The sequence below is a fragment of the Achromobacter sp. genome (genome assembly GCF_049647645.1).
In the GTDB taxonomy this organism is placed as follows: domain Bacteria; phylum Pseudomonadota; class Gammaproteobacteria; order Burkholderiales; family Burkholderiaceae_B; genus Achromobacter.
Genome location: NZ_JBARYB010000185.1, coordinates 1 through 52,463, shown reverse-complemented (window position 1 = coordinate 52,463; position 52,463 = coordinate 1). Strand labels below are relative to the sequence as shown.

Sequence of the window (52,463 nt, the reverse complement as noted above, 5' to 3'; positions counted from 1 at the left end):
GCGCTGCTGCGCCGGGCGCGAAGGCGCGTCGTCGTAGCCGCCACCGCCGCCAAAGCTTGCGCCGCCGCCGCCGTCTTCGCGGCCGCCCAGCATCTGCATCTGGTCAGCGACGACTTCGGTGCTGTAGCGATCAGCGCCGGTGTCCTTGTCTTGCCACTTGCGCGTCTTCAGGCGGCCTTCGATGTAGACCGAACGGCCCTTCTTCAGGTATTCGCCGGCGATTTCAGCCAGGCGGTTGTACATGACGACGCGGTGCCATTCCGTTTCTTCGCGGCGTTCGCCCGAAGCCTTGTCTTTCCAGGTGGAGGTGGTGGCAATGGACATATTGCAGATTGCCGCCCCTTCGGGGCTGTAGCGGACTTCCGGGTCGCGTCCCAGATTGCCCACGAGTATGACTTTGTTAACCGATGCCATGCCGTTGTCCCTCTGTTGTTGACAGCCTGCGTGTGCGTTGCCGCGGACGCGCCGGCAACAACATAAAAGCGATGTTGAAGACCGGCTTCATGAAACACGCCGGTCACCGTAACGATGACCGGCGACGCCGGGTTGAACCCTGAGTGAAGCCCTGATTTGATGCGTATTATCGACGAAAAGGGCCCTCCGCGCCAAACCAGGATGTGACAAAGCCGCCCACCCCGGCGGGCCGATTTCCCTGACTATTGGGAGCTTTTCGGGGCCTGACCGGCGACTTTCCAGCCTGCCCGTGGCGATGCCTAGCAGCCCGCCTGGGGCAGCGGCCGCAGCGCCCAGGTCACGGCCAGCCAGATCGCCGACAGGACCGCGGCAGCGATGAAGACAGCGCTGGAGCCCGAATGCGAGGCCAGCCAGCCGCCCAGCGCGCCGCCCGCGAACAGGCCGGCGGCCTGGGCGGTGTTGTAGAAGCCCAGCGCCAGGCCCTTGTAGGCCTGCGGCGCCACCCGCGACACCAGAGAGGGCTGCAAGGCTTCCAGCACGTTGAATGCCACGAAGAAGCCCGTCAGGGCGGCGGCCAGGGTGTAGAAGCCATGGCTGGCCGCGGGCAGCAAGGCGCACACCAGCGCCAGCCCGGCGACGGCGGCGCGCAGGGCGCCGCGATGGGCGCGGCGCTTTTCCGCAATGAAGACCACCGGCACCATCAACACGAAGGAAACCAGGATGACGGGCAGATAGACCTTCCAAAGCTCGCGCGCATCCAGGCCGCCTACCTTGGCCAACAGGGCCGGCACCACCACGAACAGCGCCACCTGAATCAGGTGCAGCACGAACACGCCGAAGTTCAGGCGCAGCAGGTCGCTGTGGGTCAGGACTTCGCGCGGCCTGGCCGCCTGCATGGTGCGGGCCTGGGTCAGCGGCACCACGGGCACGACCCAGCCCGCCACGGCCAGGCAGATCACGCCCAGGCAGGCGATGGTCCAGAACAGGCCGGACAAGCCCCACCAGCCCACCAGCACCGGCGACAGCACCAGCGAAACGGCGAAGGACAGGCCGATCGACCCGCCCACCATGGCCATGGCGCGGGTGCGGACCTCGTCGCGGGTGGAATCCGCCAGCCAGGCGGTAACGGCCGCGGAAATGGCGCCAGCGCCCTGGATGGCGCGGCCGATGGTGATCCAGTACACGTCGGACGCCTGCGCGCAGACGATGCTGCCCGCCACGAACAGCAGCAGGCCGAACAACACCACGGGGCGACGGCCCCAGCGGTCGGACGCCAGGCCGAAGGGGATCTGCATGAAGGCCTGCGTAAGGCCATACATGCCCAGCGCCAGGCCGACGCGGGCGGGATCGTCCCCGCCCGGCATGCCGGCGGCGGCCACGGCGAAGACGGGCAGCAACAGGAACAGCCCCAGCATCCGCGCGGCGAACAGGCCGGCCAGCGCCACGCTGGCGCGGCGCTCGGACGGGGTCAATTTCAGTTTTTTATCTGCCTGCATGCGAAAGATTCAACGATGACTAGGGCTCGCCCGCGCGCGTGGATGTCACACGCTCACGGTCTGATCTGGCGGTGCGATGCCGCCCCCGGGACTATCCAGGCTGAAGAACTGCCCCGAACGCAGGGGGATTCGGCGCGCTATAGTACCAAGTTGGCCTTTGAAACCGCTTAAAAGAGCCCGATGGACGTGACAATACGCATTCGGGGTGCGCGCACCCACAATCTCAAGAACGTCTCGCTCGACCTGCCGCGCCACAAGCTGGTGGTCGTCACCGGCTTGTCCGGTTCGGGCAAATCCTCGCTGGCATTCGACACGCTGTACGCGGAGGGCCAACGCCGCTACGTGGAAAGCCTGTCTGCCTACGCCCGGCAGTTCCTGCAACTGATGGACAAGCCGGACGTGGACCTGATCGAGGGCCTGTCCCCGGCGATTTCCATCGAGCAGAAGGCGGCGGGGCACAACCCCCGCTCCACCGTCGGCACCATCACCGAGATCCACGACTACCTGCGCCTGCTGTATGCGCGGGTCGGCACGCCCTACTGCCCTGACCACGGCCTGCCGCTACAGGCGCAGAGCGTCAGCCAGATGGTGGACGCCGTGCTGTCCTGGACGCCCGAAACCCGTCTGGCCGTGCTGGCGCCGATCGCGCGCGGCAAGAAAGGCAGCTTCGAGGACGAGTGCGCCAGCCTGCAGGCGCAGGGCTACGTGCGCCTGCGCGTGGACGGCCAGATGACCGAAATCGACGGCATGGCGCCGCTGAAAAAGACCGAAAAGCACGACATCGACGTCGTGATCGACCGGCTGCGCATCAAGCCCGAAAGCAAGCAGCGCCTGGCGGAAAGCTTCGAGACCGCCCTGCAGCTGGCCGAGGGCCGCGCCCTGGCGCTGGACATGGACAGCGAGCGCGAACAGGTCTTCTCCAGCCGCTACGCCTGCCCGGTGTGCAGCCACAGCCTGCCCGAGCTGGAGCCGCGCCTGTTCAGCTTCAACAACCCCATGGGCGCCTGCCCCAGTTGCGACGGCATCGGCCAGGTCGGTTTCTTCGACCCCAAGCGCGTGGTCGCCTTCCCGGAACTGAGCCTGGCGGCCGGCGCCATCCGCGGCTGGGACCGCCGCAACGCCTTCACCCATTCGCTCTTGACCAGCCTGGCGGCGCACTACGAATTCGACATCGAGGCGCCCTTCGAGGAGCTGCCCGAAGCCCTGCGCGACAAGGTGCTGTACGGCTCCGGCGAAGAAGAGATCTCGTTCCTCTACCTGAACGAGAAAGGCCGCAGCACGGTCAAACGCCACACCTTCGAGGGCGTGATCCCGAACCTGGAGCGCCGCTGGCGCGAGACGGATTCGGCCACCGTGCGCGAAGAACTCGGCAAGTACCGCAACATCAAGACCTGCCCGGACTGCGGCGGCTCGCGGCTGCGCCCGGAGGCCCGCAATGTGCTGATCGGCCACGATCCGCGCGGCGGCGAACGCCATGGCCAGGCCATCTATGAAGTCGAGGCCATGCCGCTGTCGACCTGCCTCGCCTGGTTCCGCGACCTGAGCCTGACGGGCGCCAAGCAGGAGATCGCTCAACGCATCGTGCGCGAGATCGAGGCGCGCCTGAGCTTCCTCAACAACGTAGGCCTGAACTACCTGTCGCTGGACCGCAGCGCCGACACCATCTCGGGCGGCGAGGCGCAGCGCATCCGCCTGGCCAGCCAGATCGGGTCCGGCCTGACCGGCGTGATGTACGTGCTGGACGAGCCCTCCATCGGCCTGCACCAACGCGACAACGACCGGCTGATCGGCACCTTGCAGCACCTGCGCGACCTGGGCAACAGCGTCATCGTGGTCGAGCATGACGAAGACATGATCCGCATGGCCGACTGGGTGGTGGACATGGGGCCGGGCGCGGGCGAGCACGGCGGCCAGGTCGTGGCCCAGGGCGATCCGGAAACCGTGCAGCGCGATCCGAATTCGCTGACCGGCCAGTACCTCAGCGGCGCGCGCGCCATCGCCATTCCGGCGCGCCGCCCCGTCAATGACGAACTGTCCTGGCTGACCCTGTCGGGCGCCAGCGGCAATAACCTGAAAGACGTGGACCTGCGCATCCCGGCAGGCCGCCTGGTGTGCGTGACCGGCGTGTCCGGCTCGGGCAAGTCCACCCTGGTCAACGACACGCTGGCGGTCGCCGTCTCGCGCCAGCTGCACCACGCGCAGAGCGAACCCGCGCCCTACGTGTCGATGCTGGGGCTGGAGAACTTCGACAAGATCATCAGCGTGGACCAGAGCCCCATCGGCCGCACGCCGCGCAGCAACCCCGCGACCTACACGGGCCTGTTCACGCCGATCCGCGAACTCTTCGCGGGCGTGCCGGAAGCGCGCACCCGCGGCTACGATCCGGGGCGCTTCAGCTTCAACGTCAAGGGCGGCCGCTGCGAAGCCTGCCAGGGCGACGGCGTGGTCAAGGTGGAAATGCACTTCCTGCCCGACATGTACGTGCCCTGCGACGTCTGCCACGGCAAGCGCTACAACCGCGAAACGCTGGAAATCCGCTATCGCGGCCGCAACATCAGCGAAGTGCTGGACCTGACCGTGGAGCAGGCGCTGGAGTACTTCGAGTCCGTGCCGGCCATCGCCCGCAAGCTGCACACGCTGATCGACGTGGGCCTGTCCTACATCCGGCTGGGCCAGAGCGCGACCACCCTGTCGGGCGGCGAAGCGCAGCGCGTGAAGCTGTCGCAGGAACTGTCGCGGCGCAGCACCGGCCGCACGCTCTACATCCTGGACGAGCCCACCACCGGCCTGCATTTCCGCGACATCGAACTGCTGCTGCAGGTGCTGAACCAGCTGGTCGACAGCGGCAACACCGTGCTGATCATCGAACACAACCTGGACGTCATCAAGACCGCGGACTGGGTCGTCGACATGGGCCCCGAAGGCGGCGATGGCGGCGGCCGCGTGGTCGCGCAGGGCACGCCGGAAGACGTGGCCGACACTGCCGCCAGCCACACCGGACAATACCTGGGCAAGCTGCTGCGCCGCAGCCCGGGCGCATGAACCATCACATCAACGGCTAGAGAGGATCGCGGCATGTACACCTTGATCATCGGCAACAAGAATTACTCGTCCTGGTCCCTGCGTCCCTGGATTGCCATGCGCGCCATGGGCATTGCGTTCACGGAACAAAAGCTCGGCTTCTTCACCGAGGAATTCTCGCGCCGCGTGAGCGCGGTGTCGCCGGCAGGCCTGGTGCCGGTGCTGCTGGACGGCGACTTCGCGGTCTGGGATTCGCTGGCCATCTGCGAATACCTGGCCGAGCGCCATCCCGAGGCCCGCCTGTGGCCGCAAGACCCCAAGGCGCGCGCCCGCGCCCGCTCGCTGGCCGCGCAGATGCACAGCGGCTTTGGCGCCATGCGCCAAGCGCTGCCCATGAACGTCGAGGCGCGGCTGCCCGGCATCGACCTGCCCGAGGCCGCGCAACAGGACATCTCGCGCCTGCAAGCCATCTGGCACGACACGCGCGCGGAATTTGGCCAGGGCGGACCTTTCCTGTTCGGCGAATTCTCGATCGCCGACGCCTTCTTCGCCCCGGTGGTCTCGCGCTTCAACACCTATGGCATCGCGGCTGCGGGGCCGGTGCGCGACTACATGGACGCGGTGCTGGCGCTGCCCGCCATGCAGGAGTGGACGCGCGACGCGTTGGCGGAAGCCACCTTCGTGCCCGAGGACGAGCCCTACCGCAAGCACCGCTGAAGCGGGCTCAATCGCGCAGACGCTGGGCCACGAATTCGCGCACCAGCGCCATCGCCGGCGCCTCGGTGCGGCCCGTCAGGGTCACCATCGCGAACAGCGCGTGGCTGCGCAGCGGCGGGTCGGTGGGCAGTTCCGTCAGCTCGCCGGCGGCGATGCCGACCCGCGCCGCGCCGACGATGCCCAGGAACACCGCGTCCGACACGCGCACCGCTTCCAGCACGCTGCCGATTTCATCGCAGCGCAGGCGCATCGACGTCTGCGGGTCCGCCTCGATGCCGAAATGCTCGACCACGATGCGCACGGTGTCCGCCGCCAGAAACGTGGACGCCAGCGGGTAGGCCGCGACCTCCGCGAAGCGCGCCGGCCGCCCTGCCTGGGCCAGCGGGTGGCCGCGGCGGCAGATGAATCCGGCGCGCATTTCCGATATGGGCTCGATGCGCAGGTCGGCCGCTGGCACGATGCCCCGGGTATCGACCACCAGCGCATCCAGGCGCCGCTGGCGCAACAACGCCAGATGGGCCTCCGGCGAACCGCGCATCACGTCCAGCCGCACTTGCGGATAGTGCTGCGCCACGTGCGCCAGCAGCGGCGTCATGAGCATGACGCCCGGCCCCGATCCCAGGCCTATGCTGATGCTGCCCCGGTCGCCCTGGGTCAAGAGTTCCGCGCTGCGGCGCAGCTCGCCGGATTCGAACAGGATGCGCCGCGCGCGGCTGGCCACGGTCAGGCCCAGCGGAGTCAATTCGGTGCGCTTGCCCATGCGGTCCAGCAGCCGCGCCCCCAGGTCTTCTTCCAGCAGGCGGATGCTGCGGCTGAGCGCCGACTGGGTCAGATGCAGATGTTCGGCCGCGCGGCTGAAGGAGCCTGCCTCGGCCACCGCCAGCAGATGTTCGAGCTGCTTGAGATTCATGCTCGAGTCCCCGTTTAACTATGAGTTTTTTTTCTAGCTTCCAGAATAACAATTCGTTAGACAACTAGCGAGGCCAGTCCCTAGCATGCGGATCACGCCTATATCCATTCCAAGGGGAATTTCGTGAGCATGCTTTCCAATGGCCTGCGCCGGGCCGGCTGTGCGCTGGCGCTGGGCGCGGCACTGCTGGGCCAGGGCGCCCAGGCCGCAGACTATCCCGACCGGCCCGTCATGATGATGGTGCCCTACCCGGCCGGCGGCGCCTCCGACTCCATCGCCCGGGTGGTGGCCTCGCCCGTGTCCAAGCAGCTGGGCCAGCCCGTGCTGGTGGAGAACCTGGGCGGCGTCAGCGGCGCGCTCGGCGCGCAAAAGGTGCTGGGCGCCAAGGCCGACGGCTACTACCTGTTCCAGGGCTCGCCCAACGAGCTGATCCTGTCCCCCATCGCCAACCCCGCGGTCAAGCTCAAGAGCGAGGATTTCCGCCTGGTGCAGATGATAGGCATGGCGCCCCTGGTGATCGTGGCACGCGCCGATCTGCCGGCCAACAACGCTGACGAGCTGGTCACGCTGGCGCGCGCGCGTTCGGCCACCCAGCCGCTGACGTTCGGCAGCGTGGGCGTGGGTTCGCTGTACCACGTGCTGGGCGAGCACATGGCCCGCACCATCGGCGCCAACATGATGCACGTGCCCTACAAGGGCGGCGCGCCGCTGATGCAGGACATCGGCGGCGGCCAGGTGGACCTGGCCATTCTGCCGCTGTCGCAGCAGCAGGTGGCGTTGGCCGAACAGGGCCGCATCAAGCTGCTGGCCAGCCTGGACCCGCAGCGCAGCCAGTTGCCGGCGCTCAAGTCGGTGCCGTCGGTGAATGAAGGCCAGCTGCTCAAGGGCTTCAACTTCACCACCTGGACCGGTTACTTCGTCAAGCGCGACACGCCGCAAGACGTGGTGTCGCGCCTGAACGCCGCGCTCAATGCCGCCATGCAGGATCCGGCGGTGAAGGACAGCCTGGCCCACCAGAACATCGAAGTTTCCGCCCCCATGAGCGCGGAACAGGCCGATGCCATGTACCGCGCCGAGACCGAACGCTTCCGCGAAATCTCCCGCCACGTGAAACTGGCCGGCAACCCGTGACCCGATTCCAGGATCAACCCCACATGCATCCCATCCTGCAGGCCATGACCGCGCAGGCCGACGAGTTCGTCTCGATCCGCCGCGACATCCACCGCCATCCCGAGTTGGGCTTCCAGGAATTCCGCACCAGCGACCTGGTGGCGCAATGCCTGACCCAATGGGGCTATGAAGTGGAACGCGGCCTGGGCGGCACCGGCTTGGTCGGGCAGCTACGCCGCGGCAAGGGCGGCAAACGCCTGGGCCTGCGCGCCGACATGGACGCCCTGCCGATCCAGGAAGCCACGGGCCTGGATCACGCCAGCCGCAACGAAGGCGTAATGCATGCCTGCGGCCACGATGGCCACACCGCCATGCTGCTGGCAGCGGCGCACCACCTGGCCAAGCATGGCGACTTCGACGGCACGCTCAATCTGATCTTCCAGCCCGCCGAGGAAGGTCTGGGCGGCGCCAAGCGCATGATGGAGGACGGCCTGTTCCGCAAGTATCCCTGCGACGCCATCTACGCCATGCACAACATGCCGGGCCATCCGCAAGGCCGCCTGCTGCTGCGCGACGGCCCCGCCATGGCCTCCTCCGACAACGTCACCATCGTGCTGGAAGGCGTGGGCGGGCACGGCGCGATGCCGCATTGCGCCGCCGATCCAGTGGTGGCCGGCGCAGCCATCGTCATGGGCCTGCAAAGCATCGTCGCCCGCAACATCGATCCCCTGCACATGGCGGTGATCACGGTCGGCGCGTTCAACGCCGGCCGCGCGAACAACGTGATTCCCCAGACCGCCACGCTCAAGCTCAGCGTGCGCGCGCTGGACCGCGGCGTGCGCGACACGCTGCAGGCGCGCATCACCGAACTGGTCCACAGCCAGGCGGCCAGCTACCAGGTGCGGGCGACCATCGACTATGGCCGCGGCTATCCCGTGCTGGTGAACACCCAGGAAGAAACTGATTTCGCGCGTCAGGTGGCCGTGGAGCTAGTGGGCGCCGAGCGGGTGGAGCTCCAAACCCGGGCGCTGACCGGCAGCGAGGACTTCGCCTTCATGCTGGAGGAAGTGCCGGGCTCCTACCTGCTGGTGGGCAACGGCGACGGCTCGGCGGAGGGCTTCAACAGCGGGCACGGCGCCTGCATGGTGCACAACCCGGGCTACGACTTCAACGACCACAGCCTGCCCGTGGGCGCAGCCTATTGGGTGCTGCTGACGCAGCGCTACCTGGCGGGCTGAAGCGCGGCGGCAACGCGCTGGGGCCTGTGCTCGCGCCGCCCCGGGCAGGCCTCAGGCCATCTCGAACAGGCGCTTGTGTTCGCGGATGGCGTAACGGTCCGTCATCCCGGCAATGTAGTCGGCGATGGCGCGGGCCTGCTCATTGAACGCAGGCCGGCGATAGTCGGGCGGCAGCAGGCGCGGATCGTCCAGAAAGGCGGCGAACAACTCGCGCACAATGCGCCGCGCCTTGGTCGTCATGCGCAGCACGCGGTAGTGGCGATACAAGTTATCGAAGAGGAACTTCTTCAGCTCGTCGGCCTCGCGCCGGATCTCGGGCGAGAACGTCGCCAGCAGCGGCGCGCGGCGCACGTCGTCGGCGGTGGCGGGCGCAAATTCGCGGATGCGCGCCAGCGAAGTCTGCGTCAGATCGACGATCAAGGTATTGATCATGCGACGTATGGTCTCGGCCACGGCGCGCCGCGGGGCCAGCCCGGGATAGCTTTCCAGCACATGGGCATGGTGGCGCTCGAAGATCGAGACTTCCTTCAGCTGTTCCAGCGTGATCAGGCCCGAACGCAGGCCGTCGTCGATGTCGTGGTTGTTGTAGGCGACTTCATCCGCCAGGTTGGCCAACTGCGCTTCCAGCGAAGGCTGGGTGCGGTCCAGGAAGCGCTGGCCCACGTCGCCCAGCTGACGGGCATGCGCGGCCGAGCAGTGCTTGAGGATGCCTTCGCGCGTTTCGAAGCAAAGGTTCAGGCCGTTGAAGTCCGCATAGCGTTCTTCCAGTTCGTCCACCACCCGCAGGCTTTGCAGGTTGTGCTCGAAGCCGCCCGCCTCGGGCGCCAGTTCCCGCATGCAGGCATTGAGCTCGTCCTGCCCGGCATGGCCGAACGGCGTGTGGCCCAGGTCATGCGCCAGCGAGATGGCTTCGGTCAGGTCTTCGGACAGGCCCAGGCTGCGCGCCAGCGTACGCGCGATTTGCGCCACTTCCAGGCTGTGGGTCAGGCGGGTGCGGAACAGGTCGCCTTCATGGTTGACGAAGACCTGGGTCTTGTATTCCAGCCGCCGGAAGGCGCCGGAATGGACAATGCGATCGCGATCGCGCTGGAACTCCGTCCGATTTTCCGGCGGCGGCTCGGCATAGGCCCGCCCGCGCGATTGAGACGGGTGGGATGCATAGGAAGCCAGTTCTTTCATCTGCAACACCGTCTCCAGCATGTCTATTGGGTGGTGCGAGCCAGGACGGCGCGCACCGCGTCGTCGGGAGCCGGGCGCATCATGGCTACGCCGATGCGGCTCATGAGCACGTAGCGGATCGAGCCGCCTTCCGTTTTCTTGTCCACCTGCATCAGGTCCAGCCAGCGGTCCGCGCCCAGGTCCGGGGCTACCGCAGGACAGCCGATGGCGGTCACCAGCGCGCGCACGCGTTCGACGTCGGCGCGGTCGAAACCGGCGACATCGGCCGACAGCTCGGCCGCCTGCACCATGCCGCAACCCACCGCTTCGCCATGCAGCCAGGCGCCATAGCCCAGGCCGGATTCGATGGCGTGGCCGAAGGTATGGCCCAGGTTCAGGATGGCGCGCAGGCCGGATTCGCGTTCGTCCTTGCCCACCACCTGCGCCTTCAGCTCGCAGGAACGGCGGATGGCGTAGGTGACGGCGTCCGGGTCCAGCTCGCGCAGCTTCTGCGCGTTTTCCTCGCACCAGGACCAGAAGGCCGGATCCAGGATCAGGCCGTACTTGATCACTTCCGCCAGGCCCGCGGACACCTCGCGCGCCGGCAGCGTGTTCAGCACGTCGGTATCGATCTCGACGGCGACCGGCTGGTAGAACGCGCCGATCATGTTCTTGCCCAGCGGATGGTTGACGGCGGTCTTGCCGCCCACCGATGAGTCGACCTGCGACAGCAGGGTCGTGGGCACCTGCAGGAAACGCACGCCGCGCATGTAGACCGCGGCCGCGAAGCCGGTCATGTCGCCGATCACGCCGCCGCCCAGCGCCACCAGCACGCAGCGGCGGTCCAGGCGGTTGGCCAGCAGGGCGTCGAAGATCAGGTTCAGCGACTGCCAGTCCTTGTAGGCTTCGCCGTCCGGAAGTTCAATGCGCAGCACCCGCTTGCCGGTCCTGGCCAGCGCGGCCTCGGCGCGTTCGCCGTACAGGGCGGCGACGGTCGGGTTGGTGACCACGGCGATCGCGGTGGCGTCGGCGGGAATGCTCAGGTCCAGGGCGTCCAGGCGGCCGGGGCCGATATTGATCGGGTAGCTTCCGCCCGGGGTGTCCACGTGTACAACGTTCATATGCGCTTCTCGAAGGCTTGCAATTGCGGCAGCAGCGCCTTGACCAGGGTGTGGATGGGCATGGCGCCCGTCTCCACCACCAGGTCGGCCACTTCCTTATAGAGGGGTTCCCGCAGGGTCATGAGGTCGCGCAGCGTGCCGCGCGGATCGGCGGTGGCCAACAGGGGACGGTTGCGGTCGCGGCAGGTGCGGCGGAACAATTCGTCCACGCTGGCCCTCAAATAGACCACGATGCCGCGCTCGTGCAGCCGCTGGCGGTTTTCCGGCGCCAGGATGGCGCCGCCCCCGGTGGCGAGAATTATGTTGCGCCGTTGGGTACACTCTTCCAAGGCGGCGGATTCCCGGCGACGAAAGCCGGCTTCGCCCTCGATTTCGAAGATTACCGGCACCCGCACGCCGCAACGCGCCTCGAGCTCATGATCCAAGTCCATAAACTCGCGCCCCAGCGCACGCGCCAGGCCACGCCCTATGGTCGTCTTGCCCGCGCCCATCATCCCGACCAGGAAGACCGGCAGGTCATGCGGCAACGTAGTGGCCTTGCCTGTGCACTCAGCGGCGCAAGGCAGGTTTTCAGGCGTCTCGCCGGAGGACGCCGGGTCCGGGTCAGCCTCCGGACATGAGATAGCGGAAAAGTTCATGACGGCATTATCACATCAGCCGCCAGTTGCCCGCGTACCACACTGAACGACTTTGTTACAGAAACCGGTACCCCGTGCCAAGACGGACCCGGAGATACCCGTAAAATCGCCGCGATGAGCAAGCCCCAGAATTCCTCCAAAAAAGACAAGCCCGCCAAGAGCGGTTCCCCGATACTGCGATTCTTCGTCAAAACCGGCATTTTCTTTGCCGGCCTGTTCCTGTGCGGCGTGCTGCTGGCCGGAATGGCGTTGGCGCTGGCCTGGCCCAACCTGCCGGACCTGAACGCCATGACGGACTACCGCCCGCGGGTGCCGCTGCGCGTCTATACGGCGGATCGCGTCCTGATCGGCGAATTCGGCGAAGAACGCCGCAACGTGCTGCGCTTCAACGAGATCCCGGACGTCATGAAGTCCGCGGTGCTGGCGGCCGAGGACGACCGTTTCTACCAGCACGGCGGGATCGACTGGATGGGCGTGGCGCGGGCGGGCCTGACCAACCTGATCAGCATGTCGAAGTCGCAGGGCGCCAGCACCATCACGATGCAGGTGGCGCGCAACTTCTACCTGTCGTCGGAGAAGACCTATTCGCGCAAGTTCTATGAACTGCTGCTGACCTTCAAGATCGAATCGGAGCTCACCAAGGACCAGATCCTCGAGCTCTACATGAACCAGATCTACCTGGGCCACCGCGCCTATGGTTTCGCGGCCGCCTCGCGCACCTATTTCGGCAAGCCCCTGGCGGAAGTCACGCCGGCCGAAGCCGCCATGCTGGCCGGCATCCCGAAGGCGCCGTCGCGCTTCAATCCGATCGCCAACCGCCCGCGCGCCGAGCTGCGCCAGCGCTACGTGCTGGGCCGCATGCACTCCTTGGGCTACCTGACCGAACCGGAATACCAGCAGGCGCTGGCCCAGCCCATCGTCATGAAGTCCGCGGAAGGCACGCCGGCCGGCGGCTATTCCATCCATGGCGAATACGTGGCGGAACTGGCGCGCCAGCTGCTGTTCAACGTGTACCAGGACAACGTCTATTCGCGCGGCATCAATATCTACACCACCGTGCAGTCCAAGGACCAGGAAGCAGCCTATCGCTCCGTGCGCGAAGGCGTGCTCGAATACACGCGCCGCGCGCCCTACCCCGGCCCCGAGGAACAGCTGGACCTGCCCCCGGGCACCGAGAACAACCCGCAGGCGCTCGATGAATTCCTGGACGGCGTGTTCGACAAATTCAGCGACAGCGGCGACCTGCTGACGGCCCTGGTGCTGTCGGCCAGCCCCACCGAAGTGAAACTGGCGCGCAGCTCGCGCGAGATCATCACCGTCACCGACAAGAAGGTGCTGGGCGTCGTGGCGCGCGCGCTGAACGACAAGGCCAAGCCCGAGCAGCGCATCAAGCGCGGCTCCGTGGTCTACATCCGCAAGTTCGGCGACAACTGGGAAATCATCAACCTGCCCTCGGTGCAGGCGGCCTTCGTGGCGCTGTCGCCGCAGGACGGCGCCATCCGCGCCATGGTGGGCGGCTTCGACTTCTACCGCGGCAACTTCAACCGCGTGACGCAGGCATGGCGCCAGCCGGGCTCGAACATCAAACCCTTCATCTATGCCGCTTCGCTGGAACGCGGCCTGACCCCGGGCACGCAGATCTCGGACCAGCCCTTCGAGCTGACGGCCGCGCAGACCGGCTCCAAGGCCTGGAACCCGAAGAACTACGGCAACCAGTACGAACCCATGCTGACCCTGCGCCAGGGCCTGTACAAGTCCAAGAACATGGTGTCGATCCGTATCCTGCAGGCCATCGGTCCGCAGTACGCGCAGGATTACCTGACCCGCTTCGGCTTCGACAAGGCCCGCCAGCCGGCCGTGCTGCCGCTGGCGCTGGGTGCGGGCTCGGTCACGCCCCTGCAACTGGCCGGCGCCTTCTCGGTGTTCGCCAACGGCGGCTACCGCGTCACGCCCTACCTGATCGACCGCGTTACCGACAGCAACGGCAAGGTCATCATGCAATCGAAGCCGGTGGTGGCCGGCGACGCCGCGGCCCGCGCTATCGATCCGCGCACCGCCTGGATCATGGACGACATCCTGCGCGGCGTGGCCACCTACGGCACTGCGGCGCGCGCCCGCGTCCTGCTCAAGCGCAACGACATTGCCGGCAAGACCGGCACCACCAACGAATCCGTGGACGCCTGGTTCTCCGGCTATACCCCGTCGCTGGTCGCCACCGCGTGGCTGGGCTTTGACCAGCCCAAATCGCTGGGCTCGCGCGAAACCGGCGGCGGCGTCGCCATGCCGATCTGGGTCGATTACATGCAGACGGTCCTCAAGGGCGTGCCCGAAGAGAAGCCCCGCCCCCGGCCCGACGGCCTCATCGTGGAAAACGGCGAGTTCTATTTCTCCGAATTCCCGCCTGGACAAGCGGTGGCACGCCTGGGCCTGCCCGAAGCCGACACGCTGGGTGAATTCCTCAACGGCCTGAACGGCAGCACCAGCGAGGAAACCCGGATCAAGGTGGCGCCGGGCGTAGGCACGCAAAGCAATACGCCCTGGTCCCAGAAAATCCCGTTCTGACGCGCAAATAGCAAGGCCGGCCCGATGGGCCGGCCTTTTTTCGCCCTGAACCTGGCTTTTTTACAGGCGTATCGTCACGGGCACGCCAGCGGCCGCGGAACAGATTTGCGACAGGGCGTCCGGCAACTGCGGGCCGCCTCGGGTATCGTTCCAGTGCTGGCCATCGTAGCGGTAATGGAAGCCGCCGCTGCGCGCCGCGACCCACAGCTCCTGCATGACAGCCTGGCTGTTCACCACCACGTGGGTGTTGTCTTCGAAAACCATCGTCAACACATTGCCGCTGCGGCTGGTTTCGACATCGACATCGAGCGAAGCCGCCCAGTCATCGGCCTGGCTTTCGATGCTGTTCAGCACCTGGTCGATCAACGCAAGAAATTCGGTTTCGGTCATAATCGAGCCTGCAAGATTTAGGAGTTCCCAGTGTTCCACTTGGCATTTCGCCGCATGGTCCTTCGCATTGTAGCCACGCTGCTGGCGACCGGCATGGTCGCGGCCTGCGGGTACAAGGGCCCCTTGTACATGCCGACGCCTGACGGCAAGCCGCCCTCGCGTACGCAACAGCAACAGCAACAGCAGCCGACGGTCATCCCGCCGACGCCGTCGCTTCCATGACTCCCCGATTCCCCGCGCAGCCTGAACTGGCCGGTCATCCGTACTTCCAGTTCCGCAATAATGTGCTGTACGCCGAGGACGTGCCGCTGGATCACCTGGCCGAAAAGCTGGGCACGCCGCTGTACGTGTACTCGCGCGCCGCGCTCAAGGCCGCCTGGGAATCCTACCGCAACGCCGTCGGCCAGCACCCCGTGCTGGTCTGCTACGGCATGAAGGCCAATTCCAACCTGGCCGTCCTGAAGGAATTCGCGCGCCTGGGCGCGGGCTTCGACATCGTTTCCGGCGGCGAGCTCAAGCGCGCCCTGGCGGCGGGCGCGGACCCGTCCAGGATCGTGTTTTCAGGCGTGGGCAAGCAGGCCTGGGAAATGCGCGCCGCGCTTGCGGCCCAGGTCAAGTGCTTCAACGTCGAATCCGAAGCCGAATTGCGCCGGCTGTCGGAAGTCGCGCATGGCATGGGCCTGCGCGCGCCCGTCTCGCTGCGGGTCAACCCGGACGTGGACGCGCAAACGCATCCGTACATTTCCACCGGCCTGAAGGAAAACAAGTTCGGCATCGCCATCGAGTCGGCGCTGGACGTCTACCGCAGCGCGCAGTCGCTGCCGGGCCTGGACATCGTGGGCGTGGACTGCCACATCGGTTCGCAGCTCACCGATATCAGTCCCTACTTCGATGCGCTGGAAAAGCTGCTGGACCTGATCGAAAAGCTGGATCAGGCCGGCATCAGGATCGCCCATCTGGACCTGGGCGGCGGCCTGGGCATCCGCTATACGGATGAGATCCCGCCCTCACCCAAGGCCTTGCTGGACCGGGTCTTCGAACGCCTGAACGCGCGCGGCTTCGGCCATCTGCAGCTGGTGCTGGAACCCGGCCGTTCACTGGTAGGCAACGCCGGCGTGCTGCTCACCCGGGTCCAGTACCTGAAGCACTCGGAAGCGCGCAACTTCGCCATCGTCGACGCCGCCATGAACGACCTGCTGCGCCCCGCGCTGTACGAGGCCTTCCACGGCGTACGCCCCGTGCATCCGCGCGCGGGCGACGAAACCCTCTATGACATCGTCGGCCCGGTCTGCGAGAGCGCTGACTGGCTGGCCAGGCAGCGCAAGCTGGCGATCGAGCAAGGCGACCTGCTGGCGGTGGAGTCCGCAGGCGCCTACAGCATGGCCATGGCCAGCAACTACAACGCGCGCCCCCGCGCGGCGGAAGCCATGGTCGACGGCGACAAGTACTACGTGGTGCGCCAGCGCGAAACGCTGGATGACCTGCTCCGGGGCGAATCCACCCTGCCCTGAAGCGCCGAACCCACAAATGAAAAATGCCCCGAAAGGGGCATTTTCATTGGGCCGGCAGACCATGCCGTCACAGTTCGCCGTAGGAGTGCAGCCCCGACAGGAACATGTTCACGCCCAGGAAAGCAAAGCCGGTGATCAACAGCCCCATCAACGCCCAATAGGCCGCCATGGTGCCGCGCAAGCCCTTGATCAGGCGCATGTGCAGCCAGGCCGCATAGTTGAGCCAGACGATCAGCGCCCAGGTTTCCTTGGGGTCCCACTGCCAGTACGCGCCCCAGGCGTCGGCCGCCCACAGCGCGCCCAGGATGGTGGCGACCGTGAAGAACGCGAAGCCGATCGCGATGGCGCGATACATGATGTCGTCCAGCACTTCCAGCGACGGCAACGCCGCGGCGATGCGGCGGCGGCCCAGCAGGATGGCGCCCACGATCACCGCCCCCACGCCGAAATACAGCATCCAGGTAGCCGACAGGCCGTCGGTGCGGAACACCATGGGCTCGGCGCACAGCAGCACACCCAGCACGAACAGCGGCGCCAGCTTGGCCCAGGACGTGGTCTGGCCGTGCTGCTTGACCAGGTAGGCAAAACCCACCATCGCCGCCAGCGAGAAGGTGCCGTAGCCGATGAAGTTTGCCGGAACGTGCAGCTTCATCCACCAGCTCTTGAGCGCCGGCACCAGCGGCTGGATCTGTCCGGCATCGCGCGTGAACGAGTACCACAGCAGGAACACCACGGCCGACGTCACCACCAGCATCACGAAGCCGCCCAGCGCGCGCGTGGCGTACTTGCGTTCGTAGTAGAGGTAGAACAACGCCGTGATCAGCGCGAAGAGCACGAACACTTCGTACAGGTTGCTGACCGGGATGTGGCCCAGGTCCGGACCCATCAGGTGGCCTTCGCGCCAGCGCACCAGCAGGCCGGTGACGCCCGCGAATACTGCGCCCCAGCTCAGTGCCGTGCCGAGCCAGGCGGCCGTGGGACTGAAGAATCCGATCCAATAGCAGACCATGGCCAGCGCAAACAGCGCGCACATCCAGAGGATCGCAGACTGCGACGAGAACAGGTACTTCAGGAAGAACACCTGCTCGGCCCGGGCCAGGTCGTTGCCGTACAGCATCAGCGCCAGCCCGGCCGCAATCGCACAGGCGACCATCAGGTGGCGCAGCGGGCGCCAGAGCCAGCCCATCCAGGCCAGCACCGGCACGGTGCCGCACAGGATGATCTTCTCGTAGTAGTCCATCGCGTTGCTGTAGCGGGTCAGCGCGAAGCCCGCGCCCACCGACAGCAACAGGAAAAAGACGACGTCGGTCCAGTCGGGCCTGCCGCGCTGCGCGCGGCTGTCGCCGGTTTCGGACAGGGCGTCCTGCCAGAGTTGATCCGGCGCGGCGGCCAGCGCTTGCGGCGACGAGGGATGCGTGGTGGTCGTAGTGGACATAGGAAACCTTAAGACCTCTTCTGGCGCAGCAGCGCCTGCTTGAAGCGTTCAAACTCCTGATTGAAGTCGAGTGTACGCTTCTGGGACGTCATGGCCGCCAGGACGCTGCTGCCGCTGCCTTGCGGCTTGACCCAGATCCAGATGCGGCGGTCTCGAATATAGAACATCGAGAACACCCCCAGGACCAGCAGCAGGCTGCCCAGGTAGACGGTGTTTTTGCCCGGCGTGCGGCTGACCTGGAAGACGCTGGCCTGCACATGCTGGAAATCCGCCAGCGACAAGAACACCGGCGCTGGATAGACGGTCAGGTCCGACAGCGCCGCCACTGCCAGACGCGACCACACCGCGGCGCGTTCCGCATCCGGGCCTTCAACGGCCACGGCGGGCAGGCCGGCGCGTTCGCGCTCGATGGCGCGCAATTCGTTCATGCTGGCGCCGATCAGGCGGATCACCACGTCGGCGGCCCGCTCCAGGTCCTGCGGCGGCGTATTGGCCTGCAGGAACGCCGCCACGGCTTGCAGGCCGCCGGAGGCAAAGGTTTCCAGGGCGCGCTCGGCAGCCGTCTGCAGCGGCTGGCGATCCGTTCCCGCAGGGCTGTTGCGTTCCGCGAAGCGGCGCGCGGCTTCCTGGCGCGCCGCCGGATCGGCCAGGGTCGCGCGCAGGCGCATGAATTCGGCGATCGAGCTGTCGTCATCCGCCGGAATGCGCAGATAGCGGAAGGGTTCGGAGGCGTTGTTGCGCACCCCGGCCAGGAACACGGCGGCGCCGTCCAGTTCGACGGGCAGCATGTAATTCTGGAATTCGTGGGCTTGGCCGGCGTCGTCGATCAGCTTGTATTCGACGCTGGGGCCGACGTTGCGCAGGTTTTCGTTCTTCTTGCCTGCGGCGCTGCCGGAGACCGACGCGACGTGCTCGGCGAAGCTCTGGTTGCCGCCCTTGGGGTCGCCGCGGGTCAGGTCTTCGACGTTGATGGGCCGCAGGGCGGTGATTTCGATGCCCATGCTGCGTCCACCGCGAGCAGTGTGAGCGGTTACTTCGCTGGTCTTGCCCACCGTGCCGTCAACTGCGAACGTGGCGGCGTCAGATCCTACTAACGGATAGCCTTTCAGCACCACCGTGCTGCCGCCGTCGTCGAAGCTGGATTGGTAGACGGTCATGCCCTTGAAGCGCAGCGGCTCATTGACCTCGATGGTGGAATCGAAGCTCTTGCCGGTGTCCGGGTCAGTGACCTCGACCTCGCTGGCGAAGCGGCTGGGCATGCCGGTGGAGTAATAGTCGACCACGAACTTCTTGAGCTTCAGCGTGAAGGGCATGGGCTGCACCAGGGCGCCGTCACCCACCATCACGACCGCCGTGCTGGCCTGGCCGCCCTCGGGCACCAGCACGCTGGCGCGGAAGCTCGGGTTGTCGACCGACAGGCGGCCGCTTTCCGGCACTTCCGAGATCAGCATGTTTTCGACGATGGGCTTCTTGCCGCCGAACATGACCTGCAGGCGCACCGGCAATTCGCTGTCCAGCAGTCCGCCGATGCAGATGATCACCATGGCGGCGTGGGCAAACACGTAACCCAGCCGGTTGGCGCTGCCCTTCTTGGCCGCCAGCAGCACCCCGTCCGCATCCTGGCGCTCGCGCACCGCGTAGCCCAGCCGTCCCAGCAGGGATTTCAGGCCCGCAGCCGTCTGCGGCACGTCGGTGGGTTCTTCGGTTTCGACGCGGTGCGGGAAGGCGCGCAGGCTGCTGGCGCGGACATGCTCGCGGAACGAGCGCGCATCGCGCAGCATCTTGGGCGCGTTGCGGATCAGGCAGACCGAGGTCGACACCACCAGGAAGCCCATGATCAGCAGGAACCACCAGCTGTTGTAAACGTGCCAGATGGAAAACTTGTCGAACACTTCGAACCAGAACGGCCCGAACTGGTCGATGTAGTTGTTCGACGAGCGGTTCTGCTGCAGCACTGTCCCCACCAGGCTCGCCACGCAGATGAACATCAGCAGGCTGACGGCGAAACGCATGGAGCCCAGCAATTCGAAGAAATCGCCGGGCAGGCTGCGCAGGGAGGGACGGGTGTGTGTGCGTGTCGAATTCATGAAAAAAGGGGGGCCGCGCTATCGGCTACCCCCCTCATAGACAGCGCGCGGCGGAACGAGGTTCCGCTGCGCTAAGTTTGCAGAACGCGGACCAGCCGCGCGCGTGGCGGACTGGCGCCTACCGCAGGCCGGCGGCGTAATCCGACACGGCCTTGATGTCCGCGTCCGACATGCGGTCCGCGATGGCGAACATGACGTCGTTCTTGCGGTCGCCGCTGCGGAACAGCTTCAGCTGCTCTTCGATGTACATGGGGAACTGGCCCGACAGCCGGGGATACTGGCTGGGGATGCCGGCACCATTGGCAGAATGGCATGAGGCGCACGCCGGAACCTTGCGATCCGGCAAACCGCCGCGCCAGATCTTTTGACCCAGATCAACCAGCTTCTCCTGGCCGGCCGTGGCGGGCTCCTTGAGCGGCTGCTGCGCCAGGTACAGCGCGATGTTCTGCATGTCGGCGGGCGTCAGGTTCTGCGCCATGGCCGTCATCGGGGTGGGATTGCCGCCCGCGCCATTGCGCACCGGCAGCTTGGCGCCGGGCTTGATCTGAAAGTCCGCCAATTGCTTGGCCAGATACTCGTGGGACTGCGCGGCCAAATTGGGGTTCACCGGTATGGTGCTATTGCCCGCCGCGCCATGACAGGACGCACAGGCGATGATGCCCCTGGCCGCATCGCCCTGGTCAAACAGCTGTCCGCCCTTGGCGGCATCTGGTTTTACCGGGCCCGCAGCGCCTTCGGCGGCGAAACTCGTAGTAGATAAGGCGGAGGCGCCGAGCAACAGCCCGCTCGCAACCAACATCCGGGACAGCACACGCTTCATGAAGACCTCGACGATCGCATCGATCAAGGCGCAAAAAGGCGCCCACGCCTGCCCGCACACCCTGGAATACCGTATCGAACCTGCTTTGCCTTCCTGCCTGCGATGTTGCTGCGAACTTGCCGGAAAAAGCATTCAGCAAGCGAAACAGTAAGCAAAAAAGACGGCTCCACGCACGGGGACCACTGTTGCAAACGCCGGATTATACAATAGGGCTCGAAACCAACCGTATCCAAAGCCACCCGTGTCCCTCCTACATCGCGCCTCTTTCCTCACTTCCGCGGCTCGCCTCGACCAGTTGCCGGCCGCCGGCGCTCCCGAGGTCTGCTTTGTCGGCCGCTCCAACGCCGGCAAATCCACGGCCATCAACGTGCTGTGCAACCAGCGCCGTCTTGCCTTCTCCAGCAAGACGCCAGGCCGCACGCGCTTGATCAATATGTTCGGCCTGCCGGACCCCTTGGATCCGGAAGGCCACATCGGTTTTCTTGTCGACCTGCCCGGCTACGGCTATGCGTCCGTGGCCCGCAACGAAAAAGAAAAATGGGCCGACATCCTGGGCGGCTATCTGCGCGACCGCGAATCGCTGGTCGGCATCGTGCTGCTTATCGACATCCGCCGCGGCGTCACCGAGCTGGACCGCCGCCTCGCCAATTTCATCGCCCCCACCGGACGCCCGGTGCTGGCACTGCTGACCAAGGCCGACAAGCTGCCTTACGGCCAGCGCATGCGCACCGTGTTCTCCGTGCGCAAGGACCTGGCCGACATCGGCGCCTTGCACACCATCCCCTTCTCGGCGCCGGAACGCATCGGCCTCGAAGAGGCGGGCGCGCACATAGAAAACTGGATTTCTCCCAAGGTCGTACCATGAACCCGCAGATCATCTCCCCTGAATTCCCGGTATCCCGCCCGCGCCGCCTGCGCCGCGACGACTTCACCCGCCGCCTGGTGCGCGAGAACGCGCTGACGGTCAACGATCTGATCTATCCCGTGTTCGTGGCCGAAGGCGCCGGCCTGCAGCAGGCCGTGCCGTCCCTGCCGGGCGTGGTCCGCTATTCGCTGGACACGCTCTTGCCGGTGGCCAGGGAATGCGTGGAACTGGGCATTCCCGTGCTGGCGCTGTTCCCCGCCATCGATCCCGCGCTCAAGACGCCCGACGGCATCGAAGCCACCAACCCCGACGGCCTGATCCCGCGCGTGGTGCGCGAGCTGAAGAAGCAAGTCCCGGAACTCGGCATCCTGTGCGACGTGGCGCTGGATCCGTACACCAGCCACGGCCAGGACGGCGTCATCGACGAAAACGGCTACGTCATCAACGAAGCCACCGTCGAAATCCTGGTCAAGCAGGCGCTCACGCAGGCCGAGGCCGGCGTCGACATGGTCGCCCCCAGCGACATGATGGACGGCCGCATCGGCGCCGTGCGCCGCGCGCTGGAAGCCAACGGCCACATCCATACGCAGATCATGGCCTACTCCGCCAAGTACGCCAGCGCCTTCTACGGTCCGTTCCGTGACGCCGTGGGCTCGGCCACGAATCTCGGCAAGTCCAACAAGATGGCTTACCAGATGGACCCGGGCAATCTCGACGAAGCACTGCGCGAAGTCGCGGCAGACTTGCAGGAAGGCGCCGACATGGTCATGGTCAAGCCCGGCATGCCTTATCTGGACGTGCTGCGCCGGGTCAAGGACACGTTCCGCGTGCCCACCTTCGCCTACCAGGTCAGCGGCGAGTACGCCATGATCAAAGCCGCCGCAGCCAACGGCTGGCTGGACCACGACAAGGTCATGATGGAAGCGCTGCTGGCGTTCAAGCGCGCCGGCGCAGACGGCATCCTGACGTACTTCGCGCTCGAAGCCGCGAAGCTGCTGAAGAGCCAGCGCTAAGCGCTGACGGCATCGCGGGCGCGGCCAGTACAAGCCGCCCGCGACGCCAGCCGCATCAAGTCTTTGCGGCCGCGTTGCGGCCCGCCACCGGCGCCCCGCGGCGCAATCCCAGCCAGGTTCCCCCCAGCACGCAGGCCAGCCCCGCGACGTGCGTGGGCGTGACGTGCTCATCCAGGAACAGGGCCGCGAACAGCAGGCCGAAGATCGGCAGCCAGTTCACGAACAAGGCTGCGCGGCTGATGCCCAGCCGGGCAATGCCGGCATTCCACACGATGTTGCTGACGCCCGAGGCGATCACCGCCGAGAACAGCAGCACCAGCCACGGCCACCACGTCATCTGCCAGGTATCGCCCTGATACGACGCCGGCGTCAGCCCCGCATGCAGCACCAGCATCAGGCCGCCGGCCAGGTACATGTACCAGAGCATGCCCAGCGGATCCATGCTGCGCGACATGCGTTGTATCACCAGCCCCCCGCACACGAACACCAGCACAGCGAGAAAGACGATGGCATCGCCCCAACCTGTCAGGCCGATCTGCGCGCCGCTGCCGACCACCACCATGCCCACGCCCAGAAGGCCCAGCAAGGCGCCTGAAATGCGCACCAGCGTCAGTTTCTCGCGATAGAAGATGGCGGCCAGCAGCGCCGACAGCAAGGGGCTGGTGGCCATGATGAGCGTGCCGTTCGCCGCCGACGACACCCGCAGGCCCGTCACCAGCGCCATCTGGTGGGCGTACACGACCAGGAATCCCGCCAGCGCAACCCAACCCAGCTCCGCGCGGCCCAGCCGAGGGATGCGGCCGCGGCGGGCCTTGATGATGAGGGTGACGGTGATGAATGCAATAACGATGCGCACGGCCGCCAGAGCCTGCACATCCATGTGCAGCGTCAGGTACTTGACCGAGACGATGTTCAGGCCCCAAGTGGCCATGACGAACATCAATTGAAGATAGATAAGACCTGTGCGGTCCTGGCTTGCATCAACTGTCGGGGACGTCACGGGCGCCGGCCTGGAAGGGAAATGGGGCGCGCCGCCCACGCGGCGCTGCGGACATGGTATCGCGCCTGGGTCCTCGACTCAATGCGTGCCGAGGCAGGCCGCCCGCAAGATCGCCATCACTAGATCATGTCGCTGACCACCACCGCAACGCGCCTGGACTGGGATCGGCCTTCAGGTCTTGCGGATCAACGTTGCGGCAAGTCCGCCCTGGTTCAGCGCAGCAGCACCTTGTCCAGCGATTCGGTGAAGCGCTTGGCGTCCTGGAAGCCCACCACGCGCGCCTCGGGCAGCTCCTTGCCGCCCGGTTCAAAGAACATGATGCCCGGCGGACCGAACAGGCGAAAGCGCTTGAGCAGCGCGCGGTCGTCGGCATTGTTCGCGGTCACGTCGGCCTGCACCAGCAGCATCCCCGACATGCGCTGCGCGACGCCCGGATCGGTGAAGGTGAAGCGCTCCATCTCGCGGCACGACACGCACCAGTCGGCGTAGAAATCCAGCATCACCGGCTGGCGGCTTTGCGCCAGCAAGGCGTCCAGCTCAGCGTTGTTGCGCACGCGGGTAAAGTGCGTTTCGCCGCTGCTGGCTGCCACGCCCGCGGGCGCATCGGCGCGCGCCGCCAGGTGCGACAGCGGTTGCAGCACGTCGCGCCCGCCGCTGGCCGCGCCGATGAGCCAGGCCGCCGCCGCCAGCGCCAGCAACAGGCCCACGCCCTTGCCGAACATGCGCGCGGAACCCGCGCCGTCCGGCAAGGCATCGAAGGCCCGCAGCATGACGGCGCCAACCACGGCCAGGAAGGCCCAGCCCGTCATCTGTACCCAGGTCGGCACCACCGGTATCAGCATCCACCAGGCGGTCGCCAGCAACAGCATGCCGAACAAACGCTTCACGCCGTCCATCCAGGGACCGGCCTTGGGCAACAAGGCGCCCGAGGACGCACCCACGATCAATAGCGGCACGCCCATTCCCCACGCCATCGCGAACAGGGCCGATCCGCCCAGCACCACGTCGCCGGTCTGCGAGATGTACAGCAGCGCGCCCGCCAGCGGCGCGGCCACGCAGGGACCGACGATCAGCGCCGACAGCGCGCCCATCACCAGCGCGCCCGTATAGCGTCCGCCCGGAATGCGCGCCGACCGTTGCGACAGCCAGCCCTGGACGCCGGCCGGCATCTGGAACGTGAATGCGTCGAACATGGCCAGCGCCAGCACGGCCAGCAGTATCGCGAAGAGCGTCAGGATCCACGGCGTCTGCAACCAGGCGGCGAGTCCCGCTCCGCTCAGCCCCGCCGCCACGCCCAGCGCGGTGTAGACGACCGACATGCCCAGCACGTAGGTCGCGGCCAGCGCCAGGCCACGGCCGCGCGACGGCTTGGCCTGCGCCGCGCCGCCCAGCACGATGGACGACAGGATAGGGATCATGGGCAGCACGCAGGGCGTGAAGGCCAGCAACAGGCCCAGCACCAGGAACACGCCGGCGGTCTTGACCCAACCCAGGCCGCCCAGGGCGTCGGCCAGGCCGGTATCGCCAGCATTGACCAGCGCGCCCAAGCCGCCTGCGGCGCCCGAGGAGGCCGCCGCAGGCGTTCCCCCGGGCCCGGCCAGGGCATAGCCCCCAGCCACCGGCGTGAGCTTCACACTGCTGTCCATGGGCGGATAGCACAGCCCCGCGTCGGCGCAGCCCTGCGCAGTCAGGGTCAGGGTGAAGGGCTGTCCGCCCGCGGCCACCGGCACGCGGATCACCACGTCCTGGTGAAAGACCTCCATGTCCTTCTCAAAGGTCGGGTCGTACTTGACCTCGCCCTTGGGATAGACGGCTTCGCCCAGGGTGGCGGCGCCGATGGGACTGATGGTGATGCCGAAGCGTTCCCGGTACATGTAGTAGCCGGGCGCGACGCGGTAGCGCATTTCCAGCGTTTCGGGCGCCACCATTTCGGCGCTGAACGCGAAGGCCTTCTCGGGGTCCAGGAACTCGGCCTCGGCGCGTGCCGCGGCCTGCCAGCCCAGCAACAGCAGCATCATGGCCAGCAAGGCCGCAAGATGCCTGAAGAAGGCGCGTGACGCGCAGGACTCGCGCCGAAGCGCGCCGATACCGGCTAGTTGCAACATCAGTCTCTCTTGTTCTGCGTGACGGCCGTCTGCTCACGCACCCAGTCCAGATAGGGCGCCGCGCCGCCAATGACGGGCAGCACGATGATCTCGGGCACATCGTAGGGATGCATCTGCGCCAGGGCCTGCACTACAGCCTGATGGCGCGCGTATGTGGTCTTGATATGAATGGGGATTTCCTCCGCCCCTTCGACCTCTCCATTCCACATGTAGATGGACAGGCCCGGCGCGCCAAGGTTCACGCAGGCGGCCAGGCCGTCTTCAACCAGGATATGCGCAATCCGCTTGGCCAGCAGCAGGTCGGGCGCATTGCTGATGACCAGCACAACGTCGTCATCTCGCAACATGGAGGCTCCTCGGGATACCCGTATGGGATGTAACTCGGGGTATTTTATCGGTATTGCGGCCATCGTCCGGATCCGCCGGGCCTGAACGCGCCGCCGCTCCCAACGAGGCACGCATGTCCGATAACTGCCTGTTCTGCCGCATTGCCCGCCACGAAATCCCCGCGCACGTGGTCCACGAGGACGAGCGCCTGCTGGCCTTTCTCGATATCCATCCGGTGCGCCCCGGCCACACGCTCATCATCCCGAAGCAGCACTATCCCTATTACGAAGACATGCCGGCCGACCTGGCGGGCAGCATCCTCAACCTGGGACAGAAGCTCGGGCGTCACATGAAGCGCCTGTATGACGTCGAGCGCGTGGGTTTCGCCTTCACGGGCATCCACGTAGCGCACGCGCATGCCCACGTCATCCCCATGCATCATCCGCAGGACGTCACGTCCACCCAGTACATCGAGCAGCAGGACCTGACTTTCAAGATGCCGCCCCAACCGGACGCGGCGGCGCTGGTCGCGACGGCGGCCCAATTACGGGGCGAACTGCACGCCTCGTAACGCGCGGCGGCCGCGCAAAAAAAACAAGGGCGGGTCCGAAGACCCGCCCTTGTCGCTTATCGAGCTGCCGAAGTTATTCGGCGCTGTCCTCAGCGGCTTCATCAACTTCCGGACGGTCAACCAGTTCCATGAAAGCCATGGGAGCGTTGTCGCCTTGACGGAAGCCCATCTTCAGCACGCGGGTGTAGCCGCCGTTACGGGCCGCGTAGCGCGGGCCGATTTCGGCGAACAGCTTCACCACCGCATCGCGATCGCGCAGACGGGCAAAAGCCAGACGCTTGTTCGCGAGCGTGGGCTCCTTGCCCAGCGTGATCAGGGGTTCGATGACGCGGCGCAATTCTTTCGCCTTCGGCAGCGTGGTCTTGATGGCTTCGTGGGTGATCAACGAAACGGCCATGTTGCGGAACATGGCAAGACGGTGACTGCTGGTGCGGTTGAGCTTACGCAAGCCATTACCGTGACGCATGATAAGTTTCCTTTGAATCTAAAGATGGCTGTCGCCATCGGGTTGCCGGCTCTTCTATCAACCTGCAATCAGGCCGCGGTCCGGTAGAAAACGGTGCATTTTACGACGGTTTCGCAAACTGGCCGGCGCAAGGCCGGCTGCCTGCGGGAACCGCCCCTTTTCAGGAGCGGCACCCTTTCAAGACTTAGGGACGCTCCAAGCCCAGCGGGGGCCAGTTTTCGAGCTTCATGCCCAGCGTCAGGCCGCGTGCGGCCAGGACTTCCTTGATCTCGTTGAGCGACTTGCGACCCAGGTTCGGGGTCTTGAGCAGCTCGTTTTCGGTACGCTGGATCAGGTCGCCGATGTAGTAGATGTTTTCGGCCTTCAGGCAGTTGGCCGAACGCACGGTCAGCTCCAGGTCGTCGACCGGGCGCAGCAGCACCGGATCGATCTGCGGCGTGCCGCGGACCGGGGCTTCGTAGGAATCGCCAGCGCCTTCCAGGGCGGCGAAGACCGAGATCTGGTCCATCAGGATACGGGCCGACTGGCGCACCGCTTCCTCGGGCGAGATCACGCCGTTGGTTTCGATGTCCAGGACCAGCTTGTCCAGGTCGGTACGCTGTTCCACGCGGGCGCTTTCAACGGCGTAGCTCACGCGGCGGACCGGGCTGAACGAAGCGTCCAGAACGATGCGGCCGATGGTGTGGGTGCGGTCTTCCGACAGCGCGCGCACGTTGCCCGGCACGTAGCCGCGGCCCTTCTCGACCTTGATCTGCATTTCCAGCTTGCCTGCGTCCGTCAGGTTGCAGATGGCATGGCCGGGGTTGATGATCTCGACGTCGTGCGGCAGTTCAATATCGCTGGCCAGCACGGTGCCCGCGCCGGTCTTGCGCAGAACCAGGGTCACTTCGTCGCGATTGTGCAGCTTGAAGACCACGCCCTTCAGGTTCAGCAGGATGTCGACGACATCTTCGCGAACGCCCGGGATGGTCGAGTATTCATGCACCACGCCCGTCATCTGGACTTCGGTCGGCGCGTAGCCGGTCATCGAAGACAGCAGGATGCGGCGCAGGGCGTTGCCCAGCGTGTGACCGTAGCCACGCTCGAACGGCTCCATCACGATCTTGGCATGGTGCGTGCCGACCGGTTCGACTTCAATGGAGCGCGGCTTCAGGAAACCTTGAGTGGACATTTACTGTGTTCCTTTTCAATACCCTCGGCTCGTTACACCGATAAGGCTGATGGACAGGGTGAAACTTGAAACGCGGACGGCGCGAAAAACACCGGCCGATACTTACCGCAAAGCCCGCTCCGCCAAAAGGCGAAAAGCGGGCTGCTGCGGGACGTGCAAACGGGTCGCGAGACCAGCTCGCCGGCGCATTGCGAAGGTAGCGCCGGCAGGCCTGATTAACGCGAGTACAGTTCCACGACCATCGATTCGTTGATGTCGCGAGCGACGTCAGCGCGATCGGGGGCCGACTTGAACGTACCGGTCAACTTGGTCGTATCGACTTCCACCCACTGGGGGATGCCGATGCTGGTGGCCAGATCGAGCGATTCCTTGATGCGGCCTTGCTTCTTGGCCTTTTCGCGGATCGACACGACGTCGCCGGCCTTGACCAGCATCGAAGCGATGTCAGCCGTGTGGCCGTTCAGTTCGATGGCGCGGTGGCTCACCAGCTGGCGAGCTTCGGCGCGCGTCGAGCCGAAGCCCATGCGGTAGACGACGTTGTCCAGGCGCGATTCCAGCAGCTGGATCAGCGTTTCGCCGGTGTTGCCACGGCGACGCTCGGCTTCAGCGAAGTACTTGCGGAATTGCTTTTCCAGCACGCCGTACATACGCTTGAGCTTTTGCTTTTCGCGCAGCTGCAGGCCGTAGTCGGAAGTGCGGGCACCCGAAGTGCGGCCGTGTTGGCCAGGCTTGGAATCCAGCTTGCACTTGGAATCCAGCGAGCGGCGGGCGCTCTTCAGGAACAGGTCAGTACCCTCGCGGCGCGAGAGCTTGCATTTGGGTCCAATATAACGTGCCATGTGGATTCCCTTTAGATACGACGACGCTTCGGCGGACGGCAGCCGTTGTGCGGAACGGGCGTGATGTCGGCGATGGACGAAATCTTGATGCCCAGCGCGTTCAGAGCGCGGACCGACGATTCGCGACCGGGGCCGGGGCCCTTGATACGCACTTCCAGCGTCTTGATGCCGTACTCCAGCGCGACGCGGCCGGCCGTTTCAGCAGCAACCTGCGCGGCGAACGGAGTCGACTTGCGCGAGCCCTTGAAGCCAGCACCGCCCGACGTGGCCCACGACAGTGCGTTGCCCTGACGGTCGGTGATGGTGATGATGGTGTTGTTGAACGAAGCGTGAACGTGCGCGATGCCGTCCGAGACGTTCTTCTTGACCTTTTTGCGCACGCGCGAAGCGCCGCTGGTGGAAGCTTTCGCCATAATCCAGTTCCTCGATTATTTCTTCAGGGACGCAGCAGCACGACGCGGGCCCTTGCGGGTCCGGGCGTTGGTGCGAGTGCGCTGGCCGCGCACGGGCAAACCGCGCTTGTGACGCATACCGCGGTAGGTTCCCAGGTCGATCAAACGCTTGATCGAGAGCTGTACTTCACGACGCAGGTCGCCTTCAACCGTGAACAAACCAACATGTTCGCGGACGCGTTCCAATTCAGCGTCGTTCAGATCCTTGACCTTTTTGTCAAAGGGTACGTTTGCCGCTTCGCAAATCTTGCGAGCGCGCGTACGACCAATGCCAAAAATGGCGGTCAGTCCGATCTCGGCGTGCTGTTGCGGCGGGATGTTAATGCCAGCAATACGGGCCATGACTATTCCTTGAATAAATCTGTTGCGTAGTCGCTAACCCGAGTTAGCCTTGACGCTGCTTGTGACGCGGGTCGGTGCAGATAACGCGCACCACGCCGTGACGTTTGATAACTTTGCAGTTGCGGCAGATCCGCTTAACCGATGCCATTACTTTCATGGTTGACTCCTAATTTTCCGTAATCCGGTTCCGCTCATTTGGAGCGGAAAACTATCCTGGCTCGCGTCAGATCATAGGGCGTGAGCTCCACTGTGACCTTGTCACCCGGCAGGATCCGGATGTAATGCATACGCATCTTGCCGGAAATATGGCCCAACACCACGTGGCCGTTTTCGAGCTTGACGCGAAATGTCGCGTTCGGGAGGTTCTCAAGAACCTCGCCTTGCATCTGAATGACGTCGTCCTTGGACATTCTTTTGCTTACCGCATCGGCAAACCCGCGCCCTTGAAGTTAGCCTTCTTGAGCAACGAGTCGTACTGGTGAGACATCATGTAGGCCTGAACCTGTGCCATGAAATCCATCGTCACCACCACAATAATCAACAGGGACGTACCACCGAAGTAGAAAGGAACGTTCCAGCGCATCACCAAGAATTCCGGCAACAGGCACACCAACGTGATGTAGATGGCACCTGCGAGCGTCAGACGCATCAGGATCTTGTCGATGTAGCGCGCTGTTTGTTCGCCCGGACGGATGCCCGGAACAAACGCACCACTCTTCTTCAGGTTGTCCGCCGTTTCGCGGCTGTTGAACACCAGAGCCGTGTAGAAAAAGCAGAAGAAAATAATCGCGACCGAGTACAGCGTGATGTAGAGCGGTTGACGAGGCGACAGGGCCGCAGCCAGGTCGCTAAGCCAGCGCATGTTCTCACTGCTGGAGAACCAGCTCGTGATCGTGGCCGGGAACAGAATGATCGACGACGCGAAGATCGGCGGAATCACCCCTGCCATGTTCAGCTTCAGCGGCAAATGCGAGCTTTGACCACCGTAGACCTTGTTGCCGACCTGACGCTTGGCGTAGTTCACCGTGATCTTGCGCTGTCCGCGTTCCACGAACACCACAAAAGCGGTAACCAGCACCACCAGAGCCACAATGAACAGTGCGGAAAGCACGGACATCGAGTTGGTGCGGACCAGGTCCAACAGTGCAGCCAGCGCCGCGGGCAAACCCGCAACGATACCTGCGAAGATCAGGATGGAAATCCCGTTGCCCAGACCACGTTCCGTGATTTGCTCACCCAGCCACATGACGAACATGGTGCCGGTGACCAAGGTCACGACGGTCGTGAAGCGGAACAGCATGCCCGGATCGATCACCAGTCCCTGCTGGGACTCCAACGCTACCGAAATGCCCACAGCCTGCACCAGCGCCAGCACGACCGTGCCGTAGCGGGTGTATTGGGTGATCTTCCGACGGCCGGCTTCGCCCTCTTTCTTGAGCGATTCCAGCGACGGCACCACCACAGACATCAGCTGCATGATGATGGATGCCGAAATGTACGGCATGATCCCCAGGGCAAAAATCGAGAAGCGCGAGAGCGCCCCGCCCGAGAACATGTTGAACAGGCCCAGGATCCCGCCCTGGTTCTGACGGAACAAGTCCGCCAGCGCGTCCGGGTTGATGCCCGGTACGGGGATGTGTGTACCCAAACGGTAAACCACCAGGGCGAGCACCAGGAACACGAGGCGGCGCTTCAAATCGCCGTACCGTGCTCCGGTTTTGCCCAATGCCTGCGCGTTAGCCACTCGTCACCTCGTGATCAAGCAAGCGAGCCGCCCGCGCCTTCGATGGCGGCGCGAGCGCCGGCCGTCGCGGTAATGCCCTTGAGCACGACCTTGCGCGAGAGTTCACCCGACTTGATGACCTTGGCGTAACGAACCGCCTGGCCAATCACGCCAGCGGCCTTCAGCACTTGCACGTCGACTTCGTCGATGGGCAGGGCTTGCAGGTCCGACAGACGGACTTCGGCGTACAGGTGCTGGCCGAGCGGGGTGAAACCACGCTTGGGCAGGCGACGCTGCAGCGGCATTTGACCGCCTTCGAAGCCAACCTTATGGAAACCGCCCGAGCGCGACTTCTGACCCTTGTGACCACGGCCGGCGGTCTTACCCAGACCCGAACCGATGCCACGGCCGACGCGGCGCTTGGCGTGCTTGCTGCCCTCAGCGGGCTTCAGCGAATTAAGTTGCATATCCGACATGGTGATTCCTTAGGCTTCCGAGACGGAAACGAGATAATCCACCTTACGGATCATCCCACGCACCTCGGGCGTATCGACCAACACGCGGCTGCTGTTGATGCGACCCAAGCCCAAACCGCGAACCGTATCACGGTGCGATTGCTTGGTACCGATCACCGAGCGCACGAGGGTCACTTTGATCTGCTTCTGAGCCATGATTTACCCCAGGATTTCTTCGACCGACTTGCCGCGCTTGGCAGCAACATCAGCCGGGGTCATGGAGGCGCGCAGGCCGTTCAACGTGGCGCGAACCATGTTGTAGGGGTTGCTCGAGCCCAGGCTCTTGGCAACCACGTTACGCACACCCATCACATCAAAAATAGCGCGCATCGGGCCGCCGGCGATAACGCCGGTACCTTCAGCAGCGGGCGAGATCAGCACGGTAGCGGCGCCATGCTTGCCAACCACGGTGTGGTGCAGCGTGCCGTTCTTCAGAGCGACCTTGAACATGCCGCGGCGGGCTTGTTCCATAGCCTTCTGAACGGACACCGGCACTTCACGCGCCTTGCCCTTGCCCATGCCGATGCGGCCATCGCCATCGCCAACCACGGTCAGCGCGGCAAAGCTCATGGTGCGACCACCCTTGACCACTTTGCTCACGCGGTTGACCGCGATCATCTTTTCGCGGAGGCCGTCATCGTTCTCTTTTTCCGCGGCGTTCTTGCCTTGTACTTTAGCCATTTGACAGATCCTCGCTTAGAACTTCAGGCCGGCTTCACGCGCGGCATCGGCCAGCGCTTTCACGCGGCCATGGTAACGAAAGCCCGAGCGATCGAAAGCGACCAGTTCGATACCGGCAGCCTTGGCCTTTTCGGCCACGCGCTTGCCAACCAGCGACGCAGCGGCTTTGTTGCCGCCCTGACCGGTTTGGCCGGCCAGTTGCGCGCGCACTTCGGCTTCGACAGTCGAGGCGCTGACCAGAACGCGATCGCCTTCCGGCGAAATGATATTGGCGTAGATGTGCTGGTTCGAGCGGAAAACCGAGAGGCGATGAACGCGCAGCTCGTTGATCTTCCGGCGGGTCGGAACCGCACGACGCAAACGGGAAACTTTTTTGTCCATGATTCGTCCTTGCGTGCGCCGTTATTTCTTCTTGGTTTCTTTGATGACGACGCGTTCGTCCGAGTAACGCACGCCCTTGCCCTTGTAGGGTTCGGGTTCGCGGTACGCGCGGATTTCAGCGGCCATCTGACCGACGACTTGCTTGTTGGCGCCCTTGATGACGATTTCCGTCTGGGTGGGGCACTCGGCCTTGATACCGGCCGGCAACTGATGCAAAACGTCGTGCGAGAAACCGAGCTGCAGCTTAACGGCATCGCCTTGGATCGAGGCGCGGTAACCCACGCCAACCAGGGTCAGCTTGCGCTCGAAGCCCTTGCTCACACCAGCGACCATGTTGGCCACCAGCGCGCGCACGGTACCCGACATGGCGTTGGCGTGACGGCTTTCGTTGGCGGCGACAAACGTGAGTTTGCCGTTGTCCAACGCAACCGTGACGTCGCCGGTCAGGGCTTGGGTCAAGGTGCCCAGCGGGCCCTTGACGGTGATCTGATCCTGCTTGATGTCAGCTTCGACACCTTTGGGCAGTTCGACCGGATACTTAGCGATACGTGACATTCGAATTTCTCCTTAGGCCACGTAGCACAGCACTTCGCCGCCGACGCCGTTGGCGCGAGCCTTACGGTCGGTCATGACGCCGCGCGAGGTCGAAACGATAGCCACGCCCAGGCCGTTCATGACCTGAGGAATGCTGGTACGGCCCTTGTAGATACGCAGACCGGGGCGCGACACGCGTTCAATGCGCTCGATAACCGGACGGCCAGCGTAGTACTTCAGGGTGATCTCGAGCTCAGGCTTGGCCTGGGTGCCCTTGATTTCAAAGCTGTCGATGTAGCCTTCGTCCTTCAGCACAGCGGCAATGGCCGCCTTCAGCTTCGAGGAGGGCATGTTCACCGTAACTTTGTCCACTTGCTGCGCATTGCGAATGCGGGTCAGCATATCGGCGATGGGATCGCTCATGCTCATATTGTTTCTCCTACCAGCTGGCCTTGGTGATGCCGGGGATTTCACCCTTCATCGCCATTTCACGCAGTTTGTGGCGCGTCAGGCCGAACTTGCGGAACACACCGCGCGGACGACCGGTGACCACGCAACGGTTACGTTGACGCGTCGGGTTGGCATTGCGCGGCAGCTGTTGCAGCTTGAGCCGAGCTTGGTAACGTTCTTCGTCGGTCTTCGACTGGTCGTCGATGATCGCCTTCAACTCAGCGCGCTTGGCAGCGAACTTGTCAGCCAGCTTGGCGCGCTTGATGTCGCGATTGATGAGGGAAAGTTTAGCCACGTCATCAGCCCCTTAGTTACGGAACGGGAAGCTGAAGGCCGTCAACAGCGCCTTGGCTTCTTCGTCGGTCTTCGCAGTGGTGGTGATGCTGATGTTCAGCCCACGCAGCGCGTCGATCTTGTCGTACTCGATTTCGGGGAAAATGATCTGCTCTTTCACCCCGATGTTGTAGTTGCCACGGCCGTCGAACGCACGACCCGAGATCCCGCGGAAGTCGCGCACGCGAGGCAGCGCAACCGCCACCAGGCGATCCAGGAATTCGTACATGCGTTGACCGCGCAGCGTGACCATGCAACCGATCGGGTAGTTTTCGCGGATCTTGAACCCGGCGATAGCCTTCTTGGTCTTCGTCACGACGGGCTTCTGGCCGGCGATCTTGGTCAGGTCGCCAACAGCGTGCTCGATGACCTTCTTGTCCGACACCGCTTCCGACACACCCATGTTCAGGGTGATCTTGGTGATGCGCGGCACTTCCATCGTGCTCTTGTAGCCAAACTGAGCCTGCAGGTCGGCAGCGACCTTGCTCTTGTAGAAATCTTGCAAACGAGACATGTCTATCGCCCCTTACGCCTTGGCGCCGACAACGGCACCATTGGAACGGAACACGCGAACCTTGCGGCCTTCGACTTCTTGCACGCCGACGCGGTCGCCGCGGCCGGTGGCCGGGTTGAACAGCGCGACGTTCGAGACGTGAATCGGCATGGTCTTTTCGACAATCCCGCCCGGGTTGTTAGCCATCGGGTTGGCTTTCACGTGCTTCTTGACGACGTTGACGCCTTCGACCAGAACGTGGTCGGCATCGACGCGCGCCAGCACGGTACCGCGACGCTTCTTGTCGCGGCCGGTCAGGACGATGACTTCGTCGCCTTTACGAATGTTGTTCATCGTAGGGCTCCTTACAGCACTTCCGGGGCCAACGACACGATCTTCATGAACTTCTCGGTACGCAGTTCACGCGTAACGGGTCCGAAGATGCGGGTGCCGATGGGCTCCAGCTTGGCGTTGAGCAACACGGCGGCATTGCCACCGAAACGAATCAGCGAACCGTCTTTACGGCGCACGCCCTTGGCGGTACGAACCACCACGGCATTGTAAATTTCGCCTTTCTTGACGCGTCCGCGCGGAGCCGCATCTTTGACGCTCACCTTGATGATGTCGCCGATACCGGCATAACGGCGCTTGGAGCCACCGAGCACCTTAATGCACATGACATGACGCGCACCAGTGTTATCGGCCACATCCAGCGTGGTCTGCATTTGGATCATGATTTTTCCTGTTCCAACTTAACTGGAAATACGGTTTTCCCAACAAGGGAACACTGCAATTCCTGCCAGTTTTGGTCCCGTCAGGTCTGCCGCCCTGCTTTTGTGTTGGCATGCATCGAGCTTTCGCCCTACTCACGCAACTGGTTGGCAACGCAACGACCCTGGGTTGAAATCCTGCGGGTATTCCCCCAACACGTCGGGTTAACCTGCATAGGCGCGGGCCAACTCGATCGACAATCTGGGAAAGCTGATAATTCTAACGTGGTTAATTTTTGAGCGCAAGTACTTTGTGCGGATAACCCACAAAAGCCACGCTTCCCCCGTGTAGAGAGGGCCGAAGCTATCCGCCCCCTATTTCTGACGGTAGTAGCCCTTTTCCCAGGCGTCGTGATTGGCCTTGCCGCGACGGATCTCGTCCGTGAACGGCGCGGCCATGAGCACCAGGCGGTTCAGCCATTTTACCGGAGCCCGGCAGGGGCGCTCGAAGTCCACGAAGAGCACGGCGCGCAGGCCGGATGTGTCGTTGTGGACCTGGTGCGGATAGAGATCGTCGAACACCACCGCCCGGCCTTCTCGCCAGCTGTAGCGCTCATCCCCGACCTCGATCCAGCACCGCTCGGCCGGTTCCGGCACCACCAGCCCCAGATGCAGGCGCAGGACCCCATTGTACGGACCCGTGTGCAGGGGAATGCGCTTGCCGGCCTCGAGGATGGAGAAAAAGGCGGTACGGATGCCCGGGATCCGCTGCAGCGCCCGGGCCGTCGCGGGACAGCGCGCCAGGTTGCGTTCCGAACGCAGGCCATAACCCATGAAGACGAAGGTCTTCCATTGGTCGTCCGAAGTGATCTGGCCCACGTCGGGCGAAATTTCGTGGAACGCGGGCAGGTGCTGGCGCTCGGCGAGCAGGTCCGCCAGTTCCGCGCGGATGGCAGGCGCCTGGGCCTCGAGCGCGGCGACCCAGGGAAACTGGCTGTTGTCGAAAATGGGACGGTCGCCGACCAGCGAAGCCTGGGCGATGCGCTTGCGCAACCAGTCTATGAAACGGAAAAAGACGCGCGAGTAGAAACTGGGCTTGCTGGGCGGACGCGCATCGACGGGTTGCACAATGAGTAGCCGGATAGACAGCCAAAGATGCACCATTTTGTCCATGCCGGCGCGGGCACGCAAGACTTGCACCAATAGATTGGCTCCAATGCGCCGCCTGGCATTGGACCTCCCCGCCACGGACAAGCTGGTTTAGACTGGCATGGGCGACAGTGATCGCTATCCACTCCTATTTCGCAAGGGAAGACAGGCATGTATGAACAGTTGGCGCTGTATATCGACGGCGAATTCGTCGCCGGAGAGGGCAGGCGCACCCAGGACGTCATCAACCCGGCCACGCTGGAAGTTCTCGGCCAGCTGCCCCACGCCACCGAAGCGGATCTGGATCGTGCGCTAGCCGCCGCCCAGCGCGCGTTCGAGTCGTGGAAGAAATCCTCGCCCATGGACCGTTCGGCCATCCTGCGCAAGGTCGCGACGCTGTCGCGCGAGCGCGCCAAGGAAATCGGCCGCAACATGACGCTGGACCAGGGCAAGCCGCTGGCTGAAGCCGTGGGCGAAGTCACCTCCTGCGCCGAGCACGCCGACTGGCACGCCGAGGAATGCCGCCGCATCTACGGCCGCGTGGTCCCGCCGCGCAACCCCGACGTGCGCCAGTTCGTGGTGCGCGAACCCATCGGCGTCTGCGCCGCGTTCACGCCCTGGAACTTCCCGTACAACCAGGCCATCCGCAAGATCGCCGCCGCGCTCGGCGCCGGCTGCACGGTGGTGCTGAAAGGTCCTGAGGACTCGCCCAGCGCCGTCATGGCGATCGCCCGCATGTTCCACGATGCCGGCCTGCCCAAGGGCTGCCTGAACATCGTCTGGGGCGAGCCCGCCAAGATCTCGGACTACCTGATCCGTTCGCCGATCGTGCGCAAGGTGTCGTTCACCGGCTCCGTGCCGGTGGGCAAGCAGCTGGCCGCGCTGGCCGGCGCCCACATGAAGCGCGTCACCATGGAACTGGGCGGCCACTCGCCGGTGCTGGTGTTCGACGACGCCGACATCGACCGCGCCGCCACCATGCTGGCCAAGTTCAAGGTCCGCAACGCTGGTCAGGTGTGCGTGTCGCCGACCCGCTTCTACGTCCAGAACGGCGCCTACGAACAGTTCCTCGCGCGCTTCTCCGAAGTGCTGAAGAACATCAAGGTCGGCGACGGCCTGGAAGAAGGCACCGACATGGGCCCGCTGGCGCACGAGCGCCGCGTCCCCGCCATGAGCGCTTTCATCGACGACGCCAAGAAGCATGGCGGCAAGGTGGTGGTCGGCGGCGGCCCGCTGGACCGCAAGGGCTTCTTCTTCGCCCCCACGGTCGTGACCGATCTGCCCGACAACTCCATGCTGATGACCGAAGAGCCCTTCGGCCCGGTCGCGCCGGTGGTCCGCTTCACGGATACCGATGAAGTGCTGCGCCGCGCCAACAGCCTGCCCTTCGGCCTGTCGTCCTACGTGTTCACGAACTCGCTGCAGACGGCCACCAAGGTCTCCAACGGTCTGGAAGCCGGCATGGTCAACATCAACCATTTTGGCAGCGCGTTGGCCGAGACGCCCTTCGGCGGCATCAAGGACAGCGGCATCGGCAGCGAAGGCGGCCTGGAAACGTTCGACGGCTACCTGGTCACCAAGTTCATCACGCACATCTGACCCTGGCAGCAACACAAAGCCCCGCAGAAACCCTGCGGGGCTTTTTCTTGTCTTGCGTTTGAAAATCAGACGGCCACGATACCCCGCGGGAAATGCGCAGCACCCTCTCTATGGCGGGCTGATCAGGAACTCGCCCGCAAGTCGCGCGGCGTCATGCCGAAGCGGCGCTTGAACAGGCGGCTGAAATGCGAAGGGTGCGAGAAGCCCACCTGGTAGGCGAGCTCGGCGATACTGCGGTGGCTATGCTGCGGATTCAGCAACAATTCGCGGCACTTGTCGAGCCGCTGATCGAAAATGAAGGCTTCCGCCGACAGCCCGCCTGCGCGCAGGATGCGATGCAGGTACGCCACGGACAGGCCGCAGCCCTGCGCCACCTGCTGCGGCGACAACGCTGGATCCGCCAGATGCTGGCGGATATAGGCCAGCACGCGCTGCCGGTGCGCCAGCGTGACGCTGCTGTCCGACTCCGACGCATGCCCCTGGCCTGACTGCACCAGAAACAGCACGATCAGGTCGATCAGGCGCTCGCCAAGTTCCGCCGCTTCGACGTCCGACCAGCCGTTTACGCCCTTGAACAAGTGGTCCATGTAGCTCGCCAGCAAGGCGCCGCGAGGCGAGCCGTCGTCGACCCGCAGCTTGTAGAAAGCGTCGATGCGGGAATCGCGCTGCAGCAATGCGCTGCGCGGAAACGATACGCTCAGGCTGCGGTAACCCGCCGCTCCCTGCGCCGTGGCCTGGTAAGGCAGGCTCTGGTTCATCAGGTAGACGCAGCCCGGCTCAACCTGGAATTCCCGCCCCTGCTGCTGCACGGCCAGAGGTCCTGTCAGCGGCAGCCCGAAGGTGTAGAACTCCTGGTCCAGGCGCGACACGTTGCCGGTGGTGCGCTCCAGCTTCTGCCCCTGGTAATGCAGGTCGTTGAACTGCAGGCTGCCCCGGCGCGCGTAGCGCACATGTCCGGCGAAACTGTCGGGCCGGCCGCGATGCACCTCGAACGGACCGAATGCGTGCGACAGCGCCGCGCGCCATTCGTCGCGCCGGTCAGCGCTGGCGCTGGCCGAAATGGCGAATTCCGTATCGGACATGGCTAGGTCTCCTTGGACGCCGGCGCCGCGGCCGGGCGCTCGTGATCCTGCGTCTACATATTCTTGACTCACCCTGCTCCGGGGGGCCAGGCGCCTTGAAGGCGCGCTTGGCGCAAGTCTATATTCAGCCCGATAAGCACACAACCTGGACAACCCGGGAGGAGACCCATGGCACCAGCGCCCACAGCGGCCGGCCGCCACGCCCCAGCTTCGCGCTATCTGCGCTGCGCCGGCCGCGAGCTGCACTACACCGAATGGGGCGCCGCCAATGCGCCCCCCGTCATCATGTGGCATGGCCTGGCCCGCACCGGCCGCGACTTCGACGACCTGGCCCAGGCGCTGGCGGGCGACTACCGCATCATCTGCCCGGACGCGATCGGCCGCGGCCTGTCGCAATGGAGCCCCGACCCGGTTGCCGAGTACCGGCTGGATTTCTACGCCACGCTGGCCCGCGCCCTGGTGGACGGGCTGTCGCTGGCGCGCGTGCGCTGGGTGGGGACATCCATGGGCGGCGCCACCGGCATGCACGCCGCCGCCACCACCTTGCAAGACCGGATCTCGCACCTGGTGGTCAACGACATCGGCCCTGAACTGCCGCAAGCCGCCATCGACCGCATCGTGGCCTACGTCGGCGCGCCGCCCGCCTTCGACACGGTCACGGAATTGGAGGACTGGCTGCGCGTCGCCTACAAGCCTTACGGCTGGCAAAGCGACGAGCAATGGCGCCGGATGGCCGAAACCTCGGTGCGCCGGTTGCCAGACGGCCGCATTACCCTGCACTACGATCCGGCCATCGTCGGCCAGTTCAGCAACCATCCCACCGATTACGACCGTTGGAGCGGCTACGACTCGCTGCGCATGCCGCTGCTGTTGCTGCGCGGCGCCGATTCGGACCTGCTGCTGCCCGAGGTTGCCGACGCCATGACCCGCCGCGGACCGCGCGCGCAACGCATCGACTTCGCCGATTGCGGCCACGCCCCCGCCCTGAACGTCGCCCCGCAGATCGACGCCATCCGACAATTCCTTGCCACGCCGGACCACACGGCGGCTGCCCGCCCCCAATAACAGGAGACTCCCATGAAACGCGTCCTGCTCGCCGCGCTTGCCGGCCTCTGCATGAATTCCGCGATAGCGGCAAAGGACTTTGTCGTGGCTCACGTCTACGACAAGACCGGCCCCCTGGAGGCCTATGCCAAACAGACCCAGAACGGCCTGATGCTGGGGCTGGAATATGCGACGCAAGGCACCATGACGATCGCCGGCCGCAAGATCCGCGTCATTGAAAAGGACAATCAAGGCAAGCCCGACGTGGCGCGCGCCCAACTGGCCTCGGCCTATGCCGATGACAACGCCGACATCGCCGTGGGTCCCACCTCGTCCGGCGTTGCGCTGGCCATGCTGCCGATCGCCGAGGAATACGAGAAGATCCTGCTGGTCGAACCCGCCGTCGCCGACTCGATCACCGGCGACAAGTGGAACAAGTACATCTTCCGCACCGGCCGCAACTCGTCGCAGGACGCCATCGCCAACGCGGTCGCCTTCGACCAGGCCGGCACCTCGATCGCCATGCTGGCGCAGGACTATGCCTTCGGCCGCGACGGCGTAAAGGCGTTCAAGGGCGCATTGAAGAACGCCAAGATCGTGCACGAGGAATACCTGCCCGCAAACGCCACCGACTTCACCGCCGGCGCGCAGCGCCTGTTCGATGCCCTGAAGGACAAGCCAGGCCGCAAGATCATCTTCATCCTGTGGGCCGGCGCGGGCAATCCGTTCAAGATCGCCGACCTCGACCCCAAACGCTTCGGCATCGAGATCGCCACGGGCGGCAATACGCTGGCCGCCATGACGCCGCTGAAATCGCTGGCCGGCATGGAAGGCGCCACCTATTACTACTACGGCATCCCCAAGAATCCGATCAACGATTGGCTGGTGGCGGAACACCAGAAGCGCTACGGCCAGCCGCCGGACTTCTTCACCGCGGGCGGCATGGCCTCGGGCATCGCGATCGCGACCGCGCTGGCCAAGACCAACGGCAACTCCGATACCGACACGCTGATCAAGGCCATGGAAGGCATGAGCTTCGATACGCCCAAGGGCAAGATGACCTTCCGCCCCGAGGACCATCAGGCGATGCAGTCCATGTACCACTTCCGCATCAAGAACGATCCGTCGGTGCCTTGGGCCGTGCAGGACCTGGTCAAGGAAATCACGCCGGACCAGATGTCGGTGCCGATCCAGAACAAACGCTGATCCCGCTGCCCATCCATGCTGGAAACCCAATCGCTCACGATCCGTTTCGGCGGACATGTGGCCGTCAATGAAGTCAGCTGTAGCTATGCGCCTGGCACCTTGACCGCCATTGTCGGCCCGAACGGCGCGGGCAAGACCACCTACTTCAACCTCATCTCCGGCCAGCTGCGCGCCAGCGCCGGAACGGTGCGCCTGAATGGACGCGACCTGACCCCGCTGGCTGCGCCCGCGCGCATGCATGCGGGGCTGGGCCGCGCCTTTCAGCTGACCCAGCTGTTCCCGCGCCTGAGCGTGCATGAGAACGTGCGCCTGGCCCTACAGTCTCGCCAGCAAGGCATGGGCTGGCGCCAGATCCAATTCTGGCGCACCTGGAGCGACGACCGTGGCCTGATCGAACGCGCCGACGCCCTGCTCGAACGCACCCGCCTGTCCGCGCGCCGCGATCAATCCGCTGCAGACCTGCCGCATGGCGACCAGCGCAAGCTGGAAATCGCCATGCTGATCGCGTTGGAGCCGCAGGTATTCATGTTCGACGAACCGACCGCAGGCATGAGCGTGGACGATGTGCCCGTGGTGCTGGAACTGATCCGCGAAATCAAGAACGATCCGACCAAGACGATTCTGCTGGTCGAGCACAAGATGGACGTGGTGCGCGAACTGGCGGACCGCATCGTGGTGCTGCACAACGGCCAGTTGATGGCTGATGGCGATCCCGCGACCGTGATCGCCTCGCCCATCGTGCAGCAGGCCTACCTGGGCGTCAGCCCGACGGAGCAGGCGGCATGACGCAGGCGCTGCTGGAATTGAAGGACGTACACACGCACATCGGCGCGTACCACATCCTGCACGGCGTGGATCTCGCCGTGCCGCCCGCGGCCGTGACCATGCTGCTGGGCCGCAACGGCGCCGGCAAGACCACCACGCTGCGCACGATCATGGGATTGTGGCGCGCCTCGCAAGGCCAGGTGAGCTTCGACGGCGCGCCTGTCGGCGGCCCCGGCACTCGCGCCACGCCGCCCGACATGGCACGCATGGGCATGGCTTACGTGCCGGAGAACATGGGCATCTTTGCCGACCTGTCGGTGAAGGAGAACATCCTGCTGGCGGCGCGCCAGGCCCGGAACGCCAGCCAGTTGGATACCGCAAGGCTGGAGTGGATCTTCGGCTTCTTTCCCGCGCTCAAAAAGTTCTGGCTGCATCCCGCCGGCAAGCTCTCGGGCGGGCAGAAGCAGATGCTGGCGGTCGCGCGCGCCATCATCGAGCCACGCAGGCTGCTGCTGGTGGACGAGCCCAGCAAGGGCCTGGCGCCCGCGATCATCCAGAACATGATCGACGCCTTCATCGAACTGAAGCAGGCGTCCACCACCATCCTGCTGGTCGAGCAGAACTTCAATTTCGCCCGCCTGGTCGGCGATCACGTCGCCGTGATGGACAACGGCCGCGTCGTCCACGCGGGCGGCATGGCTGACCTGGCCGCGGACGACGAACTACAGACGCGCCTGCTGGGCCTGTCGCTGGGAAGCCACCAATGAGCACGCTCGAAATCGATACCCCGCTGCCGCGCGTGCGCGCGGACTTGCGCCCGGTCCTGCTGGTGCTGGCCCTGGCCGCGTTGGCCCTGCCCCTGGTGGGCTCGTTCTCCACCTGGGTCACCCTGACGCTGGCGGGGCTGGCCATGGGCATGATCATCTTCATCGTGGCCTCCGGCATGACGCTCGTCTTCGGCTTGATGGACGTGCTGAACTTCGGCCACGGCCTGTTCATCGCCATCGGCGCCTACATGGCCGCGACCGTGCTGGGCTCCATGGCCGACTGGACGCAGTCCGGCAGCCTGTGGATCAACCTGGGCGCCGTGCTGCCCGCCATGATCGTCGGCATGCTGGTAGCGGGCGCCGTGGGCCTGGCGTTTGAACGCGTGATCGTGCGCCCCGTCTATGGACAGCATCTCAAGCAGATCCTGATCACCATGGGCGGCATGATCATCGGCGAAGAGATCATCAAGATGCTGTGGGGACCGCAGACCATTTCGCTGCCGTTGCCCGAAGCGCTGCGCGGCGCGTTCTTGCTGGGCGATGCCGCCATCGAGAAATTCCGCATCGTCGCCTTGCTGACGGGACTGCTGGTGCTGGGCGGCATGCTGTGGCTGCTCAACCGCACCAAGCTGGGCCTCTTGATCCGCGCAGGCGTCGAGGACCGCGAAATGGTGGAAAGCCTGGGCTACCGCATCCGCCATCTGTTCGTGGGCGTGTTCGTCGCCGGCTCCATGCTGGCGGGATTGGGCGGCGTACTGTGGGGCATGTACCAGCAATCGATCGTGCCGCAGTTGGGCGCGCAGGTGAACGTGCTGATCTTCATCGTCATCATGATCGGCGGCCTGGGCTCCACCGTAGGCTGCCTGATCGGCGCGCTGCTAGTCGGGCTGATGGCCAACTACACCGGCTTCCTGCTGCCCAAGGCCGCCCTGTTCTCGAACATTGCGCTGATGGTTGCCATCTTATTGTGGCGTCCGCAGGGCGTGTACCCGGTCACGAATCGCTAGGAACCGCCGACATGTCCGTACGCCTGCTTTCCGGCGATCCCCCGCGCAGCACGTTGCTGGCCCTGGCGCTGATCGCCATCGTCGCGCTGCTTGCCGCCGCGCCGTTTCTCTTTCCCGGCCCCAAGTCGCTGGCGGTGGCCGCCAAGATCCTGGTGTTCGTGATCCTGGTCGCGAGCTACGACCTGCTGCTGGGCTACACCGGCATCGTCAGCTTCGCGCACACCATGTTCTTCGGCATCGGCGCCTATGGCGTGGCGATCGCCAGCATACGCATGGAACCGGGCTGGACGGCGGTGTTGCTGGGCCTGGGTGGCGGACTGGCGGTATCGCTCGCGTTCGCCCTGCTGATCGGCCTGGCCAGCCTGCGCGTGCGCGCCATTTTCTACGCCATGATCACGCTGGCGGTGGCCGCCGCGTTCCAGACGCTGGTGTCGCAATTGTCTGATCTGACGGGCGGCGAGGACGGCCTGAACTTCAAGGTGCCGCAGATGCTGCGGCCGGCCTTCCGGCCCTTCTCCGAACAGATCTTCGGCGTGACAGTGGACGGCCGCGTCATCACCTACTACCTCATCGCCGCCGTCTGCGTGGTGCTGTTCCTGCTGTTGCTGCGCATCGTCAACTCGCCGTTCGGTCGCGTGCTGCAAGCCATCCGCGAAAACCCGTTCCGTGCAGAATCCATCGGCTATCGCACCGTGCTGTACCGCAGTCTGTCCAACCTGCTGGCTGCAGCCTTCGCAACGCTGGCGGGCGCCATGTACGCGCTCTGGCTGCGCTACAACGGGCCGGATACCTCGCTGTCGTTCGAGATCATGCTCAACATCCTATTGATGCTGGTGATAGGCGGCATGGGTACCATGTACGGCGCGGTGGTGGGCGCCAGCCTGTTCGTGTTCGCGCAAAGCTATCTGCAGGACGGCCTGCATGTTATCCACGACGCGGTGTCGGGGGTCGCGCCCTTGGCGCTGCTGTTCGAACCGGACCGCTGGCTGCTATGGCTGGGGATCTTGTTCGTGGTGTCGGTGTATTACTTCCCTACCGGTATTGCGGGACGGCTGCGGGAACTGGCGGCGCGGCGCTAGTTCTACGCGTTCTCGACCTCCCGCCCAAGCGCTGCAATCCCGCCGCGGGGCCAGACGAAAGCAGCGCTGCAATTCGCCTTCGCCTGACGCCCCTGTCGCTGCGGAGTGCTATTTCACACGGCTGCGCACGTCATCCACGCTACGCTTCACATCGTCCAGGCGCCGTTGCAGATCTTCGATCTTGCGGCCGCTGGCATCCGAATTGCTGCTGAGCTGCGATACGCTGCGCGACAGCTTTTCCAGCTCGTTCTTCTGGCTGTCGGCACTGCGCGCCATTTTGTCCAGATCGCTGCGCTGACCATCGCTGCTGCGACCGCCATCGCCTTGCTTGCGCTCCAATGCGGAGAGCTTCTGCGCCTGCTCCTCCAGCTTGCGATTGAGTTCCTCGTTCTTGCGTCGTAACTCCGCCAGTGCGTCGGCCTGGTCGCTTAGCCTGCGGGTCAGCTTGTCGACTTCCATGCCGGTGCGCACCCGACCGTCATTGCCGACAACCAGCAGGCTGTCACCAAACGGCCGTTCCACGGCAAAGTCCTTCAATCGCACGCTGTTGAGATCGGCCCGCGCCGTCGGCACGGCCAAGACCGCCAATAACGATGCGCAACCGCAAGCGGTCATGAACTTGCCCACAGATCCACCCATGTTTCGTGCTCCAACTGACGAAAACTCGAGAACGCGAAATGCGTACCCGCGAGGGTTGTAACAGGCGCATCGAGAGCGAGGAATCCCCTACTCACGGACAGTTGCTACGCTGCGTTTCAGAACGACTGGTAGATGGCGCGATCGATCAGCGAGTCGGTTCGCGAAGCGCATCGGCGTTCCGCAGCAATCCATCAACCCGCCGTCGCATATCGTCGACCTGGCGCCGCGCATCTGCGGTGCCGGCCGACCGCGAACCCGCCGGCAATGGCGCCAGTTTGGGCATGGCCGGGACGGGAAGGTCGGCTGAATGCCGATTCAGCGGAATAGTGCCTGAAGGCGCAGAACGATCCTCCGGCGTCTGACCCAGCAACCGCTCCAGCGCTTGCAACTGCAAACGCTGCGTATCGAGCGCGCGCTCCTGTCTTGCGAGCGCCAATTCGTCCTCACCCTCAGTGCCAAAGATGAACGCACGGTCGCTTGAATCCGCCGGCAGTCGCACGCGCGGCTCGGGACCGGCGGTCAGGACGTCGCGGCCGCTCGTCTCGGGAGTCGCAGAGGCAGGTACGACGGGCCCCGCGTCCAATTGCGCCCAGACAGGAAAAGCGAGCAGGCCCAGGCAACAGGTCGCGACTCCCATCAGTCCGGAACGCGAACGACCATGTGCCATGTCTTTTGCCTTTTATCCCGATTTGCCTTGGTTACAGCCGCCCAAGTGGACGCGCCGGACGAAAAAAAACGGCAAGGGTTTTATCCCTTGCCGTCTTATATCAGAACGGCGGACCGTCCCGATGAACTGCTTTACTTAGATGATACGTGCGGCTTCAACCAGACGCACCACACGCCACGACTTCGAGCGCGAGATGGGACGGCCTTCAGCGATTTCAACCGTATCGCCTTCGTTGTACTGGTTCGATTCATCGTGCGCCTTGTACTTCGCGGAACGCATGATGATCTTGCCGAAGATGGGGTGCTTGACGCGGCGCTCAACGAGCACGACGACAGTCTTGTCCATCTTGTTGCTGACGACCTTGCCAACCAGCGTGCGCTGGCGCTTGGCCACTTGGGTGTTTTGAGTTTCGCTCATCTTTATTTCCCTGCCTTCTCGGTCAGCAAGGTACGAACGCGCGCAATGTCGCGACGCACGTTGCGCAGCTGGCTGGTGTTGGCCAGTTGCTGCGTGGCCTTCTGCATACGCAGACCGAATTGTGCCTTCAGCAGGCTTTCGAGCTCTTTGCCGAGCTCGGCGGCGTCTTTCGAACGGAGTTCGCTAGCTTTCATGTTAGTACTCCTTAAGCACCGATATGACGCGCGACGAACGTGGTCGAAATCGGCAGCTTGGCAGCGGCCAGGCGGAAAGCTTCACGCGCGATCTCTTCGCTCACACCTTCCATTTCGTAGAGCACCTTGCCGGGCTGAATTTCAGCGACCCAGTACTCAGGATTGCCCTTACCGTTACCCATGCGGACTTCGGCAGGCTTCTGCGAGATGGGCTTATCCGGGAAAATGCGAATCCAGATACGGCCGCCACGCTTGATGTGACGATTGATGGCGCGACGAGCCGCTTCGATCTGGCGGGCGGTCAGACGGCCACGGCCGGTGGCCTTCAGACCGAATTCGCCGAACGACACGTGGGTGCCACGGGTCGCCAGACCGGTGTTGCGGCCCTTCTGCTCTTTGCGATACTTTCTGCGAGAGGGTTGCAGCATGGTTATTCTCCTTCAGGCGCCGGAGCAGCGTCCGCCTTGCGGGGACCACCACGACCGCGACCACCCGGACGACCGGTGCGAGCACCGTCCGGACGATCACCACGCGGAGCGCGGCGCGGACGACGTTCTTCTTCGCGCGGGGCTGCGGTTTCCGGCGGCAATTCGCCGTTGGCCAGCATGTCGCCCTTGTAGACCCAGACCTTGATGCCGATCACGCCATAGGTCGTGTGGGCTTCGGAGGTGCCGTAGTCGATATTGGCCTTGAGGGTGTGCAGCGGCACACGGCCTTCGCGATACCACTCGGTGCGGGCAATTTCGATACCGTTCAGACGGCCCGAGCTCATGATCTTGATGCCTTGGGCACCCAGACGCATGGCGTTCTGCATCGCGCGCTTCATGGCGCGGCGGAACATGATGCGCTTCTCGAGCTGTTGCGAGATCGAGTCGGCGATCAGTTGAGCATCGGTTTCCGGCTTGCGGATTTCTTCGATGTTGACGTGCACGGGCACGCCCATCAGGCGCTGCAGATCAGCCTTCAGGCTTTCGATGTCTTCGCCGCGCTTGCCGATCACCACGCCCGGACGAGCCGAGTAGACGGTGATGCGGGCATTCTTGGCGGGACGCTCGATGATCACGCGACCGACGGAGGCGCTCTTGAGCTTCTTCTTCAGGTACTCGCGAACGCGAATGTCTTCGGCCAGCATCGTGCCGAAGGCCTTGTCGTCGGCGAACCAACGCGAGGACCAATTACGGGTGACCGCGAGACGGAACCCAGTGGGGTGAATTTTCTGACCCATCGTGACTCCTTAAGCTCCGACCTTGACCGTGATGTGGCAGGTCTGCTTCTCGATACGGTTGCCGCGGCCCTTGGCGCGAGCGGAGAAGCGCTTCATCGACTGAGCCTTGTCCACGAAAATCGTGGTGACTTTCAGTTCGTCGATGTCGGCGCCGTCGTTGTGCTCGGCGTTGGCGATGGCGGACTCGACAGCCTTCTTCAGGATGACGGCAGCCTTCTTCGGCGAGAAGGTGAGGATGTTCAGCGCTTGCGAGACGGACTTGCCGCGGATCAGGTCCGCAACCAGTCGGGTCTTTTGAGCGGAGATGTGAACCCCACGGATAATGGCAGTAGTTTCCATCGCTTACCTCTTCGCCTTCTTGTCCGCGGCGTGACCCTTGAACGTACGGGTCAGCGCGAACTCGCCCAGCTTGTGACCGACCATGTTCTCGTTGATATAAACGGGAACGTGCTGCTTGCCGTTGTGCACAGCGATCGTCAGACCGATGAACTCGGGCAGGATCGTGGAGCGACGCGACCAGGTCTTGATCGGCTTCTTGTCTTTGCCCGCGACGGCCGTGTCCACCTTTTTGATAAGGTGAGCATCGACAAACGGGCCTTTCTTGATCGAACGTGACATAGTGTTCGCCTCTTACTTGCGCTTGCGCCGTTGGACGATCATATTGTTCGTCCGCTTGTTGCGACGGGTCTTGAAACCCTTCGCCGGAGTGCCCCACGGGCTGACCGGTTCGCGTGCTTCACCGGTACGGCCTTCGCCGCCACCGTGCGGGTGATCCACCGGGTTCATGGCAACGCCACGAACCGTCGGGCGGATACCGCGCCAACGCATTGCACCGGCCTTGCCGATTTGGCGCAGGCTGTGTTCTTCGTTACCGACTTCACCGATGGTGGCGCGGCATTCGATGTGCACACGGCGGACTTCACCGGAGCGCAGACGCACTTGAGCGTAGATGCCTTCGCGAGCCAGCAGGACGGCGGAAGCGCCGGCCGAACGGACCATCTGAGCACCCTTGCCAGGCAGCATTTCGACGCAGTGAATCGTCGTACCCACCGGGATGTTGCGGATCGGCAGCGTGTTACCAGCGCGGATCGGGGCTTCGACGCCCGACAGCAGCGTGGCGCCAACTTCCAGACCGCGCGGAGCGATGATGTAACGACGTTCGCCGTCGGCGTAGCACAGCAGAGCAATGTGCGCCGTACGGTTGGGGTCATATTCCAGACGCTCGACCTTTGCCGGGATGCCATCCTTGTCGCGACGGAAGTCGACGACGCGGTAGTGCTGCTTGTGGCCACCGCCACGATGACGGATCGTGATGTGACCGTTGTTGTTACGGCCAGAACCACGGGTCTTCTTTTCCAGCAGCGGCGCGTAGGGCTCACCCTTGTGCAGGTTCGGGCTGACAACCTTCACCATGCCACGGCGGCCAGCCGAAGTCGGCTTAACTTTTACGAGGGCCATTTACTTCACCTCCGCAAAGTCGATTTCCTGGCCGTCCTTGAGCGACACGTAAGCCTTGCGCTCATTGCGACGGCGGCCAACGAATCGGCCAAAGCGCTTGACTTTGCCCTTACGGTTGAGGACCTGCACGGACTCGACCTGCACCTTGAAGAGCAGTTCGACGGCAGCCTTGATTTCCGGCTTGGTAGCGTCAGCCACGACACGGAAAGCGACTTGCTGATTCTTCTCAGCGACGAAGGTGGCCTTTTCGGTCACGATCGGGGCCAGAATGACTTGCATCAAGCGTTCAGCGTTCATCCCAGCATCTCCTCGAGTTGAGCGATGGCCGGCTTGGTGATCAGCACTTTCTTGTAGTGGACCAGCGACAACGGATCGGCATAACGGGGCTCGACAACGGCAACGTGCGGCAGGTTGCGGGTGGCGAGGTAAACATTTTCATCAACGCTGTCGGTGATGATCAGGACCGAGTCCAGGCCCAGGCTCTTCAGCTTTGCAGCCGCGTCCTTGGTCTTGGGCGATGCCAGATCGAACGATTCGACAACAGCGATGCGGTCTTCGCGAGCGAGCTGCGACAGGATCGAACGGATCCCAGCGCGGTACATCTTCTTGTTGACCTTCTGGCTGAAGTTCTCTTCCGGCGAGTTCGGGAAAATCCGACCACCGCCACGCCACAGCGGCGACGAAGTCATACCGGCGCGAGCGCGGCCGGTACCCTTCTGGCGCCAGGGCTTCTTGGTCGAGTGCTTGACTTCAGTGCGATCCTTCTGAGCGCGGTTACCCGAACGGGCGTTGGCTTGGAAAGCCACCACGATCTGATGAATCAGCGCTTCGTTGAAGTCACGGCCGAAGATGGTGTCAGGTGCGCTGAACGTAGCAGCGGCCTGACCTTGGTCGTTCAGGAGCTTGAGATCCATTTACTTATGCTCCCTTCTTGGCCGGGGCCTTGATGGCCGGGCGCACGACGATGTCGGCGCCAGCGTGGCCGGGGACAGCGCCCTTGACCAGCAGCAGGCCACGCTCAACGTCAACGCGAACGACGTCGAGGTTTTGAACGGTGCGGGTGACATCACCCAGGTGACCGGCCATGCGCTTACCCGGGAAAATACGGCCCGGATCTTGAGCTTGACCAATCGAGCCCGGGACGCGGTGCGAACGGGAGTTACCGTGCGACGCGCGTTGCGAACCGAAGTTGTGACGCTTGATGGTACCGGCGAAGCCTTTACCAATGGTGGTGCCCGTGACGTCGACCTGTTGGCCGGCTTCGAACACCGATTCCACGGCGATCACGGAACCGGCCGCAAATTCAGCGGCGCGAGCGGGATCAAGGCGGAATTCTTTGAGGATGCTACCGGCTTCAGCGCCGGCTTTGGCGTAGTGGCCCGTTTGCGGCTGAGCCACACGCGAGGCACGACGAGTGCCATAAGCCACCTGGATCGCGGCGTAGCCGTCGGTTTCCAGCGACTTAACTTGGGTCACGCGGTTGTTCGACACGTCCAGCACGGTCACCGGGATGGATTCACCTTCCTCGGTAAAAATGCGGGTCATGCCGACCTTGCGACCCACCAGCCCCAGCCGGTGAGCGGCGGGCGTGGGTGTCGAATTCGACATCGTTTTCTCCATTCCCGACTGCGATTGGTCGGGGCTAATCAGGCAAAAGGTAACGGCCTTTGCCCTACGACTATGTTCAACCTGGTTCAAATTCAGGCGGAGTCCGCCTTCCTTTTCCCCATAGTTGCTCTTGCCACAAAATGGCAAGCTTGGCATATTAGCATGTTTTTTTCAGTCAGCACAAGCACTTAGCCTGCTTTGGCCCTGCTGCAGAGGGCGATTTCGCCACAGCCTGCGGGTGTCAGCAGCGGCGACGCTGCCTGACGGGCCTGATTACGGCAGTGAGCACCTGCTAACCAAAATGTGAAGGCGGCTTGAACGCCCTCTGGACCGCCTCTGGGCAAGCGTCGCGCGCAGCATGCCCAAAAACAAAATGGCCGCACCCATAAGGAATGCGGCCATCTTTTTCGTGCCTGCCGGCGAAGGTAGCAGGCCCGATACGCTTTACTGCAGCGCGATTTCGACGTCGACGCCGGCCGGCAGGTCCAGACGCATCAGGGCGTCAACGGTCTTGTCGGTGGGATCAACGATGTCCATCAGGCGCTGGTGCGTGCGGATTTCGAACTGGTCGCGCGACGTCTTGTTGACGTGCGGCGAACGCAGAACGTCATAGCGACGGATACGCGTGGGCAGCGGCACCGGGCCGCGGACAACGGCGCCGGTACGCTTGGCGGTGTCGACGATTTCAGCGGCCGATTGATCGATCAGCTTGTAATCGAAGGCTTTCAAGCGGATACGGATCTTTTGGTTTTTCATGGCGTTTCCTAAAGAACGAGAGGCGAAGGCGACGGGGCCGCCCTCGCTGATTGTTTGCTGCTTAAGTGATCCGAATTACTTCAGGATCTTGGCGACGACGCCGGCGCCGACGGTACGACCGCCTTCACGGATGGCGAAACGCAGGCCTTCTTCCATGGCGATCGGAGCCAACAGCTTGACCGTCATGGCCACGTTGTCGCCC

The 52,463-nt window shown here is 64.3% G+C and carries 64 protein-coding genes and 1 pseudogene; 18 read left to right on the top strand and 47 right to left on the bottom strand.

The window, feature by feature from the left end:
- Both ssb and WBB14_RS21230 read right to left on the bottom strand, forming a co-directional pair.
- A partial coding sequence (gene ssb, locus WBB14_RS21235; RefSeq protein ID WP_424241572.1) for a single-stranded DNA-binding protein occupies positions 1 to 414 on the bottom strand: 414 nt, incomplete at its 3' end.
- A gap of 299 nt (positions 415 to 713) precedes the next feature.
- Positions 714 to 1,910 carry an MFS transporter gene (locus tag WBB14_RS21230; RefSeq protein WP_424241571.1) on the bottom strand — a complete coding sequence of 399 codons (1,197 nt, stop codon included), beginning with the start codon at positions 1,908 to 1,910 and terminating at the stop codon, positions 714 to 716.
- A 186-nt stretch (positions 1,911 to 2,096) separates the two neighbouring features.
- Here WBB14_RS21230 and uvrA point away from each other — a divergent pair, with 186 nt between their 5' ends.
- Positions 2,097 to 4,952, top strand: a complete 2,856-nt coding sequence (uvrA, locus tag WBB14_RS21225) for an excinuclease ABC subunit UvrA (RefSeq protein ID WP_424241570.1) — start codon at positions 2,097 to 2,099, stop codon at positions 4,950 to 4,952.
- A 33-nt stretch (positions 4,953 to 4,985) separates the two neighbouring features.
- On the top strand, positions 4,986 to 5,648 hold the full coding sequence (locus WBB14_RS21220) for a glutathione S-transferase N-terminal domain-containing protein (protein WP_424241569.1): 663 nt from the start codon (positions 4,986 to 4,988) through the stop codon (positions 5,646 to 5,648).
- 7 nt (positions 5,649 to 5,655) lie between these two features.
- On the opposite strand, the gene WBB14_RS21215 is transcribed toward WBB14_RS21220, so the two are convergent.
- Positions 5,656 to 6,558: a LysR family transcriptional regulator gene (locus tag WBB14_RS21215; protein ID WP_424241568.1), complete on the bottom strand. Its 903-nt coding sequence runs from the start codon at positions 6,556 to 6,558 to the stop codon at positions 5,656 to 5,658.
- A gap of 129 nt (positions 6,559 to 6,687) precedes the next feature.
- On the opposite strand from WBB14_RS21215, the gene WBB14_RS21210 reads away from it, so the two are divergent.
- Both WBB14_RS21210 and WBB14_RS21205 read left to right on the top strand, forming a co-directional pair.
- Complete coding sequence (locus tag WBB14_RS21210) at positions 6,688 to 7,689, top strand: tripartite tricarboxylate transporter substrate binding protein (protein WP_424241576.1); 1,002 nt, start codon at positions 6,688 to 6,690, stop codon at positions 7,687 to 7,689.
- A 23-nt stretch (positions 7,690 to 7,712) separates the two neighbouring features.
- The gene (locus WBB14_RS21205; RefSeq protein ID WP_424241567.1) at positions 7,713 to 8,906 is read left to right on the top strand and encodes a M20 aminoacylase family protein; all 1,194 of its coding nucleotides are present in this window, start codon (positions 7,713 to 7,715) and stop codon (positions 8,904 to 8,906) included.
- Positions 8,907 to 8,957: 51 nt separating this feature from the next.
- Here the strand turns inward: WBB14_RS21205 and WBB14_RS21200 are convergent, their stop codons facing one another.
- From WBB14_RS21200 to WBB14_RS21190, 3 genes are read right to left on the bottom strand one after another with little or no spacing between them, the layout of a single operon-like run.
- The gene (locus tag WBB14_RS21200; RefSeq protein WP_424241575.1) at positions 8,958 to 10,085 is read right to left on the bottom strand and encodes a deoxyguanosinetriphosphate triphosphohydrolase; all 1,128 of its coding nucleotides are present in this window, start codon (positions 10,083 to 10,085) and stop codon (positions 8,958 to 8,960) included.
- A gap of 23 nt (positions 10,086 to 10,108) precedes the next feature.
- Complete coding sequence (aroB, locus tag WBB14_RS21195) at positions 10,109 to 11,185, bottom strand: 3-dehydroquinate synthase (protein ID WP_424241566.1); 1,077 nt, start codon at positions 11,183 to 11,185, stop codon at positions 10,109 to 10,111.
- Entirely contained in the window at positions 11,182 to 11,823 is a 642-nt protein-coding gene (locus WBB14_RS21190) for a shikimate kinase (RefSeq protein ID WP_424241565.1), read from the bottom strand. The genes aroB and WBB14_RS21190 overlap by 4 nt, the downstream gene beginning before the upstream one ends.
- A 114-nt stretch (positions 11,824 to 11,937) precedes the next feature.
- On the opposite strand from WBB14_RS21190, the gene WBB14_RS21185 reads away from it, so the two are divergent.
- Positions 11,938 to 14,385, top strand: coding sequence for a penicillin-binding protein 1A (locus tag WBB14_RS21185; protein ID WP_207467372.1), 2,448 nt, complete (start codon positions 11,938 to 11,940; stop codon positions 14,383 to 14,385).
- Between the two features lie 60 nt (positions 14,386 to 14,445).
- Here WBB14_RS21185 and cyaY read toward each other — a convergent pair whose 3' ends face one another.
- Positions 14,446 to 14,775, bottom strand: coding sequence for an iron donor protein CyaY (gene cyaY, locus WBB14_RS21180; protein WP_332015311.1), 330 nt, complete (start codon positions 14,773 to 14,775; stop codon positions 14,446 to 14,448).
- A gap of 54 nt (positions 14,776 to 14,829) precedes the next feature.
- Here cyaY and lptM point away from each other — a divergent pair, with 54 nt between their 5' ends.
- A complete protein-coding gene (lptM, locus tag WBB14_RS21175) occupies positions 14,830 to 14,997 on the top strand; it encodes an LPS translocon maturation chaperone LptM (protein ID WP_424241564.1) in 168 nt (55 codons plus the stop codon).
- Positions 14,994 to 16,286 (top strand): diaminopimelate decarboxylase, encoded by a 1,293-nt coding sequence (lysA, locus tag WBB14_RS21170; protein ID WP_424241563.1) that lies wholly within the window; start codon positions 14,994 to 14,996, stop codon positions 16,284 to 16,286. Before lptM ends, lysA begins: the two co-directional genes overlap by 4 nt.
- Positions 16,287 to 16,353: 67 nt before the next feature.
- Here lysA and ccsB read toward each other — a convergent pair whose 3' ends face one another.
- The 3 genes from ccsB to WBB14_RS21155 all read right to left on the bottom strand — a co-directional run bounded on the left by ccsB (position 16,354) and on the right by WBB14_RS21155 (position 20,628).
- Positions 16,354 to 17,721, bottom strand: a complete 1,368-nt coding sequence (gene ccsB / locus WBB14_RS21165) for a c-type cytochrome biogenesis protein CcsB (RefSeq protein WP_424241562.1) — start codon at positions 17,719 to 17,721, stop codon at positions 16,354 to 16,356.
- 8 nt (positions 17,722 to 17,729) lie between these two features.
- Positions 17,730 to 19,808, bottom strand: a complete 2,079-nt coding sequence (locus WBB14_RS21160; protein WP_424241561.1) for a cytochrome c biogenesis protein ResB — start codon at positions 19,806 to 19,808, stop codon at positions 17,730 to 17,732.
- A 118-nt stretch (positions 19,809 to 19,926) separates the two neighbouring features.
- Entirely contained in the window at positions 19,927 to 20,628 is a 702-nt protein-coding gene (locus WBB14_RS21155) for a c-type cytochrome (RefSeq protein ID WP_041656906.1), read from the bottom strand.
- Between WBB14_RS21155 and WBB14_RS21150 the strand changes: the two genes are divergently transcribed.
- The 3 genes from WBB14_RS21150 (at position 20,627) to hemB (ending at position 22,506) form a co-directional block, all read left to right on the top strand.
- A complete protein-coding gene (locus tag WBB14_RS21150) occupies positions 20,627 to 20,779 on the top strand; it encodes a hypothetical protein (RefSeq protein WP_424241560.1) in 153 nt (50 codons plus the stop codon). The two genes, WBB14_RS21155 and WBB14_RS21150, sit on opposite strands and share 2 nt — an antisense overlap.
- Before the next feature lie 90 nt (positions 20,780 to 20,869).
- Positions 20,870 to 21,493 carry a ribosome biogenesis GTP-binding protein YihA/YsxC gene (gene yihA / locus WBB14_RS21145; RefSeq protein WP_013396987.1) on the top strand — a complete coding sequence of 208 codons (624 nt, stop codon included), beginning with the start codon at positions 20,870 to 20,872 and terminating at the stop codon, positions 21,491 to 21,493.
- Entirely contained in the window at positions 21,490 to 22,506 is a 1,017-nt protein-coding gene (gene hemB, locus WBB14_RS21140; protein WP_424241559.1) for a porphobilinogen synthase, read from the top strand. Before yihA ends, hemB begins: the two co-directional genes overlap by 4 nt.
- 55 nt (positions 22,507 to 22,561) lie before the next feature.
- Here the strand turns inward: hemB and WBB14_RS21135 are convergent, their stop codons facing one another.
- From WBB14_RS21135 to cutA, 3 genes are all read right to left on the bottom strand, one after another.
- Positions 22,562 to 23,446, bottom strand: a complete 885-nt coding sequence (locus WBB14_RS21135) for a DMT family transporter (RefSeq protein ID WP_424241574.1) — start codon at positions 23,444 to 23,446, stop codon at positions 22,562 to 22,564.
- Between the two features lie 272 nt (positions 23,447 to 23,718).
- A complete protein-coding gene (gene dsbD, locus WBB14_RS21130) occupies positions 23,719 to 25,524 on the bottom strand; it encodes a protein-disulfide reductase DsbD (RefSeq protein WP_424241573.1) in 1,806 nt (601 codons plus the stop codon).
- Positions 25,525 to 25,610: 86 nt separating this feature from the next.
- The gene (gene cutA / locus WBB14_RS21125; protein WP_424241558.1) at positions 25,611 to 25,958 is read right to left on the bottom strand and encodes a divalent-cation tolerance protein CutA; all 348 of its coding nucleotides are present in this window, start codon (positions 25,956 to 25,958) and stop codon (positions 25,611 to 25,613) included.
- A gap of 113 nt (positions 25,959 to 26,071) precedes the next feature.
- Between cutA and WBB14_RS21120 the strand changes: the two genes are divergently transcribed.
- On the top strand, positions 26,072 to 26,509 hold the full coding sequence (locus WBB14_RS21120; RefSeq protein ID WP_424241557.1) for an HIT family protein: 438 nt from the start codon (positions 26,072 to 26,074) through the stop codon (positions 26,507 to 26,509).
- A 73-nt stretch (positions 26,510 to 26,582) separates the two neighbouring features.
- On the opposite strand, the gene rplQ is transcribed toward WBB14_RS21120, so the two are convergent.
- From rplQ to WBB14_RS21025, 19 genes are all read right to left on the bottom strand, one after another.
- The gene (rplQ, locus tag WBB14_RS21115) at positions 26,583 to 26,975 is read right to left on the bottom strand and encodes a 50S ribosomal protein L17 (protein ID WP_006389635.1); all 393 of its coding nucleotides are present in this window, start codon (positions 26,973 to 26,975) and stop codon (positions 26,583 to 26,585) included.
- A gap of 184 nt (positions 26,976 to 27,159) precedes the next feature.
- A complete protein-coding gene (locus WBB14_RS21110) occupies positions 27,160 to 28,146 on the bottom strand; it encodes a DNA-directed RNA polymerase subunit alpha (protein ID WP_006216514.1) in 987 nt (328 codons plus the stop codon).
- Positions 28,147 to 28,361: 215 nt separating this feature from the next.
- Positions 28,362 to 28,985, bottom strand: coding sequence for a 30S ribosomal protein S4 (gene rpsD / locus WBB14_RS21105; protein WP_013397000.1), 624 nt, complete (start codon positions 28,983 to 28,985; stop codon positions 28,362 to 28,364).
- An 11-nt stretch (positions 28,986 to 28,996) separates the two neighbouring features.
- Positions 28,997 to 29,398: a 30S ribosomal protein S11 gene (gene rpsK / locus WBB14_RS21100; protein ID WP_006216516.1), complete on the bottom strand. Its 402-nt coding sequence runs from the start codon at positions 29,396 to 29,398 to the stop codon at positions 28,997 to 28,999.
- 15 nt (positions 29,399 to 29,413) lie between these two features.
- Positions 29,414 to 29,779 (bottom strand): 30S ribosomal protein S13, encoded by a 366-nt coding sequence (gene rpsM / locus WBB14_RS21095; RefSeq protein WP_006216517.1) that lies wholly within the window; start codon positions 29,777 to 29,779, stop codon positions 29,414 to 29,416.
- Between the two features lie 43 nt (positions 29,780 to 29,822).
- Positions 29,823 to 29,936, bottom strand: a complete 114-nt coding sequence (rpmJ, locus tag WBB14_RS21090) for a 50S ribosomal protein L36 (RefSeq protein WP_003806928.1) — start codon at positions 29,934 to 29,936, stop codon at positions 29,823 to 29,825.
- 34 nt (positions 29,937 to 29,970) lie between these two features.
- Positions 29,971 to 30,189, bottom strand: a complete 219-nt coding sequence (gene infA, locus WBB14_RS21085; RefSeq protein ID WP_003806927.1) for a translation initiation factor IF-1 — start codon at positions 30,187 to 30,189, stop codon at positions 29,971 to 29,973.
- An 8-nt stretch (positions 30,190 to 30,197) separates the two neighbouring features.
- Complete coding sequence (gene secY / locus WBB14_RS21080; protein WP_013397001.1) at positions 30,198 to 31,523, bottom strand: preprotein translocase subunit SecY; 1,326 nt, start codon at positions 31,521 to 31,523, stop codon at positions 30,198 to 30,200.
- Between the two features lie 14 nt (positions 31,524 to 31,537).
- Positions 31,538 to 31,978 (bottom strand): 50S ribosomal protein L15, encoded by a 441-nt coding sequence (gene rplO / locus WBB14_RS21075; protein ID WP_013397002.1) that lies wholly within the window; start codon positions 31,976 to 31,978, stop codon positions 31,538 to 31,540.
- A 9-nt stretch (positions 31,979 to 31,987) separates the two neighbouring features.
- Positions 31,988 to 32,173 carry a 50S ribosomal protein L30 gene (rpmD, locus tag WBB14_RS21070; RefSeq protein ID WP_006216520.1) on the bottom strand — a complete coding sequence of 62 codons (186 nt, stop codon included), beginning with the start codon at positions 32,171 to 32,173 and terminating at the stop codon, positions 31,988 to 31,990.
- 3 nt (positions 32,174 to 32,176) lie between these two features.
- On the bottom strand, positions 32,177 to 32,698 hold the full coding sequence (gene rpsE / locus WBB14_RS21065) for a 30S ribosomal protein S5 (protein WP_013397003.1): 522 nt from the start codon (positions 32,696 to 32,698) through the stop codon (positions 32,177 to 32,179).
- 15 nt (positions 32,699 to 32,713) lie between these two features.
- On the bottom strand, positions 32,714 to 33,079 hold the full coding sequence (gene rplR / locus WBB14_RS21060) for a 50S ribosomal protein L18 (RefSeq protein ID WP_006389627.1): 366 nt from the start codon (positions 33,077 to 33,079) through the stop codon (positions 32,714 to 32,716).
- 21 nt (positions 33,080 to 33,100) lie between these two features.
- Positions 33,101 to 33,634, bottom strand: coding sequence for a 50S ribosomal protein L6 (gene rplF, locus WBB14_RS21055; protein ID WP_424241556.1), 534 nt, complete (start codon positions 33,632 to 33,634; stop codon positions 33,101 to 33,103).
- Positions 33,635 to 33,646: 12 nt separating this feature from the next.
- Positions 33,647 to 34,042, bottom strand: a complete 396-nt coding sequence (gene rpsH, locus WBB14_RS21050; protein ID WP_006392029.1) for a 30S ribosomal protein S8 — start codon at positions 34,040 to 34,042, stop codon at positions 33,647 to 33,649.
- Between the two features lie 10 nt (positions 34,043 to 34,052).
- Complete coding sequence (gene rpsN / locus WBB14_RS21045; protein ID WP_006216527.1) at positions 34,053 to 34,358, bottom strand: 30S ribosomal protein S14; 306 nt, start codon at positions 34,356 to 34,358, stop codon at positions 34,053 to 34,055.
- Positions 34,359 to 34,370: 12 nt separating this feature from the next.
- On the bottom strand, positions 34,371 to 34,910 hold the full coding sequence (rplE, locus tag WBB14_RS21040; RefSeq protein WP_424241555.1) for a 50S ribosomal protein L5: 540 nt from the start codon (positions 34,908 to 34,910) through the stop codon (positions 34,371 to 34,373).
- Between the two features lie 12 nt (positions 34,911 to 34,922).
- Positions 34,923 to 35,243, bottom strand: coding sequence for a 50S ribosomal protein L24 (gene rplX / locus WBB14_RS21035; RefSeq protein ID WP_173144814.1), 321 nt, complete (start codon positions 35,241 to 35,243; stop codon positions 34,923 to 34,925).
- 11 nt (positions 35,244 to 35,254) lie between these two features.
- On the bottom strand, positions 35,255 to 35,623 hold the full coding sequence (rplN, locus tag WBB14_RS21030; protein ID WP_006216531.1) for a 50S ribosomal protein L14: 369 nt from the start codon (positions 35,621 to 35,623) through the stop codon (positions 35,255 to 35,257).
- Positions 35,624 to 35,974: 351 nt separating this feature from the next.
- Positions 35,975 to 36,727 carry an aspartyl/asparaginyl beta-hydroxylase domain-containing protein gene (locus WBB14_RS21025; RefSeq protein WP_424241554.1) on the bottom strand — a complete coding sequence of 251 codons (753 nt, stop codon included), beginning with the start codon at positions 36,725 to 36,727 and terminating at the stop codon, positions 35,975 to 35,977.
- 192 nt (positions 36,728 to 36,919) lie between these two features.
- Here WBB14_RS21025 and WBB14_RS21020 point away from each other — a divergent pair, with 192 nt between their 5' ends.
- The gene (locus tag WBB14_RS21020) at positions 36,920 to 38,347 is read left to right on the top strand and encodes an NAD-dependent succinate-semialdehyde dehydrogenase (protein WP_013397008.1); all 1,428 of its coding nucleotides are present in this window, start codon (positions 36,920 to 36,922) and stop codon (positions 38,345 to 38,347) included.
- Positions 38,348 to 38,469: 122 nt separating this feature from the next.
- Here WBB14_RS21020 and WBB14_RS21015 read toward each other — a convergent pair whose 3' ends face one another.
- Positions 38,470 to 39,429 carry a helix-turn-helix domain-containing protein gene (locus WBB14_RS21015; RefSeq protein WP_424241553.1) on the bottom strand — a complete coding sequence of 320 codons (960 nt, stop codon included), beginning with the start codon at positions 39,427 to 39,429 and terminating at the stop codon, positions 38,470 to 38,472.
- 168 nt (positions 39,430 to 39,597) lie between these two features.
- On the opposite strand from WBB14_RS21015, the gene WBB14_RS21010 reads away from it, so the two are divergent.
- Genes WBB14_RS21010 through WBB14_RS20985 form a run of 6 tightly spaced genes read left to right on the top strand, consistent with a single transcriptional unit; the run spans position 39,598 to position 45,297 of the window.
- Complete coding sequence (locus WBB14_RS21010; RefSeq protein WP_424241552.1) at positions 39,598 to 40,494, top strand: alpha/beta fold hydrolase; 897 nt, start codon at positions 39,598 to 39,600, stop codon at positions 40,492 to 40,494.
- A gap of 12 nt (positions 40,495 to 40,506) precedes the next feature.
- Positions 40,507 to 41,679 (top strand): substrate-binding domain-containing protein, encoded by a 1,173-nt coding sequence (locus tag WBB14_RS21005; protein WP_424241551.1) that lies wholly within the window; start codon positions 40,507 to 40,509, stop codon positions 41,677 to 41,679.
- Between the two features lie 15 nt (positions 41,680 to 41,694).
- The gene (locus WBB14_RS21000; RefSeq protein ID WP_424241550.1) at positions 41,695 to 42,465 is read left to right on the top strand and encodes an ABC transporter ATP-binding protein; all 771 of its coding nucleotides are present in this window, start codon (positions 41,695 to 41,697) and stop codon (positions 42,463 to 42,465) included.
- Positions 42,462 to 43,211 (top strand): ABC transporter ATP-binding protein, encoded by a 750-nt coding sequence (locus WBB14_RS20995; RefSeq protein WP_424241549.1) that lies wholly within the window; start codon positions 42,462 to 42,464, stop codon positions 43,209 to 43,211. The genes WBB14_RS21000 and WBB14_RS20995 overlap by 4 nt, the downstream gene beginning before the upstream one ends.
- Entirely contained in the window at positions 43,208 to 44,218 is a 1,011-nt protein-coding gene (locus WBB14_RS20990) for a branched-chain amino acid ABC transporter permease (protein WP_424241548.1), read from the top strand. The genes WBB14_RS20995 and WBB14_RS20990 overlap by 4 nt, the downstream gene beginning before the upstream one ends.
- An 11-nt stretch (positions 44,219 to 44,229) precedes the next feature.
- A complete protein-coding gene (locus WBB14_RS20985) occupies positions 44,230 to 45,297 on the top strand; it encodes a branched-chain amino acid ABC transporter permease (protein WP_424241547.1) in 1,068 nt (355 codons plus the stop codon).
- A 108-nt stretch (positions 45,298 to 45,405) separates the two neighbouring features.
- Here WBB14_RS20985 and WBB14_RS20980 read toward each other — a convergent pair whose 3' ends face one another.
- From WBB14_RS20980 to WBB14_RS20915, 14 genes and pseudogenes are all read right to left on the bottom strand, one after another.
- The gene (locus WBB14_RS20980; protein WP_424241546.1) at positions 45,406 to 45,924 is read right to left on the bottom strand and encodes a hypothetical protein; all 519 of its coding nucleotides are present in this window, start codon (positions 45,922 to 45,924) and stop codon (positions 45,406 to 45,408) included.
- Between the two features lie 157 nt (positions 45,925 to 46,081).
- A complete protein-coding gene (locus tag WBB14_RS20975; RefSeq protein ID WP_424241545.1) occupies positions 46,082 to 46,603 on the bottom strand; it encodes a hypothetical protein in 522 nt (173 codons plus the stop codon).
- Between the two features lie 135 nt (positions 46,604 to 46,738).
- The gene (gene rpsQ, locus WBB14_RS20970) at positions 46,739 to 47,020 is read right to left on the bottom strand and encodes a 30S ribosomal protein S17 (RefSeq protein WP_006216549.1); all 282 of its coding nucleotides are present in this window, start codon (positions 47,018 to 47,020) and stop codon (positions 46,739 to 46,741) included.
- 2 nt (positions 47,021 to 47,022) lie between these two features.
- Complete coding sequence (gene rpmC, locus WBB14_RS20965; protein ID WP_003806912.1) at positions 47,023 to 47,214, bottom strand: 50S ribosomal protein L29; 192 nt, start codon at positions 47,212 to 47,214, stop codon at positions 47,023 to 47,025.
- An 11-nt stretch (positions 47,215 to 47,225) separates the two neighbouring features.
- The gene (gene rplP, locus WBB14_RS20960) at positions 47,226 to 47,642 is read right to left on the bottom strand and encodes a 50S ribosomal protein L16 (RefSeq protein WP_006216552.1); all 417 of its coding nucleotides are present in this window, start codon (positions 47,640 to 47,642) and stop codon (positions 47,226 to 47,228) included.
- A gap of 2 nt (positions 47,643 to 47,644) precedes the next feature.
- Entirely contained in the window at positions 47,645 to 48,439 is a 795-nt protein-coding gene (gene rpsC, locus WBB14_RS20955; RefSeq protein WP_006216553.1) for a 30S ribosomal protein S3, read from the bottom strand.
- A gap of 9 nt (positions 48,440 to 48,448) precedes the next feature.
- A complete protein-coding gene (gene rplV / locus WBB14_RS20950) occupies positions 48,449 to 48,778 on the bottom strand; it encodes a 50S ribosomal protein L22 (protein WP_013397017.1) in 330 nt (109 codons plus the stop codon).
- A gap of 3 nt (positions 48,779 to 48,781) precedes the next feature.
- Positions 48,782 to 49,057 carry a 30S ribosomal protein S19 gene (gene rpsS / locus WBB14_RS20945; protein WP_006216555.1) on the bottom strand — a complete coding sequence of 92 codons (276 nt, stop codon included), beginning with the start codon at positions 49,055 to 49,057 and terminating at the stop codon, positions 48,782 to 48,784.
- Between the two features lie 12 nt (positions 49,058 to 49,069).
- Positions 49,070 to 49,897 (bottom strand): 50S ribosomal protein L2, encoded by an 828-nt coding sequence (gene rplB / locus WBB14_RS20940; protein WP_013397018.1) that lies wholly within the window; start codon positions 49,895 to 49,897, stop codon positions 49,070 to 49,072.
- Positions 49,898 to 50,194 carry a 50S ribosomal protein L23 gene (gene rplW / locus WBB14_RS20935; RefSeq protein ID WP_006216557.1) on the bottom strand — a complete coding sequence of 99 codons (297 nt, stop codon included), beginning with the start codon at positions 50,192 to 50,194 and terminating at the stop codon, positions 49,898 to 49,900.
- The gene (rplD, locus tag WBB14_RS20930; protein ID WP_013397019.1) at positions 50,191 to 50,811 is read right to left on the bottom strand and encodes a 50S ribosomal protein L4; all 621 of its coding nucleotides are present in this window, start codon (positions 50,809 to 50,811) and stop codon (positions 50,191 to 50,193) included. The genes rplW and rplD overlap by 4 nt, the downstream gene beginning before the upstream one ends.
- Positions 50,812 to 50,815: 4 nt before the next feature.
- A complete protein-coding gene (gene rplC / locus WBB14_RS20925) occupies positions 50,816 to 51,505 on the bottom strand; it encodes a 50S ribosomal protein L3 (RefSeq protein WP_008168945.1) in 690 nt (229 codons plus the stop codon).
- Positions 51,506 to 51,949: 444 nt separating this feature from the next.
- Complete coding sequence (gene rpsJ, locus WBB14_RS20920; protein ID WP_003806903.1) at positions 51,950 to 52,261, bottom strand: 30S ribosomal protein S10; 312 nt, start codon at positions 52,259 to 52,261, stop codon at positions 51,950 to 51,952.
- 75 nt (positions 52,262 to 52,336) lie between these two features.
- Positions 52,337 to 52,463: pseudogene (locus WBB14_RS20915) on the bottom strand (elongation factor Tu); the annotation flags it as partial.

What these genes read in the sequence shown, in the direction of transcription:
- WBB14_RS20995 (WP_424241549.1), top strand. Translation starts at nt 42,462, where the DNA reads ATGACGCAGGCGCTGCTGGAATTGAAGGACGTACACACGCACATCGGC.
- rplP (WP_006216552.1), bottom strand. Translation starts at nt 47,642, where the DNA reads ATGCTGCAACCCTCTCGCAGAAAGTATCGCAAAGAGCAGAAGGGCCGC.
- WBB14_RS21200 (WP_424241575.1), bottom strand. Translation starts at nt 10,085, where the DNA reads ATGAAAGAACTGGCTTCCTATGCATCCCACCCGTCTCAATCGCGCGGG.
- rpsS (WP_006216555.1), bottom strand. Translation starts at nt 49,057, where the DNA reads ATGTCACGTTCGATCAAGAAAGGCCCGTTTGTCGATGCTCACCTTATC.
- rpmC (WP_003806912.1), bottom strand. Translation starts at nt 47,214, where the DNA reads ATGAAAGCTAGCGAACTCCGTTCGAAAGACGCCGCCGAGCTCGGCAAA.
- WBB14_RS21230 (WP_424241571.1), bottom strand. Translation starts at nt 1,910, where the DNA reads ATGCAGGCAGATAAAAAACTGAAATTGACCCCGTCCGAGCGCCGCGCC.
- hemB (WP_424241559.1), top strand. Translation starts at nt 21,490, where the DNA reads ATGAACCCGCAGATCATCTCCCCTGAATTCCCGGTATCCCGCCCGCGC.
- WBB14_RS21155 (WP_041656906.1), bottom strand. Translation starts at nt 20,628, where the DNA reads ATGAAGCGTGTGCTGTCCCGGATGTTGGTTGCGAGCGGGCTGTTGCTC.
- WBB14_RS21220 (WP_424241569.1), top strand. Translation starts at nt 4,986, where the DNA reads ATGTACACCTTGATCATCGGCAACAAGAATTACTCGTCCTGGTCCCTG.
- dsbD (WP_424241573.1), bottom strand. Translation starts at nt 25,524, where the DNA reads ATGATGCTGCTGTTGCTGGGCTGGCAGGCCGCGGCACGCGCCGAGGCC.
- rplE (WP_424241555.1), bottom strand. Translation starts at nt 34,910, where the DNA reads ATGTCTCGTTTGCAAGATTTCTACAAGAGCAAGGTCGCTGCCGACCTG.
- WBB14_RS21000 (WP_424241550.1), top strand. Translation starts at nt 41,695, where the DNA reads ATGCTGGAAACCCAATCGCTCACGATCCGTTTCGGCGGACATGTGGCC.
- cutA (WP_424241558.1), bottom strand. Translation starts at nt 25,958, where the DNA reads ATGTTGCGAGATGACGACGTTGTGCTGGTCATCAGCAATGCGCCCGAC.
- WBB14_RS21205 (WP_424241567.1), top strand. Translation starts at nt 7,713, where the DNA reads ATGCATCCCATCCTGCAGGCCATGACCGCGCAGGCCGACGAGTTCGTC.
- WBB14_RS21150 (WP_424241560.1), top strand. Translation starts at nt 20,627, where the DNA reads ATGAAGACCTCGACGATCGCATCGATCAAGGCGCAAAAAGGCGCCCAC.
- WBB14_RS21135 (WP_424241574.1), bottom strand. Translation starts at nt 23,446, where the DNA reads ATGTTCGTCATGGCCACTTGGGGCCTGAACATCGTCTCGGTCAAGTAC.
- lptM (WP_424241564.1), top strand. Translation starts at nt 14,830, where the DNA reads ATGGTCCTTCGCATTGTAGCCACGCTGCTGGCGACCGGCATGGTCGCG.
- rpsC (WP_006216553.1), bottom strand. Translation starts at nt 48,439, where the DNA reads ATGGGTCAGAAAATTCACCCCACTGGGTTCCGTCTCGCGGTCACCCGT.
- WBB14_RS21110 (WP_006216514.1), bottom strand. Translation starts at nt 28,146, where the DNA reads ATGTCCACTCAAGGTTTCCTGAAGCCGCGCTCCATTGAAGTCGAACCG.
- WBB14_RS21190 (WP_424241565.1), bottom strand. Translation starts at nt 11,823, where the DNA reads ATGAACTTTTCCGCTATCTCATGTCCGGAGGCTGACCCGGACCCGGCG.
- rpsE (WP_013397003.1), bottom strand. Translation starts at nt 32,698, where the DNA reads ATGGCTAAAGTACAAGGCAAGAACGCCGCGGAAAAAGAGAACGATGAC.
- WBB14_RS21020 (WP_013397008.1), top strand. Translation starts at nt 36,920, where the DNA reads ATGTATGAACAGTTGGCGCTGTATATCGACGGCGAATTCGTCGCCGGA.
- rplN (WP_006216531.1), bottom strand. Translation starts at nt 35,623, where the DNA reads ATGATCCAAATGCAGACCACGCTGGATGTGGCCGATAACACTGGTGCG.
- aroB (WP_424241566.1), bottom strand. Translation starts at nt 11,185, where the DNA reads ATGAACGTTGTACACGTGGACACCCCGGGCGGAAGCTACCCGATCAAT.
- WBB14_RS21215 (WP_424241568.1), bottom strand. Translation starts at nt 6,558, where the DNA reads ATGAATCTCAAGCAGCTCGAACATCTGCTGGCGGTGGCCGAGGCAGGC.
- WBB14_RS20985 (WP_424241547.1), top strand. Translation starts at nt 44,230, where the DNA reads ATGTCCGTACGCCTGCTTTCCGGCGATCCCCCGCGCAGCACGTTGCTG.
- WBB14_RS21010 (WP_424241552.1), top strand. Translation starts at nt 39,598, where the DNA reads ATGGCACCAGCGCCCACAGCGGCCGGCCGCCACGCCCCAGCTTCGCGC.
- rplR (WP_006389627.1), bottom strand. Translation starts at nt 33,079, where the DNA reads ATGGACAAAAAAGTTTCCCGTTTGCGTCGTGCGGTTCCGACCCGCCGG.
- ccsB (WP_424241562.1), bottom strand. Translation starts at nt 17,721, where the DNA reads ATGTCCACTACGACCACCACGCATCCCTCGTCGCCGCAAGCGCTGGCC.
- rplO (WP_013397002.1), bottom strand. Translation starts at nt 31,978, where the DNA reads ATGTCGGATATGCAACTTAATTCGCTGAAGCCCGCTGAGGGCAGCAAG.
- WBB14_RS21210 (WP_424241576.1), top strand. Translation starts at nt 6,688, where the DNA reads ATGCTTTCCAATGGCCTGCGCCGGGCCGGCTGTGCGCTGGCGCTGGGC.
- WBB14_RS21015 (WP_424241553.1), bottom strand. Translation starts at nt 39,429, where the DNA reads ATGTCCGATACGGAATTCGCCATTTCGGCCAGCGCCAGCGCTGACCGG.
- WBB14_RS20990 (WP_424241548.1), top strand. Translation starts at nt 43,208, where the DNA reads ATGAGCACGCTCGAAATCGATACCCCGCTGCCGCGCGTGCGCGCGGAC.
- rplX (WP_173144814.1), bottom strand. Translation starts at nt 35,243, where the DNA reads ATGAACAACATTCGTAAAGGCGACGAAGTCATCGTCCTGACCGGCCGC.
- rpmD (WP_006216520.1), bottom strand. Translation starts at nt 32,173, where the DNA reads ATGGCTCAGAAGCAGATCAAAGTGACCCTCGTGCGCTCGGTGATCGGT.
- rpsK (WP_006216516.1), bottom strand. Translation starts at nt 29,398, where the DNA reads ATGGCGAAAGCTTCCACCAGCGGCGCTTCGCGCGTGCGCAAAAAGGTC.
- rpsH (WP_006392029.1), bottom strand. Translation starts at nt 34,042, where the DNA reads ATGAGCATGAGCGATCCCATCGCCGATATGCTGACCCGCATTCGCAAT.
- rplB (WP_013397018.1), bottom strand. Translation starts at nt 49,897, where the DNA reads ATGGCCCTCGTAAAAGTTAAGCCGACTTCGGCTGGCCGCCGTGGCATG.
- cyaY (WP_332015311.1), bottom strand. Translation starts at nt 14,775, where the DNA reads ATGACCGAAACCGAATTTCTTGCGTTGATCGACCAGGTGCTGAACAGC.
- lysA (WP_424241563.1), top strand. Translation starts at nt 14,994, where the DNA reads ATGACTCCCCGATTCCCCGCGCAGCCTGAACTGGCCGGTCATCCGTAC.
- WBB14_RS21160 (WP_424241561.1), bottom strand. Translation starts at nt 19,808, where the DNA reads ATGAATTCGACACGCACACACACCCGTCCCTCCCTGCGCAGCCTGCCC.
- rpsM (WP_006216517.1), bottom strand. Translation starts at nt 29,779, where the DNA reads ATGGCCCGTATTGCTGGCATTAACATCCCGCCGCAACAGCACGCCGAG.
- rplV (WP_013397017.1), bottom strand. Translation starts at nt 48,778, where the DNA reads ATGGAAACTACTGCCATTATCCGTGGGGTTCACATCTCCGCTCAAAAG.
- infA (WP_003806927.1), bottom strand. Translation starts at nt 30,189, where the DNA reads ATGTCCAAGGACGACGTCATTCAGATGCAAGGCGAGGTTCTTGAGAAC.
- rpmJ (WP_003806928.1), bottom strand. Translation starts at nt 29,936, where the DNA reads ATGAAAGTAATGGCATCGGTTAAGCGGATCTGCCGCAACTGCAAAGTT.
- rpsD (WP_013397000.1), bottom strand. Translation starts at nt 28,985, where the DNA reads ATGGCACGTTATATTGGACCCAAATGCAAGCTCTCGCGCCGCGAGGGT.
- WBB14_RS21005 (WP_424241551.1), top strand. Translation starts at nt 40,507, where the DNA reads ATGAAACGCGTCCTGCTCGCCGCGCTTGCCGGCCTCTGCATGAATTCC.
- rplF (WP_424241556.1), bottom strand. Translation starts at nt 33,634, where the DNA reads ATGTCACGTATCGCTAAGTATCCGGTCGAACTGCCCAAAGGTGTCGAA.
- WBB14_RS20975 (WP_424241545.1), bottom strand. Translation starts at nt 46,603, where the DNA reads ATGGCACATGGTCGTTCGCGTTCCGGACTGATGGGAGTCGCGACCTGT.
- WBB14_RS21185 (WP_207467372.1), top strand. Translation starts at nt 11,938, where the DNA reads ATGAGCAAGCCCCAGAATTCCTCCAAAAAAGACAAGCCCGCCAAGAGC.
- rplQ (WP_006389635.1), bottom strand. Translation starts at nt 26,975, where the DNA reads ATGCGTCACGGTAATGGCTTGCGTAAGCTCAACCGCACCAGCAGTCAC.
- rplW (WP_006216557.1), bottom strand. Translation starts at nt 50,194, where the DNA reads ATGAACGCTGAACGCTTGATGCAAGTCATTCTGGCCCCGATCGTGACC.
- rplC (WP_008168945.1), bottom strand. Translation starts at nt 51,505, where the DNA reads ATGTCGAATTCGACACCCACGCCCGCCGCTCACCGGCTGGGGCTGGTG.
- rpsQ (WP_006216549.1), bottom strand. Translation starts at nt 47,020, where the DNA reads ATGAGCGAAACTCAAAACACCCAAGTGGCCAAGCGCCAGCGCACGCTG.
- rpsJ (WP_003806903.1), bottom strand. Translation starts at nt 52,261, where the DNA reads ATGAAAAACCAAAAGATCCGTATCCGCTTGAAAGCCTTCGATTACAAG.
- rplD (WP_013397019.1), bottom strand. Translation starts at nt 50,811, where the DNA reads ATGGATCTCAAGCTCCTGAACGACCAAGGTCAGGCCGCTGCTACGTTC.
- WBB14_RS21120 (WP_424241557.1), top strand. Translation starts at nt 26,072, where the DNA reads ATGTCCGATAACTGCCTGTTCTGCCGCATTGCCCGCCACGAAATCCCC.